This window comes from Actinomyces sp. oral taxon 897, from assembly GCF_002999235.1.
Classification (GTDB): Bacteria; Actinomycetota; Actinomycetes; order Actinomycetales; family Actinomycetaceae; genus Actinomyces.
In genome coordinates this window covers 1384115-1441064 of the sequence record NZ_CP027236.1, presented here as the reverse complement: position 1 = coordinate 1441064, position 56950 = coordinate 1384115, and the positions used below count along the sequence as shown (strand labels likewise).

Below are 56950 nucleotides of genomic sequence, written 5' to 3'. Positions count from 1 at the left end.
CTCCTGGTGCCCGCCGCCACGGAGGCCTTTGCCGCCGTGGACCGCCAGGTGCTCGACGCCGCACGGGCCCAGGGCATGACCGGCCCCCAGCGCTTCCTCGGCGTGGAGCTGCCCCTGGCTGGCCCCGCCCTCCTGGCCGCCCTGCGCGTGGTCACCGTCTCCACCGTCTCCCTGGTCACCGTGGGCGGGGTGCTGGGGGTGCGCAGCCTGGGGCTGCTCCTGACCGACGGCTTCCAGAAGGAGGGGGCCGGGGCCGAGGTGGCCACCGGGGTGGTGGTCACCATGCTGGTGGCCCTGGTCCTGGACCAGGTGCTGCTGGTCCTGGGCAGGATCCTCATGCCCTGGACCAGGGGCTGGCACCCCGGTGCGCGCTCCGGCGGTACGCGCCGCCGGATCCGGATGAGGCGGCCGCTCCGGCTGGGGCGGCGGCTCCGGCTGGGGCGGCGCGCCGAGAGGAGGGGGGCGTGAGGTACCTCCTGGAGACCCTGGCCTGGCTGGGGCAGGGCGCCCACTGGCGCGGCAGCACGGGGATCGGGCTGCTGGTGGCCCAGCACCTGGGCTACTCCCTCCTGGCACTGGCCCTCGCCTCCCTGGCCGCCGTCCCCCTGGGCTGGTGGATGGGGGCCACGGGTCGCGGGCGGGCCCTGGTAGTCGCCCTGGGCGGGGCGGCACGGGCCCTGCCGACCCTGGGCGTGGTGACCCTGACGGCGCTGTGGCTGGGGATCGGGCTGGCCGGCCCCCTGGTGGCCCTGGTGGTACTGGCCTTCCCCAGCGTCCTGGCGGGGGCCTGCACCGGGGTCGAGGCCGCGCCCCACGAGGCCGTGGACGGGGCGCGCGCCTGCGGCATGACCCCGTTGCAGGTCCTGGCCCGGGTCCAGGTGCCCCTGGGCGCCCCCCAGCTCCTCGGGGGGCTGCGCTCGGCCAGCCTCCAGGTGATCGCCACCGCCACCCTGGCCGCCTACACCGGTGCCGGGGGCCTGGGGCGCCTCATGTTCCTGGGGCTCAAGACCCAGGACTACCCCATGATGCTGGCCTCGGCGCTCCTGGTGGTGGTCCTGGCGCTGGCCTCGGAGACGTTCTTCGCCCTGGTGCAGCGGGCGGTCAGGCCGCCCGGGCGCCGTGACTCCAAGGAGAAGGTATGAGCCACGTGCCCCGCGGCCCCCGCCGTCGGACCACCTCGGCCCCCGCCGGCAGGGGGGTGGGCCGATCCTGCCCCCGATCGGCGCCCGCCCCAGGAGGCGCCGGTGCTCACGTCCCCTCCAAGGTGGGGGGACCCGGGAGGCCGGGGGCGGGCCGGCCCCGGCGTGACGGTGCGCCGGGCGGGAGTGCGCCGAGTGCGGGTGCACCGGGCGGGAGCGCGCCGAGTGCGGGTGCACCGGGCGGGGACGGGGCCGCGCGCCTGGGACGGCGTCGGCTCCTGGCCGCCTCCGGGGTCCTGGGCGCGGCCTGGGTCCTGGGTGCCTGCGCCTCGGACGACCCCCTGGGGACCAGGCGGGAGCGCCAGGGCGAGGGGGTCATCGTGGGCAGCCAGCAGTACTACTCCAACGAGGTCATTGCCGAGCTCTACGCCCAGGCCATGGAGGCCGTCGGCCTGACGGTCAGCCGCCAGTACCAGATCGGCCAGCGCGAGGTCTACGTCCCCGAGCTGCGCGCCGGGAACATCGACGTCATCCCCGAGTACGGGGGCAACCTCCTGAGCTTCCTGGACAAGGAGGCCACCGCCCGCGACGCCGAGGGGATCCAGGCCGCGCTGCTGGAGGCCCTCCCGGCGAACCTGACCGTCCTGGAACCGGCCCAGGCCACCGACCAGGACTCCTACGTGGTCACCCGGGCCACCGCCGAGAGGTACCAGCTGACCTCCATCGCCGACCTGAGGGCGCTGGGACGCGCCGTCACCATCGCCGCCAACAGCGAGCTCGCCACCCGCCCCTACGGGCCCACGGGCCTGGAGAGCGTCTACGGGGTCAGGGCCGTGGTGGAACCCGTGGAGGACTCCGGCGGGCCGCTCACCCTCAAGGCCCTGACCGACGGCGACGTGGACGTGGCCGACATCTACACGGCCAGCCCCGCGGCTACCGGCTCCGACCTGGTGGTCCTGACCGACCCGCAGGGCCTGATCGTCCCCCAGCGGGTCACGCCGCTGGTGTCGGCCACCCTGGCCCCTGAGGCGCGTGAGGCGATCGGTGCCGTCAACGCCCGGCTGAGCGCGCAGGAGCTGCCCCGGCTCAACCGGGCCAGCGCCGTGGACCACCTGCCCACCGCGGACATCGCCTCCCAGTGGCTGGCCAGCCAGGGGATCGTCTGACCCGGGCACCCCACGGCCGCAGGCGGGCCTAGCGGGCAGACGTGGTCGGCCGCGGGCGGCGGGGAGCGGCCCGGGCTCCTCAGCCCCGGGCCTGCCCACCGGGACGCCGGTAGGGTCCGGGCCCGCCTCGGTCAGTGGCAGGTGGCGGCGGGCCCCGGGCAGGGAGGTAGATAAATGATCATTTTAGTTAGATATGATCATTGGCAGCGATCGTATGGACTTTTACCGTTCATGGTGTCAGCCGGACGGGGCACGAGCCCCACCCCGGAACCGATACGAAAGGTCTCCACCATGAACACCACCGTCACCCGCCTGGCCGCCTCGGTCACCAGGATCTTCAACGCCTGGTTCAGCCGCACCACCGCCGAGGTCTACGGCACCGCCCCCAAGAGCCACTACCTCCACGACGTCCTCCTGGGCGGTGACCAGGACGACTACCAGCCCCTTGCCTGAGCAGGCGGGCGGCCCCCTGGACCTTCTGGGAGGTGGACCAGGCGCGACCAGGGCGGGCAGGGAGAACGCGGCCAGGACCTGGACCTTCTGGGAGGTGGACCAGGTACCAGCCCCTTGCCTGAGCAGGCGGCTCGGCGGGGCCGCGACGGGCGGGCCTGTCGGGCCGGGGCGGGCGCGGCGTCGCCCCACGACCCCGCCCACGCAGGTAGTATGTGCTTCTCATCACCTATGCTGCTGTACGGAGGCACCATGACCCGCATTGACCACGCCGCCGTCTGGGTGGCCGACCTGGAGGCCGCCCGCGACTTCTACACCACCTGGTTCGGGGGAGTTGCAGGTGAGCTCTACCACAACCCCCGCACGGGCCTGTCCACCTACATCCTCACCTTCGGGACCGGCGCCCGCCTGGAGCTCATGACCCGCCCGGACGTGACGGTCCCGGGGGCGGGGGACCGCCTGGGGTGGGCGCACATCTCCTTCGCCCTGGCGGACCCGCCCGCCGTGGACGCCCTGGCCCGGCGGGCGCGTGAGGTGGGGGTCCAGGTGGTGGACGGCCCCCGACGCACCGGGGACGGCTACTACGAGGTCGCGCTGCTCGACCCCGAGGGCAACCGGGTCGAGGTCGTGGCCGGGGACTACGCGCCGGCCTCCTGAACGGCGTCCGTGGTGGCCGGGACGCAGGCCCGGGGCGGCGCAGCGAGCGTGCCACAGGAGGGCGTGACACAGGTCCCTGTGGTGGTCCGGCGGGAGGCCTGAAAACCGGGGCCGGGCGCAGGTCTCCGTGGTGGTCCAGTCGCCCTGCGGCTGCCGAGCGGCCCGGCTGGTGACCCGGCTGGCCCGGGCAGGTCCTTAAGCCCGACGGCGCCAGACGTCCACCCGCCAGCCCGCGTCGCCTGAGCGGGGGCGCCAGGTACCGAGGACATCGCTGTCCTCCTCGTCACGCTCCCACTGGGCGAGGTCAATGCTCGGGGCGCGCACGAGCACAGGTGCCACCGCCCCCTCCGGCCCGGCCAACCCACCCGGCACGCCTGGCACGTCCGGCCCGGCCGTACCGGAACCGGTGTTCCCACCGGCTGCGGCGCACGTCACCCCGTCCGCTCCGGCTCTAACGCGCCCGGCACCCAGGCTGGCGGCCACATCCAGGTCAATGGTGCTCACCACCAGCAGGTCCGCGACCCCGGCCTCCATGGCCTGGCGGTAGACACTGCCCCCGCCCATTACCCAGGTGCGCGGCCAGGAGGCGGCCCGGCCCGTTCGCGGGTCCGCCCCCAGCTCCTCCTCTAGGCCGTCCGCGGCCAGCGCCAGGGCCTGCTCCAGGCTGCTGGCGCGGTGGGCCCCCGGGGCGGTCCAGTCCTCAGAGCGCGTCATGACCACGTTCCGGCGTCCCACCAGCGCCCCCTTGAGTGAGTCCCAGGTGGTGCGGCCCATGACCAGGCCGCCGCCCAGGGTCACGGCCTTGAAGTGGCGGAAGTCCGCGGGAACCCGCCACAGCATGCCCTCCGCCGACCCCAGAACCCCACCGTGGTCCTGGGCCCAGACCATACCCACCGGGGGCAGGCCCCCGGAATCCGGGGCAGCGGGCGGGAGCACCGGCACCCGCCCCGTGCCCCCGGGAGCCGGGGGGCGGGATGGGCCGGGGGGCGGAGGCTGCGGGACGGGCCCGGCGTCGGATTGCTCCACGGCTCACACCGCCACGGGGGCGGGGATGGCGGGGTGGTGGCGGTAGCCCTCCGAGGCGTCAATGTCGTCCATGGTGTAGGCGTCGATGGACGGCGCCGCCCCCAGGCGCAGGCGGGGGAAGGGGTAGGCCCGGGGCACGCGCGAGAGCTGGGTGCGGACCTGATCGACGTGGTTGTCATAGACGTGGCAGTCCCCGCCGGTCCAGATGAGCTCCCCCACCTCCAGCCCCGACTGCTGGGCCAGCATGTGGGTCAGCAGCGCGTAGGAGGCGATATTGAAGGGCACACCCAGGAAGAGGTCCGCGCTGCGCTGGTAGACCTGCAGGCTCAGGCGCCCGCGGACCACGTAGCACTGGAAGAGGACGTGGCAGGGGGCCAGCGCCATACGGTCCAGGTCGGAGACGTTCCAGGCGCTGACCAGCATGCGCCGGGAGTCGGGGTCGGTGCGCAGGGTGTTGATGAGCCCGGCTATCTGGTCGATGGCGCCCCCCTCACGGCTGGGCCAGGACCGCCACTGGACGCCGTAGACCGGCCCGAGCTCGCCGTCGTCCGCCCACTCGTCCCAGATGGTGATCCCCTGCCCGGCCAGCCAGCGCGTGCTGCCCGTCCCCTGGAGGAACCACAGCAGCTCGCCCTTGACGGCCTTCATGGCCACGAACTTGGTGGTGACGCGGGGGAAGCCGCGGGTCAGGTCGTAGCGCAGCTGGCGGGCGAACACCGAGCGGGTGCCGGTGCCGGTGCGGTCGCCCTTGGGGGCGCCGTGGGCCAGGACCTCCGCCAGGAGGTTCTCGTAGGCCACGTCCACCCCCGCCGGAGGGGTCAGGCCCGCCTCGGCCAGGGCCGGGTAGGTGCTCGACGGCGTCGCCTCGGTCATGGGCGGTGGCCTCCTTACGGGGTGGGACGGGTGGTGTGCGAAGGCGGTGCCTAGCCGCCGCTGGTAGCAGGCACCGCGGTGGCCTACGGGGCCGTGGGCATCGGGGCGGTGGGCACCAGGGCCTGCGGGTCCGCGGTGGCCGGGAGGGCGTCCGTGGGCCCCAGCGCCGCCTGGGCCCCCTCAATGACCTGGCTGGCCAGGGCCCGGCCGCCGGTGTAGCCGATGAACGCGCCGATCCCGAAGGGGATGAGCCGTCCCAGGGCCAGCGCCCCGCCCCGGGCCGCAACGCGGCGGGTCAGGCGCCTGGTCAGCTCGACGTTGACGGAGCGGACCGTGGGGATGGGCATCTGGGTGAGCAGCTGCGCCGCCCAGAACAGGGTGGACAGGCCCAGCTCCCCCTGGACCGCGCGGCTGCCCTCCTCACCCAGGAGGGCGGACAGGACCAGGGCCCGACGTCGCTCGGCGTCGGCCACGTGCAGGCCCTGGAGCTCGGCGACGGTCAGGACGTAGGTGACGGCGGAGGCCATAAAGACCGCGGTCTGCCCCACCGTCAGGGCCACGGACGTGCCCGTGCCCACCACGGGCAGGGCCGCCGAGGCCCCCACCGCGCCGGAGGTCAGGCCCGACTCGTGACGGAAGCGGTTACCGGCCAGGACGACGAGCTCACTGACATCGGCGTCGGGACGGTCCCTGCGCATGCGGGCTACACGCTCCTCGACCCGTGAGGCGGGTAGCGTGATAGCGGCGTCGAGCGCCTGCTCCAGGTGCCTGGAATCCATAGGGCCTCCGTTTCGTGCGGGCTGCCCGCGGGGAGCGGTCAGAATCAAGAGTACGGGCCAGGGGACGGCCCGCCACCGCTCGGCCTGCCGCCGGACCCGGCACTGCCACCGTGGCCCGTGCGCGGCGGCCCCGGCGTCGGTCAGCGGCCCGCTACCGCCTGGCCTGTCAGCGGGACAGTCCCGCCCGGCCTGCCGCCGTGGCCCGTGCTGGTGGTCCTACTCGGAGGCCGAGTCGTCCAGGAGGTGGAGGCTGGTGCGCGCGCCCCTGTCGATCGTGTGCCCCACGGTGCAGGAGCGGTCAACGGCGGCGTCGACCCGCTGACGCAGGGTGTCCAGCTGCTCGGGGGTCAGGTGTGAGAGGTCGGCCACTAGCTGGACGTCAAAGGCGTCGTAGCGCTCCTCCGCCTCGTTCTTGGTGGTGGCCGCAATGACATTGGCCTCGAAGTCCTCCCCGAGCGCCTTGGCCAGACGGTGGTCCGCGGACAGGGAGTTGCAGGTGGCCAGGGCCATCTTGATCAGCTCGCCGGGGGTGAACTCGCCGGGGCCGGTGCCAATGCGTACCTCGGCGCCGCGGGCGTTGTGCCCCAGGTACTGGCGGGTCCCGGTGCGCTCGGCCCACACGGAGTTCTGGGGGGTCGGGACAATGCGCTGGTCGGTGCTCATGGGCCCATGGTGGCACGACTGCCTGGCCCTTGGTACCACCCTCCGTTGGCGTCCGGGCGGGCGGTGCTCACGGCGGCCTTGTGCCTGGGCGTGCCCGACCGGGCGGGCGGCTAGATTAGCGCCTGGGCCCTGGCCGCCGCCCACTGGGGGCAGGTGGGCCGGGGCGCTGAGAGAAGGGTGGCATGGTGTCTAACGACCAGTCAGAGCGTCCGCACCCCGGCGCGGCCTTCGGGATCCCCTCCGGGGCGAGCGGGGAGGAGGTCGTGGACGCCGTCTTCGGTGACGGCGTGGACCGCGGGGGCCTGGAGAGGCTGCATGCGCAGGACCGGGGCGAGGAGTCCGACGCGGGCATCGACCCCGACCTCCTGCCCTACCTCCAGGCCGCCGACGCACCCGAGGGCGTGTCCCTCGCCGACGTCCGTGAGGCCGACCGGGCCCGGGAGCAGGCCGTCGCCGACGCGCAGGCCGAGAACCTGGCCGCCCTGCGCGCGCTCGTCGCCGCGAGCCTGCTGTCCGGCGGCGACCCGGAACGCCTTGACGCCCTCCTGGCGGAGGTCGACGAGGAGGCCGGGGAGGAGGACGACTGGGAGCCCGTCCTACCCGACACGCCCCCCGGCGCCCCCGGCGCGGGGCCGCGGGACGCCCAGGGCGCCTCCCCCGGGGCCCACGCCGCCGCCCTGCGCGCGGCCGCCGCCCAGGTGGAGGTCTCCGCCCGTATGCGCGCCGTCGAGGCCGAGATCCTCTCCCGCGCCCCCGAGCACAGGGTCCAGCCGAGCCTGGAGCGCGTCGAGGCGGTCCTGGACCTCATTGGCCACCCCGAACGCTCCTATAAAGTGGTGCATATCACAGGAACGAACGGTAAGACCTCGACCGCCCGCATGACCGAGCGGCTCCTGGCCGCCACCGGCCTGCGCACCGGACGCTTCACCTCCCCGCACCTGGCCACCGTCCGCGAGCGCATCGCCCTGGACGGGGAGCCGGTGAGCGAGGAGGGCTTTATCGCCGCCTGGGAGGACGTGCGCCCCTACGTGGAGATGGTCGATGAGCGCTCCGCCGCCACCGGGGGGGTGCGGATGAGCTTCTTCGAGGTCCTGACCGTCATGGCCCTGGCCGCCTTCGCCGACTACCCGGTGGACGTGGCCGTGGTCGAGGTCGGCATGGGCGGGCAGTGGGACGCCACCAACGTGGTGCGCTCCCAGGTGGAGGTCATCACCCCCATCGGCCTGGACCACAGGGCCTGGCTGGGCGACACCATTGAGGAGATCGCCACCACCAAGGCCGGTATCGTCAAGGACGGGGCCACCCTGGTCACCTCCCTCCAGCCCCGGGCCGCCCAGGAGGCCATTGCCCGCGCGGCCGCCGCCCACGACGTCGTCTGGCGCCGCGAGCTCGACCCGGAGTCGGAGTACGCCGGACAGCCCGGTGCCGGGGAGCTGTCCGTGGTCAGCCGCCAGCTGGCGGTGGGCGGCCAGCTGGTGACCCTGGCCACGGCCGCGGCCGTCTACGAGGACGTCTTCATCCCCCTGCACGGGAGCTACCAGGCCCACAACGCGCTCCTGGCACTGGCGGCCGTCGAGGCCGTCATGGGGGGTAGGGCCCTGCCGGCCGCGGTCGTCCAGGACGGCCTCGCCTCGGCCACCAGCCCCGGGCGCCTGGAGGTGCTGCGCTCCTCGCCCACCGTCCTGGTGGACGCCGCGCACAACCCCCACGGCGTGGCCGCCCTGGTGGAGGCGGTGGAGGAGGTCTTCAGCCTGCGCCACCTGGTGGCCGTGACGGCCGTCATGGCTGACAAGGACGTCGAGGGCGTCCTGGCCGAGCTGGAGCCCGCCTGCGACGCCGTGGTCTGCGTGCCCATGGACTCCCCGCGCGCCCTGGACGTGGAGGACCTGGCGGCCGTGGCCCGGGAGGTCTTCGGGCCTGAGCGGGTGCGTACCGCCGAGACCCTGGCCCAGGGCGTGGAGCAGGCGGTGACCCTCTCGGAGGGCCACGACGCCCCCCTGACCGCCTCCGGGGTGCTCATTGTGGGCTCCGTGGTCCTGGCCGCCCAGGCCCGTGAGCTCCTGGGACGCCCCTAAGACCCACTTCCTCGACCCCCGGGCCGTCGGCGGGGCCTGTGCCGCTTGGGAGCCCGGGCCGACCTGGTTCCCCGACCCCCGGGCCGTCGGCGCAGCCGGGGTCGTCGGCGCTGCCGGGGCCAGCGAGCTGGCAGGCGCCCCTGGCGGCCCGGGCAGGGCCCCTATAGGCTCGGGGCCACCCCGATGAAAGGACCCCGTCATGACTGACCGTATCCTCGTCCTGATTAAGCCCGACGGCGTCGAGCGCCGCCTGGTCGGCGAGATCCTGCGCCGTATCGAGGCCAAGGGCTACAACGTCACCGCCCTGAAGACGGTGGTCCCCACGCCCGAGCTGCTCGCTGAGCACTACGCCGAGCACGTGGACAGGCCCTTCTACCCCGGTCTGGTGGAGTACATGACGCGCGGTCCGGTGGTCGCGGCCCTCGTCGAGGGCCACCGGGTGGTCCAGGGGGTGCGCTCCCTTATGGGCGCCACCGACCCCACCACGGCCGCCCCCGGCAGCATCCGGGGCGACCTGGCCCGTGACCAGGGCGGTGAGGCCATGGAGAACCTGGTCCACGGCTCGGACGGCCAGGCCTCCGCCGAGAGGGAGATCGCTATCTGGTTCCCCGAGCTGGGCTGACCCCGCCCCGGCCGGAGCCGTCCCAGCCCGGCCAGGGCCGTCCTCACGCAGGGCCACGGCGTCCCTGGCCCCGGCAGGGGAGCAGGGGCGGGCTCGTTCGGGGACAATCGGCTGGTGCCCATCTCCTCCCGGCCGGGGAGCAGGGACGGTGCGCTGCCGCGGCCGTCCCTGCCGCTCAGCCCTGCCGCCTGGGCCTGCCCGCTCAGCCCTTGAGGCCGGAGGTGGCCAGGCCCTCGATGACACGCTTCTGCATGGTGAAGAAGATGAGGAAGATCGGGGCCATGGACATGACGGAGGCGGCCATCATGAGGGCGTACTCGCTGGAGTGCTGGCCCGCCATGGTGGCGATGCCCACGCTCAGGGGCATGGTCTCCTCCCGGGTGGTGACGATCAGCGGCCACAGCAGGTCGTTCCAGGACCACAGGACCGTGACGATCGTGACCGCCGACAGCCCCGGGCGCACCAGCGGGAACATGACCCTCCAAAAGGCTTGCCACGGGTTGCAGCCGTCCAGGCGCGCGGCCTCCTCCAGCTCCACGGGCAGGCTCATGAAGGACTGGCGCATGAGGAAGACCCCGAAGGCGGAGAAGAAGCCCGGCAGGACGATGCCCCACACGGTCTCCAGGAGCCCCAGGTCCCGGACGAGCTGGTACTGGCCGATGAGGTAGGACTGGCCGGGCACCATGAGGATGGCCAGGAGCAGCCCGAAGAGGAGCCCCCGCCCCCGGAAGGGCATGCGGGCGAAGGCGTAGCCGCCCAGGGAGCACAGGACGAGCTGGACGCCGGTGCGCAGCACCGTGATGGACACCGAGACCCAGAACTGGCTCATGAAGGGGATCCTGCGGAAGACCTCCGCGTAGTTGGACCACATCCAGTGCTCGGGGACCAGACGCGGGGGAGTCGCCTGGATCTCGGTGTTGGTCGACAGGCTCATGAGGACCTGGTACACGAAGGGGAAGACCATGACCACCCCGCCGGCCAGCAGCAGGACGTGGACGGGCAGGTAGCGGCGCTGGGAGGCGAGGGCGGCGCGCCAGCCGCGGGTGCGCGTCTCAGACATAGTTCACCCACCTCCTCTGCCCCAGGAACTGGACGAAGGTGACCACGGCGACGCAGGCGAAGATGACGACGGCCACGGCCGCGCCCATCCCCTGGTCGGAGTTGACGAAGGCCTCGCGGTAGAAGAGGTACACCAGGGAGCGCGTCCTGGGCTCCGCGGGGTTGTTCGTGCCGATCATGGCGAAGAGGGCGTCAAAGAGCTGGAAGCCCCCGATGGTCGTCATAATCGTCAGGAAGAAGATCGAGGGGCTGAGCAGGGGCACGGTGATGGAGCGGAACTGGCGCCAGGCGGAGGCGCCGTCGATGCTCGCGGCCTCGTAGAGCTCCCGGGGGATGGACCTCAGCCCGGCGGACAGGATAATGACGTTGAAGCCGACCGACCCCCAGACGCCGAACAGGGCGACGGCCAGGAGCGCCCAGCCGGGGGTGACCAGCCAGTAGGGCGGGTCGGCGACCCCCAGGGCCCTGAGGAGCTGGTTGAGCAGGCCGAAGTTGCCGTTGTAGACGAGCTTCCAGACCTGGGCCACCGCCATGGGCATGGCCAGGTAGGGCATGAAGTACAGCGTGCGGTACAGGCCCCTGCCTCGCAGGCCGGGCAGCTCGATCATGGCGGCCACGGCCACCGACAGCGGGATGCCCAGGAGGACGACGCCGGTGTAGAGGAGCGTGTTCGCCATTGCCGAGCCCAGGTCGGGGCTGGACAGGACGTCCTGGTAGTTCTGGAGCCCCACCCACCTGGGGCTGCCGCCGAAGGCGTTGCGCTGCTGGAGGGAGACGACGAGGTTCTTGACAATGGGCCAGTAGTAGAAGACGGCCACCCCGGCCATGAGCGGCCCGATGAACAGCACCGGCCACGCGCCGACGCTGGTGGGGCGGCGGCGCCGTCGTCCACCGGCCCCCGGGGTGGTGGCGGACGCGCCCCGGGGGGAGGGGGAGAGGGCCATGTCAGCCCTCCTTGGCCAGCTCGCCGTTCATGAACGCGGCGAGCTGGGAGGCGGCGTCGGTGACGGTGGTCTGCCCGGCGAAGGCCGGGGTGAGGTAGTCCCCCTCGTGGTCGGCCCAGGCGCTGGTGTTCTTCGAGACGGGGTAGGTCACCGCGTAGGTGGAGGCGGCCTCGGTGAAGATACGGCAGCTCCAGGACGAGTAGGTCTCGAGCCAGGGGGCCTGGGTGCCGTTGAAGGCCGGGATGGCCGTGCCGTTGCGGGCCTCGGTCTCCTGGGAGGCCCGGGAGGCCATGTGGGCGGCCAGGGCCTTGGCGGCGGCCTTGCTCCCGGAGGTCCTGGCCACCGCCCAGCCCAGGCCGTGGATAATGCTCCCCCTCTTCTCGCCCTGGGGCAGCGGGGCGACGTCGACCTCCTCGAGCCTGCCGGCGAAGGCCTCCGCGATGGGGGCGCACTGCCAGTCACCGGCCCAGAGCATGGCGGACTTGCCGGAGGTGAACATGGACTCGGGCTTGGTGTCCGCCACGACGGCGGGCGGGGCCACCGAGCCGTCGGCGATCCAGTCCGCCCAGCACTGCAGGCCCTTGACGCTGGCGGGGTCGTCGAAGCCGCTCCTGCCGTCCTTAATGACGTAGCCGCCCGCCTGGGCGATCGTGTTGTAGTAGGTGCCCTGGCCGTCGCCGTTGACCGTGGTGGCGCAGCCCCAGATCCCCTGGTCCTTGCCCCAGGCGGAGATGGTCCTGGCCGCGGTGTGGAAGTCCTCCCAGGTCCAGTTCTCAGTGGGCAGGGCGGCCCCCGCGGAGGCGAAGAGCGTCTTGTTGTAGAAGACGCCGATCGTGTCGTAGTCCTTGGGGATGGCGTAGTGGACGCCCTGGTAGGTGTACAGGTCCACCAGGGAGGTGGGGTAGTCGCTCCAGGCGATGCCCGCGGCGGTGACGTCGTCCAGGGGCTCGAGCATGTCGTTGCCCGCGTACAGCTGGATATTGGGGCCGTTCATCCACATGACGTCCGGCAGCGTCCTGCCCTCGGCCTGGGTGCGCAGCTTCTTCCAGTAGTCCGCGTACGCCGTCAGGTTCGTGGTGACCGTGATATTGGGGTAGGTCTCGTTGAAGCTCTTGATATTGGCGTCGATCGTGGGCGTCTGGCTCTTGTCCCAGTAGGCCAGGGTCAGCTCCGCCTTCGTGTCCGGGGCGATGGTCGCCGAGGTGTCCGCGCCACCCCCGTCGTCGGAGCAGGCGGCCAGGGCCAGGGCGATCGAGGTGGCGAGCGTGCCCGTCAGGACGCTGCGCCGGGTGAGGGTGTGCATGGGAGGCTCCTTTGTCTCGTGGTCGGGTGGGGCTGAGGGTGCTCAGCGCACCTGGTTTCGCGTGAAGTAGTCGACGACCTCGGGGGGGAGGTCGGGGATGGTGCGCGGGGTCGAGCCGTCGCGCAGGGACTCGGTGGCCTGGATGCCGGCGGCGACGGCGTACCACGCCCCCAGCGGTGAGGTGTCCGTGGGCGTGCCCTCACGGACGAAGCGCATGAACTCGGTGATGGTCAGCACGTCGGCGTCCCCGTGGCCGCCCGCGTCCCCGACAATGGGGAAGACCTCGTCGCCCTCGGCGTTGTAGTGGGTGCGCCGGTTCCACAGGCGGATGAGCCCGCCCTCGCCGTCACCGAAGTTCTCAATACGTCCCTCGGTGCCGATGACCGTGTAGTTGCGCCAGTAGTCGGGGGTGTAGTGGCACTGCTCGTAGGAAGCGTAGACCCCCGAGTCCATGCGCATGAGCACCATGGACAGGTCCTCGACGTCAATGACCGGGCTCAGGCCCTTCTGGCTCAGGGGCGGCCAGTTGTCCAGGGAGTACCAGCTGTGCATGAGCTCGTCGGAGCGGTCCGCCCGGTCCGTGACCTGGTGGTAGAGGGTCTGCCCGCCCATGGCCACCACGCTGGTGGTGTGGGAGTCCGCCAGCCAGTGCATGACGTCGATGTCGTGCGCCGCCTTCTGCAGCAGCAGACCCGTGCCGTGCTCCCTGGTGGCGTGCCAGTCCTTGAAGTAGAAGTCCCCGCCGGAGCCCACGAAGTGCCGGCACCAGATGGCCTTGACCTCGCCGATCCGCCCCGAGCGGATGAGCTCGCGCATGGAGCGCACCACGTGCATGTGGCGCATATTGTGCCCCACGTACAGGCGGGTGCCCGTCTCGTAGGCGGTGCGCAGGACGCGCGTGGCCCCCTCCATGGTGATGGCCAGGGGCTTCTCCAGGTAGACGGGGACCCCCGCCCGCAGGAGCTCGCAGGTCACGTCCGCGTGGGTGTCGTCGGGGGAGGTCACGAAGGCGACGTCGATCCCGGTCCCCACCAGGTCGGTCACGCTGGTGGTGATGGACACCGAGTCGGGGTCCCGCTGGAGGCGGGAGGCCACGCGCTCGCGGGCCCGGGGGTGGGTCTCGCAGACGGCGGTGATCCGGCCGTTGTTCTCGGGCCGCTCGGCGGCCAGGGTGAACTTGGCCCGGGCGCCGACCCCGACCACCCCGACGCGCAGGGTGTCAGAGGGCCGGGACGTGGCGGCGGTGGCGGTCATGGTGCTGTGCTCTCCTGTGGTTGCGGCGTTGCTGACGGTCTCCACGCCCTCCAGGGGGGTGACGGGGACCTCGTCGGCCCCCGTGACGGCCTGGTTGGCGTGGTCCAGGGCGAGGGACAGGGCGCCGACGGCCGCCGCCCCCCACCCCAGGCGCGCGCTCTCCAGCCGGAGCCGGGGGGACCACTGCGTCCCCTTGGCGCGCATGAGGGACATGAGGGGCAGGACCATGGAGCGGGCGCGCGCCGTCGGCGTCGAGATGACAATGAGGTCGGGGTCCACGACGAGCCCCACCGAGGAGATCGTCAGGGCCACGCGCTCCGCCCAGTCCTCGTCCGGGGCCTGGGCGTCCTCCAGGTGCAGGTCCAGGGCGGCGGAGATCTCGCCGGCGGTGAAGCGGCTGCCCCGGTGCACCCTGCCCGACAGGACGAGGCCGGAGTGGATCCCCCGGGCCACCAGGATGTAGAGCAGGTCCCCCTGGGCGGCGATCTGCCCGTCCTGGACCCTCAGGCGGAACTCCCCCAGCGCGGCCATGTTGATGTCGTTGTCCACGTCCACCGCCACGCCCAGGTCGTGGCGGAGGTTGCCCGCCAGGTCGAAGCCGTCCCACTGGGGGACCAGGTCCGCGTGGAGGACGACACCGGCGTCGTCGGGGATCCCGGTGGTGGAGACGGACAGGTGCCGCAGGGGGCCGTAGCCGGACAGCCTGTCCACCTCCTGGGTGAGGGCGGCCAGGAGGTCCGGGTAGCGCCGCTCCCCGCTCAGCGGCGAGGTCCGGGCCGCCACGACGGTGCCGTCCAGGGTGGCGGCGCTGACCAGGACGGAGGAGACCAGGACGTCGGCGCCCAGGACGTAGCCCGCGCGCGGGGAGAGGGACCAGCCGGTCGCCGGGCGGCCCGGGGTGGGGTCCACCAGGTCCTGGGAGACCACCAGGCCCTGGTCCTCCAGGTCGGCCAGGACGGCGCTCGCCGTGGGGCGCGAGGTCCCCGCGGCCCGCGCCAGGTCGGTGACGCTGCTGACCCGGGCCCGGCGCAGCTGGTCCCACAGCGCGGCGGCGTTGGCGGCGCGGGTGGAGGTCCCGGGGTGTCCTGGCATTGTCCGCTCCTGTGGGGGTGTGGGATCAGGGTCGACTGGCGTCCTCACCAGTGTGAAAGGGGGTTTCAAAACCGGCTTTGGTTATAGGGGTACAGTAGCACCCGTCACGTCTTCTGTCACGTTCTCCGTCACGTCCTGGGCGCGCCGGGGCGGACGGCGGGGTGGGTGGGCAAGGGTGCGGCCCCTGGGTACATGCGCCAGATGTCCGTGTCTGTTCCCCCGGGGCGCACCGCAGTACGTGGTCGCCCGGGTGCGTGGCGGGCGTGGGGCCTCAGGCGGTGAGCTCAGCCGGATTATGGCGGGCGCGGCGGGGCGCGTGGCGAGCGTCGGGTCGCGGCGAGCACGGGCTCGTTATTGGCCAGGTGGTCGCGTCCGGGTCGGGTGCAGCCGGGGCGCGGTGGCTCGCGGGCTCGCTCCCTGGGCCGTGCCCCGGCGGGCCCTGGGTCGTGGCGGGCGCGGCGGGCTCAGCCCCGGCGCACCGCCACCAGCAGGCCGTCACCCACCGGCAGGAGCGTGCAGACCAGCAGGTCGGAGGCGCGTACGGCCTTGGCCAGCTCGCGGGCCGCCACGGTGGCCGGGTCGCGGCGGGCGGGGTCGGCCACGTGGTCCGCCCACAGGGCGTGGGTGACGGCGAGCACCCCGCCCACGCGCAGCATGCGCAGGGCGCCCTCGGCGAGGTTGGCCGCCTCCACGGGGTCGACGTCCAGGACCACCATGTCGTAGGAGCGGGCCGCCATGCGCGGCATGACGGCACTGGCCCGGCCCTGGATGAGACGGATCCGGGAGGAGGGGTACCCGGCGGCGTCGAATGCGCGGCGGGCCTCACGCTGGAGCTCGCTCTCGACGTCGATGGTGGTCAGGACCCCGTCGCGGCCCATGCCGCCCAGCAGCCACAGGCCGGACACGCCGGTGCCGGTACCGATCTCGGCAATGCTCTTGGCGCCGACGGAGGCGGCCAGGACCCGCAGCGCGGCCCCGGTGGCCACGCTGACCGGCTCCACCCCGAGGCCCATCCCACGCAGGCGGGCCTGGGTGGCGGCCTCTTCCTCCAGAGGGAACTCCTCGGTGTAGGTCCAGGTCAAGGTCTTGTCGGCACTCACCGCGCTGCCTTCCTCACATGATCACGTCCTGCGCCCGGGTACGGACGCGCCAGCTCCTATTGTTTCAGGTACCGGTGAACAGGCTTGTTCCTGGTCTTGCGGACGATGCCGGGTATCGCCACAGGCAGAGCCTACCGGTGCCCGCGGCGGCACGTGCCCCGGGCGGCTCCCTATACTGGGCGTGTGTTCGGCATCAACGGCAACGAGTTCATCGTCATCCTCCTGGTGGCGGTGATCGTGGTGGGTCCCCGGCGTCTGCCTGAGTACACCCGCAAGCTCACCCAGCTCATCCGTCAGCTGCGTGTCTTCCTGGAGCAGGCCAAGGCGCAGATCGCCGAGGAGGTGGGCCCTGAGCTCGGTGACCTCAACCTCGCCGACCTCAACCCCCGCAACTACGACCCGCGCAAGATCGTGCGCGACGCCCTGGGTGAGGACCTCGACGCCATTAAGCGCGACCTGGCCAACCCCCTGGCCGCGGTGGCCTCTACCGCCAAGGAGGCCTCGGACGCCGTGGCCGCCGACGTGCGGGCCCTGGCCGCCCAGGAGCGTTCGGACTCCCTGGGCAAGCGGATTGAGGCGCAGGCCGAGGCGGCGCGGGCCGGGGCTGAGGCCGAGGAGGCCCAGGAAGCCGAGGTTGAGGCCGAGGCGGCCAAGGAAACGCGGGCCGAGGTGGCTGACGTGGCCCGGGGGTCTGAGCCGGGTGCCGGGGAGGGGTCTGTGAGCGACACCACCCCGCAGGCGGGGTCTGCGGAGACGGCCCCAGGGCCGCAGGCCGAGGCGTCACAGGAGCAGGACACCACGCCCGATGACCAGGAGCAGACTGCCGCCCAGCCGGTAGCCCAGGGGCGGGATACCGCGCCCGAGGAACAGCGTCCTGACGCGCTCCGGGAGCAGCAGGACGCCACGCCCGGGGAACAGCGGGACGACGCCGCGTCCGGGGAACAGCGGGCTGCCGTCCCCGATAACCGGGAGCAGGACGCCGTCGTGACTGGGTCCTGGGACGGGCAGACGACCGCGACCTCGGAGGCGGCCGCCATTCCCACCAGCCTCACTGAGGCGTCGGGCGACCTGCCCCCCAGGCCGCTCTCCCCACGTGACATTGTCCGGGCCGCCAAGGCCGCCGCGAGGACCCGCCCGGAGGCTGCGACCCTGACCGTGGACGCCTGAACGTGCTGTCACGCGGGTGAACGTCGTCTCGCCCAGGTGAACGCTACTCCAAACGGAGTTCATATGCATGAAAGCGCGTTCAGGCGCTCTCAAGCGCGTTCACCTGCGCTTAGGCGAGTTCAGCGCGAACTGGTCCGGACCAGCCGGGCACTTAGCACCGGCCAGCCGGGCACTCAGGTGTTGACGGGACTCACGCCCAGGGGGCGGCGGGCCAGCCCGCGGGCCCGGTGCCCAATACTGGAGGCCACCCGCGCCAGCTCCAGCGCGGCGGGGGAGTCTGCCGGGGGCCTGCCGTGGTCGCTGACGGTCACCGGCACGCCGAGGTCCGAGCCCTCCCGCAGGCGGATGTCCAGGGGCAGCTGGGCCATCAGCGGCACCTGGTAGCCCAGGACCTGGGTCAGGGAGTCGGAGACCGCTTGGCCGCCGCCGGACCCGAATATCTCCAGCCTGGAGCCGTCGTCCTGGAGCAGGTAGGACATGTTCTCAATGACCCCCAGGACCTTCTGGTGGGTCTGGGCGGCAATGAGGCCGGTGCGCTCGGCCACCTCCGCGGCGGCGGCCTGGGGGGTGGTGACCACCAGGATCTCCGCGTTGGGCAGGAGCTGGGCCACGGAGATGGTCACGTCACCGGTACCGGGGGGCAGGTCCAGTAGGAGCACGTCCAGGTCCCCCCAGAAGACGTCGGAGAGGAACTGCTGGACGGCCCGGTGGAGCATGGGCCCGCGCCAGATCACCGGCTGCTTGTCGTCCACGAACATGCCGATGCTCATGACCTTGACCCCGTGGGACACCGGGGGGACGATCATGCCGTCGAGCTGGGTGGGCGGGTAGTCCGCACCCATCATGCGGGGGATGGAGAAGCCGTAGATGTCGGCGTCCACCACCCCCACGCTCAGGCCCTGGGCGGCCAGGGCGGCGGCCAGGGCGGCCGTGACCGAGGACTTGCCCACCCCGCCCTTCCCGGAGGTCACCGCGTAGACGCGGGTCAGGCTGCCGGGTTTGGTGAAGGGGATCACCGGCTCAGCGGCGCCCCCGCGCAGACGGGCGCGCAGCTCGGCGCGCTGCTCGTCGTTCATGACCCCCATACGCACCTCGACGCCGGTGACCCCCTCCACGGAGCCCACCTCACGGCGCGCGTCCTGGCTGAGGGTGTCCTTCAGGGGGCACCCGGCGACGGTCAGCAGGATCAAGACGGTGACGAGGCCGTCGTCACCGATCTCGACGGACCCCACCATGCCCAGGTCGGTGATCGGACGGCGGAGCTCGGGATCGATGACGCGGGACAGGGCCTCGCGGACGGCCGCTGGCGTGGGCTGTGGCATGCGTCCATCCTAGGAGCCCGGCCACCGGGCCTCACCGTGGCGGGGAGCACGCCTGTGAGGGCCGTCAGACGTTGTCACACCCTGGTCTCAGGACAAACTAACGCTAGGCTGGGCCCCGTTCCCGTCCACGTAACACCTGTGACACCATGAGCATCTCAGCACAGTCCGTGAACCCGTCTGTCTCTACCTCCTCCACCCCCCGTTCTCTTCCTCCCCGGGCCCGGGTTCGGGGGCTCGACGGCGTGCGCGCGCTCGCTGTCTTTATGGTCCTGGCCTACCACCTCCTGCCCGGGGCGCTGCCCGGCGGGAAGGTAGGCGTGGACGCCTTCTTCGTCATCTCCGGCTTCCTCATCACCAGCCTGCTGGTGGACGAGCGGCGTCGTACCGGGTCCACCAACCTGCGGCGCTTCTGGGTCAGGCGTCTGCGCCGGATCGTCCCGGCCCTGCTGAGCACCATCGTGGTGACGGTGTCGCTGGCGGCCTGGCCGGGGGGCGACGTCCTGCTGGGCATACGCCGACAGGTCCTGGGCGCCATCGGCCTGGTCTACAACTGGGTCGAGATATTCGCCGGATCCTCCTACTTCGACCAGGCCCAGCCCAGTCTGCTGACCAACGTGTGGTCCCTGGCGGTGGAGGAGCAGTTCTACCTCGTGTGGCCGCTCCTCCTCCTGCTGCTCCTGGGCAGGGCGGACTCCCGGTGGCGTCGGTACCTGGCCTGCGGGGCGGCCGTCGTGCTCACCGCGGCCTCGGTGTGGCTCTCCCTGACCCTGGCGGCCCGCGGCGCCGACCCCTCACGGCTCTACCTGGGTACCGACACCCACGCCTACGGGCTCATGGCGGGCTCGGCCCTGGCCCTGCTCCACGGGCACGTCCTGGACCCCACCCGGGTGACCACGCCCCTGCTGGAGCGGGCGCGCGCGGTGGTGTCCTGGGCGGGGCTGGTGGGCCTGGTCCTCATTGCCGCGCTCACCTCCGACCAGATGCCCGGCGGGACCCGGACCACCACCTGGGTCCTGGCGGGGGCCTCGGCCTGCACCGTGGCTCTCCTCCAGGGCCTGACCCCGGAGGTCGCCGGCCCGGCGCTGGCCCTCAGCCCCGGCTCCTGGCTGCCCGCCCTGCTGGAGACCGCCCCGCTGCGCTGGCTGGGGACCCGCTCCTACGGCCTGTACCTGTGGCACTGGCCCCTGTGGGTGCTGGCCTTCTACGTGGTGCCGCCCACCGCACCCCAGGCCCTGGTGGCCCTGGGCGTGACGGTGGTGAGCGTGTTCTTCGCCGAGCTGTCCTTCCGGTACTTCGAGACCCCGATCCGACGTATGGGGGTACGGGCCTGGGTGCGCTCGGTCACCCGGACGCGCCTGCGTCTGAGCCTGTCCGGTGGCCTGGGTGTGGCCAGCGTCCTGCTGCTGGGGGCGGCCCTGGCCCTCCAGCCCGCCCAGTCCACCGCCGAGGCCGCCATCCAGCGCGGGGCCCAGGCGCTGGCCTCCGCCACCCCGACGGCCTCGCGGCCCACCGAGACGCCCACGCCCGAGCCGACCCCCACCACGGCCGCGCCCGAGCCCCTGACCGGGGACCAGGTCTCCCTCGTGGGGGACTCCGTCAGCCTGGCCTCGGCCCCGGCGCTGGAGGCCTCCCTGCCCGGGATCGCGATCGACGCCCAGGTCTCCCGCTCCTTCTACGCGGGCCTGGAGACGCTCCAGGCCATGGACGCCGAGTACGGGCCCCGCCCCTACGTGGTGGTCGCCCTGGCCACCAACGGGGAGGTCCTGGGCGACCAGATCCAGGCGCTCCTGGACTACCTGGGGCCGGGGCGCAAGCTCGTCCTGGTCACGGGGTTCGGGCCCGCCCGCACCACCTGGATCCCCGGGGCCAACCAGACCATCCGCGACTTCGCCGCCGCCCACCCCGACCAGGTGGACGTGGCGGGCTGGGACCGGGCCATTGCCGAGCGCATGGAGCTCCTGGCCCAGGACCAGGTCCACCCCACCGCGGAGGGGTGCGACGTCTACGCCCAGGTGGTGGTCGACGCCCTCAACGCCCTCAATGTCTGAACCGCCCGCGGCGGGCCCTGCGTGGCGGCGCGGGCTGGGACGCTTGCGCAGTCGCGGCGGGAGCTGGCCTCGCCGGAACCTGTGCGGCGGGGCGGGCTGGCTCCCGCCAGCCGGTGGCGGCCGACCCTGCGTGGCTGCGGCGGGACGGGCCAGCCTCGCGGCGGTGCCAGCCCTGCGTGGCGGCGGCTGGCCTCGCCGGAACCTGTGCCCGGTTGGCCGGGCCCTGCCCGCCAGCCGGGCTCAGCGAGCCTGGGGGGTGTCCTCCTCGGCCCGCTCCAGCTCCGCGATCTCCTCACGGGTGCGCCGCTCCTCGGCCAGGATCTCGCTGAGCACGTCGCGCAGCTCGCTGCGGACGAAGTCACGGGTGGCGACGTCGTTCATGGCCAGGCGCAGGGAGGCGATCTCCCGGGTGAGGAACTCGGTGTCCTCCAGGTTGCGGTGGGCCCGCTGCCTGTCCTGCTCGGCCGTGACGCGGTCGCGGTCGTCCTGGCGGTTCTGCGCCAGCAGGATGAGCGGGGCCGAGTAGGAGGCCTGCGTGGAGAAGGCCAGGTTGAGCAGGATGAAGGGGTAGGCGTCCCAGGCGTACTTCCTGGCGTACTGCACCAGCACCACGTTCAGGACGATCCAGGTCACCACGAAGATCGTCATGTAGAGGATGAACTTCGGGGAGCCCATAAAACGGGCGGTGGCCTCGGCGAACCGGCCGAAGCCGTCGGACTGCTCGTTGGAGCGCTGCCAGAGCCAGCGGGGTCGTCGCGTGGTCTCCAGGGGGGTGTCAAGGGACTCAGCCATTTGCGCTCCTCTCGATCATCTCGTCGGTGACGGCCTCGTCGGCCTCGCGCCAGTCGTCGGGCATGAGGTGGTCCAGCACGTCGTCGACGCTTACCGCCCCCAGCAGGCGCCCGGCGTCGTCCAGCACCGCCAGGGCCGTGAGGTTGTAGGTGGCCAGGAGACGGGTGACCGTGCCGATGGAGTCCTCGGCGTGGACCGTCCCCACGTCCCTGTCCAGGACGGAGCCGAGCATACGCTGGGGCCGCTCGCGCAGCGCGCGCTGGAGGTGCACGATGCCCAGGTACCTGCCGGTGGGGCTCTCCAGGGGCGGGCGCACCACGAAGGCCACCGCCGCCAGGGCCGGGGTGACCTCCGCCTTGCGCGCCTGGGCCAGGAAGGTGGCCACGGTGGCCTCGGGCGGCAGGATGACGGGCTCGGTGGTCATGAGGCCGCCGGCGGTGTACTCGTCGTAGGCCATGAGCCGGCGCACGTCCTCGGCCTCCTCGGGCTCCATGAGGGCCAGGAGCTCGGCGGCCTTGGGGCTGGGCAGCTCGGAGACCAGGTCGGCGGCGTCGTCGGGCTGCATGGCGTCCAGGACGTCGGCGGCACGGGCCGACTCCAGGGCCGAGAGCATGGCCACCGCGTCCTCGTCACCGAGCTCCTCCAGGGCGTCGGCCAGGCGCTCGTCGGACAGCTCGGCGGCCACGTCCTGGCGGCGGGCCGGGGGCAGGTCGCGCAGGACGTCGGCCAGGTCGGCGGGCTTGAGGTCCTCCAGGGTGGCCAGCAGGGCCGTGGCCCCCTGCTGGTCCGCGCTGCCGGCCAGGCCGCTGACCTCCTCGGGGCGTACCGTGAAGGTCTCGCCGCGGCGCAGCCCGAAGGCGCCGGAGGAGGCGCGCTGGACGAACAGGCGGGTCACCTTCCAGTCCATGCCGCGGTCCCGCTCGATGCCCACGTCACGCACGGTGACCTTGCCCGAGCCGTCCTTGAGGGTGACCACCCGGTCAAAGAGCTCGCCCACCACCAGGGTCTCCACGTGACGCTGCTCGAAACGGCGCATATTGAGCAGGCCGGTGGTGATGACGGCCCCCGGCTGCATCGCGGTCACCCGGGACAGGGGCAGGAAGACGCGACGTCGTCCGGCGACCTCGATAATGAGGCCCACCGCGCGCGCCTCGCCGCGCATCTGCAGGAGCACGATGACGTCGTGCACCTTACCGACCCGGTCCCCCAGGGGGTCGAAGACGGTGGTGCCGACGAGTCTGGCCACAAAGACCCTGTTCGTGCTGCGTGTCCGATTGCTCTCCACGGGGTAACCTTATGCGCCCTGGGCGTGATCCCGCGCCCCGGGGGCCGTCGGTGGCGACGTGCGTGCGAGCATGAGGGGCATGAGCCAGTCCAGCCCTGTCCCTCCGCAGCCCGGGATGTCCTTGCGTCCGGGGGCCGCCGTCCTGCCGCGTGGTGAGGAGATCGCCTCCTTCGCCACATACCCCGAGGCCCAGGCCGCCGTGGACTCCCTGAGCGACGACGGGTTCCCCGTCCAGGTCCTGGCCATTATCGGCACCGACCTGCGTCAGGTGGAGCGTATTACCGGCCGCATGAGCTGGGGCAGGGCCGTGCTGGCCGGGTCGTTGAGCGGGCTGTGGATCGGCATGTTCTTCGCGGCCGTCATGGTGCTGCTGGGCCCGGGCTCGCAGAACCGGGGGGTGACCTTCACCGGGGCGATGCTCCTGGGGGTCATCTGGGGGATCGGCTTCCAGGTGGTCGGCTACGCCATGAGCCGGGGGCGGCGCGACTTCACCAGCGTCAGCCAGGTCGTGGCCTCCCGCTACTCCATTATCGCCGGGCAGTACGCCGCCGAGGCGGCCCGGGCGCTGGCCCAGGCCCCGGGCAACCTCACTCCTGGTGGGGCGGCGGCGCAGCGTGCTGCCCAGCGGCGTGCCGCCCGCGAGGCGGCGGGTGCCGGGCCTACGGCCTTCGGCTCCCGGCCCGATGAGCAGCCCCGCTTCGGGGTGCGCCTGCCCGAGGGGGCGGACGTGAACCGGTACGCGGCCTCGTACGGGCCCGAGGGGCAGGTGGGGCAGGCGGCTGGGCCTGGCGGGGCGGCCGGGCCTGGCGGGCTGGCCAGCCGGGCTGAGGCGGCCGGGCAGGATTCGGCGGCTGACGGTGGGGCGGCCGGGCCTGGTGGCGCGGGCGCTGTGGCCGGGCTTGGCGGGGTGGCCAGCCGGAGGTCCAGCCGGGACCAGGTCGCTGACCGGGGGCCCTGGGGAGCCAGGGCCGGCGAGGTCGTCAGCCCCACGGCGGACCCCCACGGTGAGTCCAAGGAGCGGGACAAGCCTGAGAGGCAGGGCGAGGCGGCTGACGGTGGGGCAGCCGGGCAGGATTCGGCTGGCCAGTAAGACGGTTGGGCCGGGCGAGGCGGCTGAGGTAGCCGAGTAGGACACGGCAACCGGACCGGACAGGGACACGGCCGGGCTGAGGCGGCCGGACAGGGGCGACCAGCCGGGCAGGATTCGGCTGGCCAGGACATGGCCGCCAGCCGGGAGTAGGGCGCCGGTCAGGCGCTCGGCTGGGAGAAGGGTGCCAGCGGCGTCGGCCAGTCGGTCTAGGCTATCCCTTGAATGCATCGGTAAGTGACGATACCATCGTTCTATGACGATGATTCATGGTCTTCTCCCGGAGGACCGCAGCGACGACCTGGACGCCGTCGTCCGCGCCGGGGCCCTGGCCGCCGTCCTGCGGGCCCTGGCCGACCCGACCCGCCTGGCCATCCTGGCGCACCTGGAGGGCGGGGAGCACACGGTGACCCAGCTGCGCGAGCACCTTGGCCTGGCCCAGTCCACGGTCTCCCAGCACCTGGGCGTACTGCGGGACGCCGGCCTGGTCGCCACCCACAGCCACGGGCGGACCTCGGTCAGCCACCTGGCCCGCCCCCACCAGACCAGGGCCCTGCTGGACGCCGCCCGGGTGCTGCTGGAGACCCTGAGCCCCGGGGCCCAGGCCGGGTCGGCCGTTCCCGCGGTGGGCCTGCACGCCGCCACCTACCTGTCCCCGGCCCCGGCGTCCTCGGCAGAGGGCCCGGACGCGCCGGTGCCCGCGACGGCGGCGCCCAGGGCGGTAACGCCCTCCGGGGCGGGAGCCGTGCTGTCCGTGACAGGGAACGAGGCCGCGCGATGAGCGCCCACGACCACTCCCACTCCCACGGGTCGCAGGACCTGACCGCCTCCCGCTCCCGCCTGGCCGTCGCGCTGGGGCTGACGGTCCTGGTCCTCGTGGCCGAGGTCGTCACCGCCCTGATCACCAACTCCCTGGCCCTGCTGGCCGACGCCGGGCACATGCTCACCGACGTCGCCGGCCTGCTCATGGCGCTCACCGCCGCCCACCTGGCCACCCGCCCGGCTACCGACCAGCGCACCTGGGGGCTGCGCCGGGCCGAGGTGATCGGCGCCGCCCTCCAGGCCGGGATGCTCGGCGTGGTCGGCCTGAGCGTGGGGGTGCGGGCCGTCCTGGACCTGTTCGACCCGCCCGACGTCGCCGGGGGCGGCATGCTCATCATGGGCGTGGTCGGCCTGGTGGCCAACGTGGTCTCCCTGCTGGTCCTGGCCGGGGGGCGGGGCACCAGCCTCAATATGCGCGCCGCCTTCCTGGAGGTGACCAGTGACGCCCTGGGCAGCGTGGGCGTCATTGTGGCCGCGGTGGTGGTGTGGACCACTGGCTGGGAGCAGGCCGACGCCGTCGCCTCCCTGGCCATTGCCGCCCTCATTGTGCCGCGCGCGCTGGTGCTGCTGCGCTCGGCGGGGCGGGTCCTCATGGAGGAGTCCCCCGACGGGCTGGACGTGGCCGAGGTGCGCCGCCACATGCTGGCCCTGGACCACGTCGAGGCCGTCCACGACCTGCACGTCACCCAGGTCGCCTCCGGGCTGCCCGTGCTCACCGCCCACGTCGCCGTGCGTGACGAGTGCCTGCGTGACGGGCACGCCTCCGAGATCCTGCACGCCCTCCAGGAGTGCGTCGCCGAGCACTTCCCGGTGCGTATTGAGCACTCGACCTTCCAGATCGAGTCCACCAGGCACCGCGAGCACGAGCACCTGTGCGCCTAGAACCTGCCCGGGGCGCTTGGTAGGGCGCGGGCAGGGTGCCATTAGGGGTGCGGGGGTGCCGCCAGGGGTGCAGGGGTGTCCTGGGCGTGCCGCCAGGACGCGGGCAGGGTACGGGCCTGCCCCGGGGGCGCCTGGTGACAGAGCATGACACGGTGGTAATGACGGCGGTGCGGGCCCGCCCGGGTGTGCCGCCAGGATGCTGGCAGAGGTGATGGCAGAGGTGCGGGCCCGCCCGGGGACGCTGGCTGCAAGAACCAGTGCGGATGGGACCGCCACGTGCAGTGCCCCGGACAACTCCCCGTTCTCACGACGAACAAGTACCGTTCTCGCGAGCAATAAGTACCGTTCTCACGACGAACAAGTACCGTTCTCACGACGAACAAGTACCGTTCTCACGAGCAATAAGTACCGTTCTCACGAGAAACAAGTACCGTTCTCACGAAGAATAAGTACCGTTCTCGCGAGGGGAGGGGAGGCGGGAGGGGAGGGTGGGCCTCTAGTTGGCGTGGGCGGCCTGCTCGTCGGCCCAGTGGGCCAGGTCGTCCCCCTGGACGGCCGCTGCCAGGAGCTCGGGGAAGGCGTCCGGCGTGCAGCCGAAGGCCGGGATCCCCATCTGGGCCAGGCGCTTGGCGACGTCGTGGTTGTAGAAGGGGGCGCCGTCGTCGCTCAGCGCCAGGAGCACCACCACCTTGGTGCCGCTGGCCTCCACCTGGGCCAGGCGCTCCAGCATGCGCTCCGGGTGGGCGTCATAGAGGTCGCTAATGAGGATGAGGACCGAGTCCGCGGGCCTGGTAATCGTCTGCTGGCAGTACTCCAGGGCGGGCGTGGTGTCCGTGCCCCCGCCGAGCTGGGTGCCGAAGATGACGTCCACCGGGTCCGTGAGCAGGGGCGTCAGGTCGATGACCGCCGTGTCGTAGGCCACCAGCGTGGTGCGCAGCGAGCGGATCGTGGACATGACGGCGGCCAGGATGGAGGCGTACACCACCGAGGTCGCCATGGAGCCGGACTGGTCCAGGCAGATGGTGAACTCCCGCTGGATGCCCCGGTGGCGTCGGCCGTACCCGATGATCCGCTCAGGGATGACCGTGCCCAGCTCCGGGACGTAGTTCTTCAGGTTCGCGGTGATCGTCCGGCCCCAGTTGATATCCGCCAGGGCGGGGCGGGAGGTGCGCGTGGCGCGGTCCAGGGCGCCGCGGACCGCCTGCTGCAGGTTGTCGGCGAGCCGCTCCTCCACCTGCCTGGCGACCTTGGCCACCACGGCCCGGGCGGTGGCTTTGGACTGCTCCGGGACCGCCTGCGACAGGCTGGCCAGGGTGGCCGCCAGGTGGATGTCCGGCTCCACCATCTCCAGGACCTCCGGCTCCAGCAGCATGGAGGTCAGGCCGAAGCGCTCCAGGGCGTCCACCTGCATGACCTGGACCACCCGGGTGGGGAAGTAGGTGCGGATGTCACCCAGCCAGCGGGCCACCCGCGGGGAGGACTCGCCCAGGCCGCCGCGGGCCCTACGGCCCTGGAGTGCGCTCCGCGCCTCCTCGTCGTACAGGGTCCTCAGGGCCTGGTCCATGCCCGCCTGCTGGCGGCTCAGCGGCGTGCGGCGGCCCTGGGCGTCCAGCCCCAGCACCAGCCGCCACCGCTGCTCGGCCCCGATGGGCTCGATCTCCTCCGGGCTCGCCCCTGCGGTGCCCCCAGGCGCCTGCCGGACGTCGTCGCTGCTGGTCATGAGGCTCCTCCCAGGATGGTGCTCACGGTCTTGAGGATCGGTCCGGCGTCAGCCAGGTCGTCCACGGTGTCCTGGGGCTCCTCGTCCTCACCCAGGGTGGCAACCTGCCTGGCCAGGTCCTGGAGCTGGGGGCCGGGCCACTGGCTGAAGGCCCTCCGCAGGGCCGGCAGGACGTCCACGAAGGCCCGGTCCCCGATGCGCCGTACCCACTGGTCCAGGATCCGCAGCAGCTGGGGGTCGTAGCTCAGCAGCAGGATCTCCCCGGAGAGGAAGCCCTCGATCCACTCGGCCTGCTCCGTGGGCTCGGTGCCCGGTGACAGGGCCCGTGCCAGGCGGGCGGCGGCGTCGGCGCGCTCCAGGTGACCGGCGTCCAGGAGCAGGCGGGTCAGGCGTCCCGCCAGGATCCCCGGCAGGCAGTGCCCGCCCAGGGCGCGCAGGAGGGTCTCGCGCCACAGGTCCGCACACTGCTCGTCCAGCAGGCCGATGACCGCCTGGACCTCGTCGATCGCCGTCCTCAGGGAGCGGGCCACCTGCTGGTCCACGTTGGCCGCGGCGGCGGGGAGCCCGGCACAGGCGCGCACCAGGACGGCCCAGGTCACCGCCGCCAGGCTGGAGGCGTCGGTACCACGCACGTCCCCGTAGCGCTGGGCGCGGGCCAGCGCCGGCAGGGAGGTCAGCAGGTGGGTGATGTCGGACTCCCTGGCGGCCTGGTCGTCCAGGATCCGCAGCAGCTCGGGCATGACGCTTGTCAGGTCGGCGGCCAGCGCCTCCTCCACGGCCTGGGTGACCTGCGGCAGCGAGGTCGAGTCCGCCAGGAGGGCGTTGCCAGCGGCCTCGGCGACCGTGTTGCCGAACGCGGCCGCCTCAATGACCTCCACCGACAGCTCGGGCACCCACTCCAGGGACCACACCTCCTTGAAGGTGCCCTTGGAGGAGGCCTGCTGCTGGCTCGCCCAGTCCACGCCCAGGATGCCTATCCGGTACAGGAACCGGGACCGCTCCAGGTCCAGGGGCCTGCGCAGGTCCAGCGTGAGCTTCCTGGGCGAGGCGCTCAGGGGCAGGCGCAGGCTCCTGGCCCTGGAGCGCAGGTCCGCGTCCAGGGGCACCATGGGCACGCCCTCGGGCACCACCCCCAGGGCCTCGCCGACGAGGACCTCACGGGTAGCCAGGGCGGCCCGGGTGGCACTGCCCTCGCACATGACCGACAGGACCGCCTCCCCCAGTTCGTCGGAGCCGGGCAGGGGACGGCCGCGCATGGCCGCCAGGGCCTGGGCCAGGCGGGCGGCCTCGATAATGTGGGCCGAGGAGACCGGCAGGTCCTGGCGGCGCAGGGAGGCGGCCACCAGGGTCAACCAGCGGATGACGGGCTGGTCGGGGGCGGTGAACAGGTGGTGGTACCAGCCGGGGGAGGCCACCCCGGCGCCGTAGCCGGAGCTGGTGGCCAGGCGGCGGTGGGTCCAGGGCACCCAGGTGGTACGCGTTCTGACCTTGCGCATCCCCTTGAGCAGGGCGTTGTCCTCACTCACCTTGGGAGGCCTGCCGGCCAGGGCCGGGGCGTGCCAGGCACCGCAGACCACGGCGATACGCCGGTAGCCGGCCCGCCTGGCCGCCCGCAGGACCCGGCGCATGTGGGCCTCACGGCGCAGGGTGTACGGGTCGGACTCCGGGGCCGCCTGGCGCAGCAGGCCAATGGCCTCGGTCAGGGCGTCAAAGGGGTCCCCGGCCAGGCGCAGCTCGATGGTGTCCTCCCACCAGGCCTCCGGGTCCTCGTACCCGGCCAGGCGCGCCAGCTCGGCAATGGGGTCGGTCCTCACCTGGGGGGTGTCGGGGGGCTCAGGGCCGGGGTGCCCGTCAGATGACGGGGCGTCGGGCAGTTCGTCGGCCGGTGGCTCGTCGGCTGGTGGCTCAGCTGGCGGCTCGTGGGCTGGCAGCCCGTCGGCTGGTGGCTCGGGGGTCGTGTCCGTGCTGCGGGCCTGCTGGCCGGCGGACCCGCCCGGCTCCTCGGCGCCCTGCGCCCCGGCACCCGTGCCGGTCCCCCCGGTGGCCGCGGGCTCCCGGGGACCGCCCGGATCCCGGGAGCCGCCCGGCTCCCGCTCCCCGGCTGCCGGGGCGGCACCGGGGTCAGGGTCGTGGTCCTCCTCCTGGTCCTGTCGCTCGGCCAGCTGCACGGCGGCCGGCAGGTCCATGAACTGGGCCCTCACCCCGTGGGCGACCGCCCAGGACAGGGCCTGCCACTCCGGGGAGAACACCGCCATGGGCCAGAAGGCCGAGTGGGACGGGGCGTCGGTCTGCCAGGCCAGCAGTGCCACCGGCGGCGTCATCTGCGGCCCCACCCACTCAATGAGGTCGTCGGCGTCGGCGGGCCCCTCCACGAGCACGCAGTCGGGCTGGTAGTCATCCAGCGCCCCCACCACGGCCCGGCTGGAGCCCGGGCCGTGGTGGCGGATCCCCAGGACCCGCACCCTCGGAGCGTCCGGGGAGGGAGCCTGCGGCCGCTCAGACGCCACCAGCGAGGGCGCGCCCGAGGCCGTCATGCTGGCACCCGACGCCGTCGCGCTGGCGGCCGGCGCTGTCACGCCAGCAGCCGAGGCCGTCGCGCTGGCAGCTGGCGCTGTCACGCCACCGGGCGCCAGGGTGTCGCCGGTCACGCCGTCACCTCGCGGCAGGCCCGGTAGAAGTCATCCCAGTCGCGGCGCTCGCGCACCACGGTCTCCAGATACTCCGACCACACCACCCGGTCGGCCACCGGGTCGCTCACCACGGCGCCCAGGATCCCGGCGGCCACGTCCGCGGGGCGCAGGACGCCGTCGCCGAAGTGCGCGCTCATGGCCAGCCCGTTGGTGACCACGGAGATCGCCTCCGCCGTGGACAGGGTGCCCGACGGCGACTTCAGGCTGGTCAGGCCGTCCTCCGTCACCCCCTGGCGCAGCTCGCGGAAGACCGTGACCACCCGGCGGATCTCCTCCAGGGCGCCCTGGGCGGGCGGCAGCCGGAGGGACGTGCCCAGGTCCTCCACCCGGCGGGCCACGATCCGCACCTCCTCCTCGGCGGTGGCCGGCAGGGGCAGGACCACCGTGTTGAAGCGGCGGCGCAGCGCGGAGGACAGGTCGTTGACGCCGCGGTCGCGGTCGTTGGCGGTGGCAATGAGGTTGAAGCCGCCGCGGGCCTGGACCTCCGCGCCCAGCTCGGGCACGGGCAGCGTCTTCTCGCTGAGCACGGTGATGAGAGCGTCCTGGACGTCGGAGGGCATGCGGGTGAGCTCCTCGACGCGGGCGATGCGCCCCGAGCGCATGGCCTCCATGACCGGGGAGGGGACCAGGGCCTCCTGGGAGGGGCCCTGCGCCAGGAGCCGGGCGTAGTTCCAGCCGTAGCGCACGGCCTCCTCGGCGGTGCCGGCCGTGCCCTGCACCAGCAGGGTGGAGGTGCCGCAGACCGCGGCGGCCAGGTGCTCGCTGACCCAGGACTTGGCCGTGCCGGGCACCCCGAGCAGCAGCAGCGCCCGGTCGGTGGCCAAGGTGGCCACCGCGATCTCCATGAGGCGGCGGCTCCCCACGTACTTAGGGGTGATGACGGTGCCGTCCTCCAGGGTGCCGCCCATGAGGTAGGTCACCACCGCCCAGGGTGAGAGCCTCCAGTTTGCGGGTCGGGTGCGCTCGTCACAGCGCTCTAGGGCGGCGAGCTCGTCGGCGTAGCGCTGCTCGGCGTGGGGGCGCAGGAGCCCCGTGGTGTCGTCGGCGGTGTCTGCGGTGGTCACGATGCCTCCTGGTCGGTCCGGTCGGTCAGCTCGAGCAGCTCGCGGCGCAACTCGAGGGCGGTGATGACGGTCTGCGCGCGCAGGTCGCTCAGGGTGTCGGGCGGGGCGCCCCGAAGAATGTCGAGGACCTCGTCGAGGGCTTCGGGCGCGCAGCGCGCCGGCAGCACGCCCCACCACCGGGAGTCGGAGATGTACGAGCCCGGCCTGGTCACGGCGATCAGGGAGCGGGCGAAGATCCGGGACTGCTCCGCGGTGAGCTCGGACGGCCAGCTGAGGGTGCAGGTGACGACGGCGCTGTAGCGCTTGGCGGCGATGAGCCGGTGCAGGAGGGCCTCGCGGCGCGGCTCGTCGAGCAGGCCGAACAGGCCGGCGGGGGCGGGGGAAGAGTTGAGGTCCGCGAGGGCGGCGGCGAGCTCGCCGTCGCGCCAGGTGGTGGCGGCCCGGACCAGTGGGACGAGCAGTTCCACCTTCTGCCCGTCGCAGCGGGTCCGCGCCCTCGCCAGCTCGGCGGCGGAGATCCCCACGAGGTCCGGCCACCGCCAGGTGGGGATGCGGGCGATCACCTCCTCCAGGCGCGCCAGCGAGGCGGAGGTCCGGTGGGCCTTGGCGGGGTAGCGGTCGCGGGCCAGGGCGTCGGTCATCTCGATGTCGTGCAGCTCGACCGCCGGGGCCCGCAGGGCGCGCCGGGTGACGACGACGTGCCGCTCGGCCAGGGCCTCGGCGCGGGCGATGAGGGCGGAGGAGGGCAGGCGGCTCAGGAGCTCGGCGGCCCGGCCTCGCACGGCCTCGGCGCGGTCGTCCAGGCGCTCCTCCAGGATCTGCTCGTCGGCCGGGCCCAGCCCGATGGCCAGGGCGTCGAGGATCTGCTCGCGCTCGGGCGCCCTCGCCTTGAGCCAGGCGCCGTCGGCCAGGAGGGCGCGGGCGGCGTCGGGGTCGGTGCGGCGCAGGCGGGCGAGGTGATCGGCGCGCTCCTGGGCGTCGCCGTCCTCCCACCGGGCGGGGTCGGGCGGGGCGTCCCGCTGCGCGAATCGCCGGATGCGGGCGGCCCAGCGCTCGTCCAGGGCGAAGACGGCGCGGTCCCGCTCGTCCATGACCGCCACGACCTCCTCCCGGTCGTCGCCGCTCAGCGCGCTCGCCGCCCGGTTCAGGAGCATCGGCGGCAGGCGCAGGCCCCGGCGCCGCACGAGGCGCAGGACCCGCACGATGAGCTCGTCCTGCGGGTGGTCCAGGGCCATGATGCGGGTCAGGACGTCGGCCAGGCCGGGGTCGATGACCGGGGTCAGACGCGCGGGCAGGTTCAGGGCGGTCGCGGACGCGACGGGGATGGAGGTGCGAGCGGCCGCGGCGTGGGCGGCGGCCGCCTCGAGCACGCGCTCGGCGCCGTCGGCCCCGCTGAGCGTCGCGGCGACGGGGGCGCTGAGCGAGGCCGCCGCCAGTGGCCGGTTGCGCGCGCCGAGGGCGGCGGCGCGCACGACGTCGTCGAATCCGCTCACAGCGGCACCACCGTCCCCTCGGTCAGCAGGCTCAGGGGCCACAGGCCCTGCGGGCAGATCAGGCCCGCGACCACGACGTCGTCGCAGACGGCGCTCAGGGTCAGGTCCCGGTGGGCGCCGATCCGCAGCAGCGGCAGGGCGGCATCCCCCCGGTCCGGCCCCTGCCCGTCTCCGTTCTCCTTCCGCGGGCTCAGGGCCAGGTGCCCCTCGGCATCGGCGGCCAGGCGGCCGGCGACGAGGAGGGGCCGGACGTCCGCCCACGGGTCGGCGGCCAGGGCGTCGCGCCAGGCCTCGCGGGCGCCGGCGACGCTCAGCGCCCCGGGGTCCCAGCCGGCGACCGGCTCGGCGGCGGGCTGCTCGGGCCGGGACAGCGCCCGCAGCCCGGGCCCGGGGTGGAAGTGCAGGCGGGCCCGGACCAGCGTGCCCGGGCTGAAGGTGGTGGGCAGCTCCTCCGCCTCGCGGGCGTAGGCGATGATGCGCCCCCAGCGTCCCGTGCTCGTGCCGCACAGCCAGAAGTCGCGGGCCGTGACGCGGCCCTCCTCGCGGTCGCGGGTGCCCATCACCGCCCACCGGTCCTCGACGCCGGGGGCGGCCAGGACCTCCTCGGAGGGGACGCTCAGGCCGATCTCACGGCGCGCGCAGGCCACCAGGTCGGCGGGCAGGTGCTCGCGCCCGGCCCAGGCGCGCACGAGCAGGTGGATGGTGCCCAGCTCGGAGGCCAGTGCGCGCAGCCAGTCGGGGCTCTCGTCGTCCAGGTCGGCGAGCTCGCCCAGGCGGGTGGCGATCCCGGGCGCCTGGGCGTCGACCATGCGGGCGGCCAGGCGGCGCAGGGCCGTGCTCCGGCTCTCGCTGGTCGTGACCAGGCCCTGGTCGATCTGGTCGAGGATCCAGCGGTCGAGGTTGGCCAGGCCGTCGGTGATGCGCTGCTCGCGGCGGGCGGCGCGGGCCCGGGCGGCCTTGGCGCGCTTGGCGGCGGTGGCCGGGTCGGCGTCGGGGGCGGTGCTGGCGGCGCGCGCAGCTTTGCGCTCGGCGCGCTTACGACGGGCCTGCGCCCAGTCGGCGGCGTAGTCGGACGGCTCGCCAGAGGGGACCTGCCCCTGCGACCACAGGTGCAGCAGGCCGATAGTGTGCTTGCAGGGGATCTTGCGGCTGGGGCAGGAGCAGGTGAAGGCCGGGCCCGTCAGGTCCACGCAGACCTTGTAGGGGTTCTTCCCCGAGCCCCTGGCGGCGCCCCACAGCAGGGTGCCGTCGGTCCCCGGCCTCGACCAGGTCCCCGGGGCGGCCAGCTTGAGCCCCGCCTTGGAGACCTGGGCGTCCGGCGCGAGCGCCGTGACCTGCTCAGCGCTCCAGGGGGCATCCGTCGGGGTGTTCATGGCTCGAGACTACCGACCGGGTCCGACACGAAACAGGACCCTTAACGCGGGCGCGCCCGGCCTGCCCGGCCCTGGCGGCTGACCGCCGTCGGATCCTGCGTGCTCTGCCCCGGTCGGCCTACAGTGGGCCCATGCAGACAGGACACGTCGTGTACAAGGTCAGGGATCTCGACGCCGCCGTGGCGGACTTCCGCTCCCGGGGCTTCGTCGTGGAGTACGGGGCCGTGCGCAGGCCGAAGAACGCCCTGGTCTACTTCTCCCAGGGCCCCTACCTGGAGCTCCTGGTGCGTACGGGCATGCCGCGCCCCGTCCTGCGGGCGCTGGCGGCCCTCCCCGCCAACCCGGCCCGACGCTTCAACGCCTGGGAGCGTGGCCCCCAGGGCCTGTGCGGCCTGTGCCTGGAGGGGACGGACAAGGAGCTCGACGCCGTCGTCGCCCGGCTGCGTGGGCGCGGGCTGCTGGTGTCCCCCACCCGGGTCGACCCCCACGGCAGGCACCTGCGCTACCGGGCGTTCTTCCCCGCGGACCTGGACCTGCCCTTCTTTATGACGCACTTCTCAGTGGATCCGCGTCCCGCCGACCTCACGCACCCCAACGGGATCCGCTCCATCGCCCAGGTGGACCTGCCCCTGGAGGGGCCCAGGAGGACCTTCGTGAACAGGCTCTGCGACGACGGCGTCCTGCGGTGCGTGCCCGCGGACGGGACCATGAGGGTGATCTTCGACGACGGCACCGAGCTCAGGGAGCCCGGGCCCGCTACCGGCCACGGCCCCGCTGGCCGCAAGGGCCGCTGAGGGCGCAGGCCCTTGCGGGCGCGTCGTCCGTGACGGCGCGGCCAGTGCCACCGGCCTTTGGGGGCGCGGGCTGCGGCTCTCCCGGGCCCGGCGCGGGGCGGCCGTGGACGGGAGGCCGTGGGCGGGAGGCCGCCCCTGTGGCGGGGGCGGCCCCGCGGTGGGGCCTAGGCCGGGGGCCAGCATGAGACAGCACCCGGTCAGGGGGCGGCCCCGCGGCAGGGCCTAGGACAGCAGCCCGCTCACCCAGGCCTCGACGTCGTCGGCCGTGCGGGGGATGCCCGCGGTCAGGCGCTCCACCGAGCCGTCCTCGTTGACCACGACGTCGTCCTCGATCCGTACCGCCATACCGCGCAGCTCGGCGGGCACGCGCAGGTCGTCGGCGCGGAAGTACAGGCCCGGCTCAATGGTGAAGCACATCCCCGGCTCCAGCAGCGCGTCCACGTACATCTCCCGGCGCGCCTGGGCGCAGTCGTGCACGTCCAGACCCAGGTGGTGGCTGGTGCCGTGGACCATCCAGCGGCGGTGGTACTGGCCCTCGGGGGCCAGGGTGTCCTGCGCGGTCACCCCCTCGGGCAGCAGGCCCCAGTCGTACAGGTGCCGGGCCAGGACCTCCATGGCGGCGGCGTGCAGGTCGCGGAAGCGGGTCCCGCTGTGCCCGGCCCGCTCAAAGGCCGCGTCGGCGGCCTCCAGGACCGCCTCGTAGACCCGCCGCTGGGGAGCGGTGAAGCGCCCGTCCACCGGGATGGTGCGGGTGACGTCGGCGGTGTAGAGGGAGTCGACCTCGGCGCCGGCGTCCACGAGCACCATCTCGCCGGGGCGGACCTGGCCGTCGTTGACGATCCAGTGCAGGGTGTTGGCGTGGTCCCCGGCGGCCGCAATGGTGTCGTAGCCCAGCCCGTTGCCCTCCTGGCGGGCCACCGCCCCGAAGGCGCCCTCCAGGACGCGCTCGCCGCGCCAGTGGGCCACGGCGCGCGGGATGGAGCGGATGAGGTCGTCAAAACCGGCCTTGGTGACCTCCACGGCGTGGCGCAGCTGCTCCACCTCCCAGGCGTCCTTGACCAGGCGCAGCTCGCTGGCGGCCTCCGCCAGGCGGGCGTCGGCCTCGGTGGCGGCCTGGTCGGTGGCCAGGCCCGCCGCCTGCCGGGTGGTGTTCACCAGGGCGGTGACGTTCTCGTCGGCCTCGGCGATGACACGCAGCTGGACGCCGTCGGCCCCGGCGTCCTTGGCCAGGGCGTCGGGCAGGGTGTCGACGTGGGCGCAGCGGATGCCGGTGGAGGCCTCCACCTCCTCCACGGAGGGGCGTACCCCCACCCACAGCTCCCCGTAGCGGGGGTCGGCGTAGAACTCCTCACTGGAGCGCGACGCCCGGGGGCGGAAGTAGAGGACCGCCTCGTGGGAGGGCGTGTCCGGCGGCACCGGGGTGCCCGGTGCGGTCAGCGGCTCCAGGACCAGGACCGCGTCGGGCTCGAAGTCCGTCCCCGTGCCGGCCAGGTGCGCGAAGGCGCTGTGGGGGCGGAAGCGGTAGTCGCAGTCGTTGTTGCGCACCTTGAGCGTCCCGGCGGGCAGGACCAGGCGCTCACCGGGGAAGAGGGCCCCCAGGGCCGCTCGACGCCGGGCAGCCCAGGGGGCGGCCTGGGACAGGGGCGGCAGGCCCTCGGGCCGCGGCCCCCAGCCGGAGCCGATGAAGTCCCGGAAGGCCTGGTTGGCGGGCTGGGCGGAGCGGTTGCTGCCCCGCTGGGCCAGGGACTGGCTGGTGTCGGTGCCGGAGGCGGTGCTGGGAGAGGGCTTGTCGGTCATGGGCCTATTCTCCCACGTCCCCCGCCCGCCGCCGGTGGGGTGCAGCTGGTGGCCCTGGTCGCCACCGGGGCCTTGGCCCCCTTCCCGCCGCCGGTGGGGTGCAGACCCCCCTGGGCGCGCTCGCGAGGACCTAGGGGTGCCCCTTCCCGCCGCTGGTGGGTGCGGACGCCGGGGCGGGGCGGGCCTCACCGGAGACTGGAGGAGACCTGGTCCAGGACCACCCGTGCCGCCGTCGGGCCCGGGTTGAGGAAGAAGGGGTCCTCCTGGACCTGGACGGCCCGGTTCGCGCTGACCGCGCCCAGGGACGACCACCCCTGCATGCCGGTGAGCTCATTGGCGCGCCCGCCGCGGACGGCGTAGAAGATCCAGTCGGCGTCGGTCTGGCCCAGGTCCGTTGGGGTGAGCTCCTGGGAGGTGGTGTCGGTGAAGGCCTGGGGGCCGGGGCGGGCCACGCCCATGTCCGCCAGGACCGACCCGGCCAGCGAGGCGGGGCCGAAGACGTGCAGGTGCCCGTTGACCAGGCTCAGCAGGGAGACGGTGGGGGAGCCGGGGGCCTGGCTGGCCGCCCTGGTGTCGGCGTGGTAGGTCTCCAGCCAGGTCTGGGCGGACTGGGTCCTGCCCAGCGCGTCGGCCACCAGCAGGAGGTCCTGCTTCCAGGACCGGTCGGTGCCCTGGACGGCGACGGTGGCGGCGACCTCGGACATCTCCCGGTAGAGGGAGTTGGCGTCCTGGGCGTCCGCGCTCATGAGGACCAGGTCGGGGCGCAGGTCGATGACGGCCTGGAGGCTGGGCCGGATAGTGCCGGCCAGGTTGGTGACGGCGCCCAGCTGGTCCGCCTGGGCGTCAAAGGCGCTGGCCAGGTACTCGGGGACGGTCTCGGCCCCGTCGGCGGCCGCGCCCACCGGCACGGTGCCCAGGGTCAGGACCGCGTCCAGCAGGCCGGGGGCGATGACCACGACCCTGGTGGGTGCGGCAGTGATCGTGGTCGACCCCCGCAGGTGGTTGACGACCCGGGGGAAGACGTCGTCCTCCGCCCCCGACCCGGTGCCCGGGGCGAAGCCTGTGGGCACGGAGGAGAGGGGGCCGCCGGAGGTGGGGGACGAACCGGTGGCTGGGGACGTGGGGGTGGGCGAGCTGCTGCCGGACCCGGAGCAGGCGGTCAGGACCGTGGTCACGGCGACCGTGCCGACCAGGGACAGGGCGGAGCGACGGGTCGTTGTCATGACGTGGAGGTTAGCCTGGGCGACGCTCCGAGGTCCAGGAGGTCTGAGCTGCGGTGCGGCGCGGCGCTCAGTGGTCCGGGGACGGGCTCGGCGTGCCCCGGTCACCGGTCAGGACAATGCCGCACTGGCGCCGGGCCTCGGTAAGGATCTCGACGGTGCGCACCGAGTCCGCCAGGGGACGCAGGGCGGACTCCCGCTCCCCGGCACCCAGCGCCCGCACCACCTCCGCCAGCTCGTAGGCCAGGACCGGCCCGCGTCGCTCCACCTGCCGCACCCGGGTGCCCGCCCGGGTGACGTCACCTGCCCCGGTAGACGCGACGCCCGTCCCGGGGTCCGCCGGCGGCGCGGGCACGGCCCTGGCCGGGCTCAGGGTGGTCAGCCGCCGGGGCCACTGGCAGTCGTCCACTATCAGCGCGGTGGCGTCCCCGGTCAGGACCGATGGCACGACGGCGGGGGAGGTCTTGGAGTGCAGGCAGGTCACCTGCAGCCCGGCCCAGGCGCCGTCGTCGTAGTCCAGGACGACGGTGCCGTGGGAGTCCGCCCCGCTGTCCAGCAGCTGGGCGCTGGCGGTGACGCGCGTGGGCGACCCGAACAGGTGGACCGCCAGGCCCACGGGGTAGACCCCCAGGTCCATGAGGGAGCCCCCGCCTGCGGCCGGGTCGAGGGCCGCGGGCAGGGCCCCGCCGCGGTAGGCCTCCATCCGGCTGGAGAACTGCTCCTTGACCAGCAGGGCCCGGTGCACCCTGCCCAGCTCCCCGCTGGCCAGGACCTCACGCAGCGCCGCCACCCCCGGCTCGAAGGCGGGTACCCAGCCCTCCATGAGGAAGCGGTCGGCCGCCCTGGCCGCGGCGACCATGGCCCGGGCCTGGTCGGGGCGCAGTGCGAAGGGCTTCTCCACCAGCACGTGGAAGCCCGCCTCCAGGGCGGCCACAGCCTGGTCGGCGTGGAGGACGTTGGGGCTGCCCACGTAGACCAGGTCCGCGGGGGTGGGGCCGGTGGGCCCGCAGGCCGCCAGCAGCTGGGGGACGGTGGCGTAGGAGGCCCCGATCCCATGCTCGGCGGCGAAGGCGGCGGCGTGCGCAGGGCGGGCGGAGACCACCGCCACCACCTGCACGCCCGGGGTGAGCGCGGCGGCCTCCATGAACCAGCGGGCGATAAAGCCCGCGCCAATGACCGCCACCCGGACGGGTGCGGGAGCAGGGGACGTCATACCTCGAGGGTACCCCGGGGCGCCGGGCTGGCGGGGCGGTAGCTCGGCCCGACTGGGTACGGGCCAGTTGGCGGGGCGCCGGGGTGCTGGCCCACGGGCGCCGGGCTGGTCAGCTGGGCGTCGGGCTGGCGGGGGTCGGGCTGGACGCAGCCCACCGGGACGCCGGACTGGCGGGGGCCGGTCGTAGACTCGTGGCCGTGCGCATTGACCCCCACACCCACTCCTCCTGCTCGGACGGCACCGACACCCCGGCCGAGCTCATGGCCGCAGCCGCCCGGGCGGGCCTGGACGTGGTCGGTCTGACGGACCATGACACCACCGACGGCTGGGCCGAGGCCGCGGCCGCCGTCGGGCCCACCGGCGTCACCCTCCTGCGCGGCACCGAGATCTCCTGCGCGGCCGACGGCGTCACCCTCCACCTCCTGGCCTACCTGTTCGACCCCGCCGACCCCGACCTGGTCCGGTCCCTCGCCCGGTCCCGCTCCTCACGCGCCACCCGGGCCCGGGACATGGTCGAGCGCCTGGCCGAGGACTACCCCGTCACCTGGCAGGACGTGCTGGACCAGGCCGGTGGGGCGGTGACGATCGGACGCCCGCACATTGCCGACGCCCTGGTGGCAGCCGGATCCTTCCCCGACCGCTCCGCCGCCTTCGCCGGGCCCCTGGCCACCAGCTCGCCCTACTACGTCCACCACTGGGCCCTGGACCCCGTCGAGGCGTGCGTGCTCGTGCGCGCCGCCGGAGGGGTGCCGGTGGCCGCCCACCCCCGGGCCGCCACCCGGCAGCGCCGGCTCGTGCCCGACGAGACCTTCGCCGCCATGGCCGAGGCGGGCCTGGCCGCCCTGGAGGTTGACCACCGCGACCACGGGCCCGCCCAGCGCGAGGCCGCCCACCGCCTGGCCCGGCGCCTGGGCCTGGGGGAGTCGGGCAGCTCGGACTACCACGGCACCGGCAAGCCCAACCGCCTGGGGGAGAACCTCATGCCCCCCGCCCTCCTGGAGCAGATCGTGGCCGAGGGGCGCCTGGCGCTGGTCACCCCGGCGGACTGAGGTGCCGGACGTCCCGATGGACTGAGGGAGGTACTGGGCGCCGGTGGACGGCCTCGGCCCAGGTCAGGGCGGCCAGGATCCTGCGGTAGCCTGGTGAGCCGGGCCAGGGCGGACCGTACCGTCCCTGGCCGCCCCGTCCAGGAACACTCCGCACAGAAACCGGTCCGCCCCGCCCATGCTCGACGCCGTCATCAGCCTCCCCCTCCTTGCCACGTCCTTCACGACGATCCTGGTCATCCAGGACCCGCTGGGGGCGGTCCCGATCTTCCTGTCGCTGACAGGCCGGCAGAGCGCCCGGGAGCGGGCCAGGTCCGCGGCCCAGGCCACCTTCCTGTCCTTCTCCGTCATCCTGGTCTTCACCTTCTTCGGGCGCTACATCCTGAAGTTCCTGGGGATCTCCGTGCCCGCCCTGCAGATCTCCGGCGGCCTGCTGCTCCTGCTGGTGGCCCTGGAGCTGCTGACGGACAAGGCGGACGAGGGCCCCGACCCCAGTGCGACCGCCAACGTGGCCCTGGTCCCCCTGGGCACCCCGCTGCTGGCCGGGCCGGGCGCGATCGTGGCCTCCATGGTGGCCGTGGAGTCGGCCCCGACGGCCACGGTCGGCTGGGTCAGCGTCACGGTGGCGATCGTCCTGACCCACGTGGTCATCTGGGCCACGCTGCGGGCCTCCCTGACCCTGCACCGGGTGCTGGGGGAGTCCCGCATCCTGGTGCTCACCCGCATCTTCGGCCTCCTGCTGGCCGCCATCGCCGTGCAGATGATCGGCGACGGCATGACCGCCTACATCCAGGAGACCTTCTGAGCCAAGCGCGGCGGCCCAGCTGGTTCTCCGGGCCCCTGACCCCGGTCCTGGGTCGAGCGCGGCGGCCCGCCGACGTACCCGTCGCCCACAAAGGGGCTGCACCTCGCGCGGGCCCTGTCACCCCACACGTCCTCTTAAGGCCTTAACAACGACCGAGCCCGCCTAGCGCGGGCCCTACCGATGCGCTCACTCCCCGCCGCGGATCTCCTTGCCGCCGCGCGTGCGCTTGCGCTTACGGCGCGGACGGTCCCCGGTGACCCGGGCGGTGCGGGAGGTCGCGCGTACCGGGACGGCCCCGGTGCGATCACCGCGTTGGTGCCCCCGGCCGCGTCGGCCCCCGCGTCCCTGCCGGCCGTGGCCGTGCCGCCGTCCGGTCTCCCCCAGGTCCTCGATCTCCTCGGCCGCCAGGCCCTCCAGGGTCCGCTGGGAACGGGGCAGGGTGCCGGTGACGTCCTGGGGGATCGCCAGGTCGGTGTAGAGGTGGGGGCTGGTGTGGTAGGTCTCCACCGGCTCCTCCATCGGCAGGCCCAGGGCCTTGGCAATGAGGCGCCAGCGGGGGATGTCGTCCCAGTCCACGAAGGTCACGGCGGTGCCCGAGTGCCCGGCGCGTCCTGTGCGCCCGATGCGGTGGACGTAGATCTTCTCGTCCTCGGGGCACTGGTAGTTAATGACGTGGGTGACGTCGTCGACGTCGATCCCGCGCGCGGCCACGTCGGTGGCTACGAGCACGTCTACCTTGCCCTTGCGGAAGGCCCGCAGGGCCTGCTCGCGCGAGCCCTGACCCAGGTCCCCGTGCAGGGGGGCGGTGGCGAAGCCCCGTGCGCCCAGGTCCTGGGCCACCCGGTCGGCGGTGCGCTTGGTGCGCGCGAAGATAATGGTGCGTCCCCGGCCGGTGGCCTGGAGGATCCGGGAGAGGACCTCCACCTTGTTCAAGGAGTGCGTGCGGTAGACCACCTGCTGGGTGGTCGTGACCGTCATGCCCTCGTCGCCGGGGTCCTGGGCGCGGATGTGGGTGGGCTTGGTCATGTAGCGTCGCGCCAGGGCCACGACCGCCCCGGGCATGGTGGCGCTGAAGAGCATAGTCTGGCGGTCGGTGCGGGTGCGGGCCAGGATCCTCTCCACGTCGGGCAGGAAGCCCAGGTCCAGCATCTCGTCGGCCTCGTCCAGGACCACCGTGGTCACGTGAGCCAGGTCCAGCAGGCCCCGGTTCATGAGGTCAATGACCCGCCCCGGGGTGCCCACGACCACCTCGGCGCCCTCCTTGAGGGCCTCGATCTGGGGCTCGTAGGCGCGCCCCCCGTAGACCTGGACAATGCGCACCGTGCGCCGGGCCGCCGCCATGGACAGCTCCTCGGCCACCTGCTTGGCGAGCTCGCGCGTGGGCAGGATAATGAGCGCCTGGGGGGAGCCGGCGGCGGGGTCGGCGTCCCAGCCCTCCTCCCCGGGGCCCAGGGTGTCCATGAGCAGCGGGATGCCGAAGCCCAGGGTCTTGCCGGTGCCGGTCTTGGCCTGGCCGATAATGTCCTTGCCGTCCAGGGCCACTGGCAGGGTCAGGGCCTGGATAGGGAAGGGGTGCGTAATGCCCTTGGCGGCCAGCGCCTGGCAGATCTCGGGCTCGACGCCGTAGCTGGCGAAGGTCCGCGCCCCCAGGTCCGTCGTGGTGCCCTCGTCGGTGATGTCGGGGGTGGCCTCGTCCAGGACGGGGGCGTGGGCGCCGGCGGTGCGCAGGATGCCGGAGGCCTGGGGCTCGGATCCCTGGGGCTCGGCGTCGTGGGCCCCGGTAGCCTGGGGCTCAGCGGGCTGGGCCCCGGTAGCCTGGGGCTCAGCGGGCTGGGGCTCCGGGGCGGTCCCGGTCGTGGGCTGGGGCCCGGCGGCCTGGGCAGCCTGGTCAGCGGTCGCGGCATCGTAGGCGGCGGTGGCGACGTCGGTAGTCGCGGTGTTCTCGTTGGTCACGAGCATCCTTTGGTCGGTAGTACCTTGTCAGGGTAACGGCCCTGAGCGGCGTGGTGCCACGGAAGCGGTGGCACGGGGCCGTCGCCGTGGGGGAACTCACGCGACACGAGGCCGTAGACCGTAGGCTGGGTGCTATGACGCCTCCTCCCGCCTCCTCCGCGCCCTCATCCTTCACCCGCACCGCCTTCGGGCTTATCGGGTTCGCCTGCACCCTGGCCTGCACCCGGTACGCCAAGGACGCGGACAAGGCCCCCACCATGGTCTCCCGGGTCGAGCTCCAGCGGATGAGCGCCGCCAAGGTGCAGGCCTTTGAGCAGGTGGCCGACCTGGCCCAGGAGGTCGGCGTGGACGTGTACGCGGCCGCCGAGCCCTTTACCGGGGCCCTGGGGGACTTTGACGAACGGCTGCGGCCGGTGGACTGGGAGGAGCGGCTGGTCAAGACCTACCTGACGTTCGGCCTGCTCACGGACTTCTCCATGGCGCTGACCAACAGCCTGCCGGAGGACGTGGGCCTGCGCCTGCTGGAGGTGGTCAGCCAGGACCGCTTTGGCGGCTTCGCGGCCAACGAGCTGCTGGAGGACATTGCGGCGCAGCGCCAGCTTGCGGCCCGTATGGGCCTGTGGGGGCGCCGGGTCGTGGGGGAGGAGATCGGCAGCCTTCTGCGGATCCTGGCCCGCTCCCCGGAGCTGCTGGAGGGGGGAATGGGCGTGGAGCAGTTCCACGCGGTGCTCTCCGCGGGGGCGACCTCCCGCATGAGGGGCCTGGGGCTGCGCGTGTGACCAAGGACCACCCGGCGCGCCGCCCTCCCGCCCCCCGCCCGTCGCCCCGCTCGTGAGAACGGTACTTATTGCTCGCGAGAACGGTACTTGTTTGTGCTGAGAACGGTACTTGTTCGTCGTGAGAACGGGTGTCCGCGGCTGGCTCCCGCAGGGGCACGATCGTGTACAGCGTGAACAGAATGCGATCTAGCTGTGGGGAACGAGGTGTCTTCTGGATGCACTGGTGTGGGTGGGGGGCGCGTGCTACCATTTTATTCGTGGGGGCAGGACTGGGACCAGCGCGGGGCGGTATCCGGGATGTCGTCTTTGAGTCGTATGCGGAAGGGCTCCTCCTGCTATCTTCTCTGCCCCGGACAAGTGAGTTCCCGGTTCGTTCTTGTTCTGGTGCTGTGCTGAGGAGCCTAATGACGTGGTCTGCCTTATTGTGCGCATCCTGCGTGGGAGGGAGTGGGGCTCTGCCCCTGGCGGGCCGGGTACGGGAAGGTGCATGTCCTGTGCGGGACGGGCAAAGGTCTACGGCGCGGTGCTCGCGCTCGACGACGAGGCCTGTGCTGGGAGGGTCTGGCGAGCGGAGGGGACGCATGTGCGGGTGCTAGCGGGGTCGAGACCAGCCGGGCTTGTGGTCTTGGTCACCACCGGTGTGGTGCGGGACACCCCTCGCGACTGCCACTTTTCCGCATGGTCTCGTCCAAAGCCGGCGCCGGATCCGCCCCCGGGGCCGCCGGTGGCGAGTGGCGTCATACCAACGAAAGGTGGTAGAAATGGACCCGTTCCAGCCACCTCCGGAAGGGCCCCGCAGGGCCGGTGGCGATCCAGCCCCTGGAAACGTTGCAACCACGCGCCTCCCAGGAGCAGGGTCAGGGAGCACCCCGCACCGCTAGGTGCATTAAGACCTAGGCGAGTCCTGGGACTCCTCGCCGTTGTTGGTCAGGGAGCACCCCGCACCGCTAGGTGCATTAAGACCCGGAGACCGCGCCCTCGAATTCGATGAACTCGTCGGTCAGGGAGCACCCCGCACCGCTAGGTGCATTAAAACTTTTGTGGCGCGGGCCTTGCTGCCCCACGCCCCTGCGTCAGGGACCACCCTCTCCTTTATGACACCGTTCTGTCCCATTCGCGCTATGGTAATTAACGTGTGAATGGGGCGGGACGGAAATCCCCTGCCTTTCGTGACGTTGGCCCGGCCGGTGGGGCGTCTATCGTGTTCTCGTGGCATGGACCCGGGTGGTCTTATACAATGCTTTGGATAACCTGCCGCTTGTCTGTTGGCCCGGTTCCGTGCGTGTGTCGCAATCTGAGGATCAGAACGAGGGTCACCCTCGGCCGTGCCGAGGTCCAAGCTCCTGACCTGCGTGGACATTGGGCGCACAAAGATGAAAACAGTATGGACCCGGCTCTGATCCTCAGATTGCGACAGAACCGTCCGCCCACCACCGCCGGGGCCGCGCATAACCTCCTGTCCTCACCCTAGGTACAGGGCGGGACGGGCCCAGGGCGAGCGGCGAGGCGCGGGTGCGTGGCGGTTTGTTGTGTGTCGTGGTGAGACGGGCCCCAGGGCGGGCGGCGAGGCGGCGCGGGGCGTGAGGGTCGTGGTGGTGGCCCAGGTCAGGTCCCGGACCAGGACGCGAGACGGGTTCTTGGTCCCTTGCCAGGCCCCGGTCGTCCCGGCACCATGGTGACCAGCGCGCCCCTGCCCCGTCGTCTCGTGGCAGGGACAATGCGACAGGCCAGGTAGGAGCCGTAGGAGAGGACACCACCATGAGCAGCACCATGAGCAGTACTTTTGACCTCAGCGGGAAGGTCGCCGTCGTCGTCGGGGCGAGCTCGGGGCTCGGCGCCGACGCCGCCCGCGCCTACGCCGAGCACGGCGCCGACGTCGCGCTGCTCGCCCGGCGTCTGGATCGCCTGGAGGCCCTCAAGGCGGAGATCGAGGCCGCCGGGCACCGCGCCGTCGCCGTACGCTGCGACGTCACCGACGAGGACAACTGCCGGGCCGCCGTCGACGCGGTCATCGACGCCTACGGGCGCATTGACATCCTCCTGAACAACGCGGGGGTGGCCGTGCGCGGCGGCGTCGACACCCTCACGGACGCCGACTGGGACCGCTCCTTCGACACCAATGTCAAGGGCATCTTCCACGTCAGCAAGTACGTCGTGCCCCGTATGCGTGAGCGCGGCTACGGCAAGATCGTCAATATCGCCTCGGTCAACGCCGTGGTCGCCGACAAGCACGACGTGTTCATCCGCCACGCCTACAACGCCTCCAAGGCCGCGGTCCTGGGGCTGACCCGGGGAATGGCCTGCTCCTACGCCCGCTACGGCATTACCGTCAACGCCATTGGCCCGGGCCTGTTCGAGTCCGAGATGACCGCGGACACCCTGTTCAGGAGCGAGGAGTTCCTGTCCGCCTACAACGCCCACAACCCCACAGGCCGCCCCGGCGGGCGCGGGGAGCTCAACGGGACGATCCTCTACCTGTCCTGCGACGCCTCCAGCTACGTCCAGGGACAGTTCATCCTCGTCGACGGCGGAGCGACGCTCGTGTGAGGCCGCCAGCACCCTGGTGGAGGCCATGAGGGCCGGTCCCGCGCAGCGGAGGCAGTGCAGTGGGGGCAGTAGCCTGGCGGCGGCCCGGCGGGTGGGGATAGTGCGGCCGGTCCCACGTGGTGGGAGGCAGTAGAAGGGCGCGGACTATATCGGTCACGCCCGTGGAGCCGGTCTCACGCAGGTAGGGTCAGACCCGGACGCCCCTCACATGAGGGGATACGACCCTGAGCCGGCCCCACGCAGTAGGGTCACCCCATGGACGCCACCAGCACCACCAGGGCGGGCACTAAGCCCGTGGACCTGAGCGGGGTGCCGGAGACCATGCTGCAGCCACTGTGCGCCAGGGCCCAGCACACCCTCTCACCACGCCCCCGGTTCCAGGACCACGACGCCGTCGAGCTCGTCTCACGCCTGGACCACGACGCCGCAGCCCGCACTGGCCGTCCCACGGCCGAGAGGGCCGTGGCTCGCCCACTCACCCAGCGCCTATCGGTCCTGCGGGCCCGCCGTGCTCCCCGCCCCCGTACTGGGGGCCGGGACCAGGGGCCCGTCACCGGGCAGACGGGGGAGAGGCCATGACCTCACCGACCGGACGCAGGGCCGTGCTCAGGGCCCTGGGCGCCACCGGCGCCGCCACCCTGCTGGGAGCGGTCGCAGCCTGCGCCTCCGGCCCGGGGTCTGAGGCCGAGACCGCCCCGGCGTCGGACGCCGCCTCCCCGGGTAGCACCCCGGACGCTGCCTCCCCGGGCTCCTCGGCCCCCGCCCCCCAGAGCACCCTGCCCACCTACGCCTACGAGACCCGTGACCTTGACGTGACCAGCCAGGGGCAGACCCTGCCCGGGCGTCTCTACGTGCCTGCTGCCGACGCCGCCGTCCCCCTGGTCATCTGCTCCCACGGGCTGTGCAGCGCCCCGGACGACGTCGCCCCGGTGGCCCAGGCCCTGGCGCGCCTGGGGCTGGCCGCCTACTGCCCCTCCTTCCGCGGCGGAGGACCGGGCAGCGTCGGGGACATGACCCGTATGTCGGTCATGACGGAGGTCGCCGACCTGGAGGCGGTGCTGACGGCCGCCCGTACCGCCACCGGGGGCTGGGAGGTGGTTGACCCCGGGCGGATCGTCCTGCTCGGCGAGAGCCAGGGCGGTGAGGTCAGCGCCGTGACCGCCGCCCGCCACCCCGAGCAGGTCGCGGGCCTGGTCCTGTGGTACCCCGCCTTCTCCATTACCGACACGCTCCACAGCCTCTACACCTCCCTGGACGCGGTGCCTCAGGACTACAGCTTCCTGGGGTGCGCCCTGGGGCGCGTCTACGCCCAGGACATGTGGGACTACGACGTCTACACCGAGATCGCGGGCTACACGGCCCCGGTCCTCATTGTCCACGGCAGCGACGACCTGGTGGTGCCCTACCGCTACTCCGAGCGCGCCCGGACCACCTACCCCGACGCCGAGCTGGTCAGGATCGACGGTGCCGGGCACGGTTTCGACGAGGGCCCCCAGGAGCAGCAGGCCATGGCCGCGACCGTCAGCTACCTCCAGCGCATCGGGGTAATGAAGGCCTAGGCGCACCCCCGAGGCCGTGGACGGCGGGGCGAGGTCGCAGGTGGTCTGCCAGCCCGTCATAAAGAGACGGGAGGCCGTGGACGGCGGGGGCGAGGGCCGGGACCGGGTAACGGTCTTACTCTCGGTACGAGTGCCGGGGCCGGTGTACTGTGGGGGGTGTCTCAAAGGCTGTCGGCCGGTACCGAGAGGAGTCCCACGTGTTTGCGGTCCTAGTCGTAGCCATGGTGCTGATCCTGCTGTGGGCGGCCATCTCCCCGGAGTCGATGTGGAGCACCACCTCCGCCTGGCAGTACCGCGACCCCGAGGCCAATGAGCCCTCCGACGCCGCCTACGCCGTGCAGCGCGTGGGCGCGGTCCTGGGACTGGTCCTCATTGCCATTCTCGTCCTGGTAGTGGTCAACCGGGACCCTCCGAAGCCCGCCGCCCCCAGGCCTACGTGGGCCGACGACATCCTCAAGTGGTCGACGCCCTCCATTAGCCGCGTCACTCCTTCGGCCACCCAGGCCTTCCCGACCCAGGACGACTCGGTCCTGTCCGCTGACACCCCGACGCTCATGACCGTCCTGCCCGACGCTGCTAGGAACCAGGGCTACACCCAGGCCAACGTCTCCACGGCCTCCGTGCAGGGAACCTACTACCAGTGGCTGGCGGAGGACCACCCCCAGGCGGTGGCCTCGGCGCCCGTGGTCGACTCCTCCGTGGCCCTGTCCACCCGAAACCGGGACGCGGCACTGACCGGGGACACCGGGGAGGAGCTCCTGGGGGAGGACTCCTACCTGCTGGTACGGCTGGACGTGCCGGCCTGTGCCGTGACGGACGCCAGCATCTCCGCAGACGGGTACGCCCACGCCCTCACGGTGAGCGTCACGATCCTCAAGGACACCGCCCTGTGCGGGCAGACCACGGACAGGCCGCTGGTGGCTGTCGCCCTGACCCCCCAGCAGGTGCAGCAGGCCCAGGACTACGAGTCACCGGCCTACTCCGTCTACCAGTACCACGGGTACGGGTACGGGCAGGGGCGCGGACAAAGCTACTCCCGGTCCGAGGGCTACTACCCCTCGATCTTCCGCTACAAGGGCGAGGTGCACAGGACCGATCAGCAGCACGTTGACCACCTGGCCTCTAAGGCTATGGTACCGTGGAGGCTCGTGGCCAAGAATTGAGGGCGGTCCGAGCGGGCTGCGGCGTTCCTTCCCCACGCCGACCTCCCCATACACGGTCTGCTCTGGTCCTGGACCAGTCCCCCTCACATGGCCGCGTACGGGCGCGTCGCGGCCCCGGGGTCTCGCTCGGGGCCACGACGGCGTCGGTACCCCGCGTTACCTCCGTTACCCCCTGTCGTGGCGCGTCTTCTGGCGGGGTGCGTGGCCGCTGGTACGGGCTTGAGGTCGCGATCGCGTACACCAGCGCCGCCTACGGGTGCGTGGCCGCTGGTACTGGTACGCCCCTAGGCTCCCCGTGCGCCCGGGGGCGTGGGTACCTGCCCTGAATGCGCCCCGGCCTCCCAGGTCAGTGGCCTCCAGGCCGATCAAGGGGTCGCCCCCGGCCCCTTGCGCCCGGGCCTCCCGTGTGCCGGGCCTCCTGCGGCGTCGGGGCACCCGTGCCGGTGCGCTACGGCCTCTCAGGCTTTTGTGCTCGGGTCTCCCCGCGCAGACCGTGCCCAAGTCCGGCAGTGAAAGTCCCCGGCCTTTCGCGCCCCGGTCTCCCGTGTGCCGAGCCTCAGGAGCGGATCCGACGGCGTAGCCTGAGGGGGTCCCGAGCACCAGGAGGAGTCATGGCCCAGTTCGTCCCAGCAACCAGCCACCGCGTCGCGGCCCTTATCGCCCCCGGCCTGGAGGAGGTGGAGGCCCTGGCCGTCGTGGACCTCCTCTACCGGGCAGGGATTCGCACGGACATGATCGCCGTGGGGCCGCAGGTCCAGGTGGTCTCCTCCCACGGCATCACCCTGACCTGCGACCACGTCCTGGACCAGGTGGACCTGGCCGACTACGACCTCCTCTTCCTGCCCGGAGGCATTCCCGGCACCCCCAACCTCGACGCCTGTGAGCCCCTGATGGCGGAGGTGGAGGCCCGGGTGCGTGCCGGGCGGCCGGTGGCGGCGATCTGCGCGGCGCCGTCGATCCTGGCGCGCCGGGGCCTGCTGGAGGGCCGCCGGGCGACCTCCAACCCCGCGTTCACCGACGTCCTGGCCGAGCACGGGGCGCTGGTCAGCCAGGACAGCGTAGTGGTGGACGGGACCCTGTTCACCAGCCGGGGCATGGCCACCGCCGTCGACCTGGGCCTGGAGATCGTGCGGTACTACCTCGGGGACGACGCCGTGGAGAACCTGAAGAAGGCCGTCGTCTACCAGCGCTGAGACCGCTACCCGCACCCGCCCCGCCCTCGCGGAGGAGGCGGCGGGGGCGTTCCCGGTCATGTCGGGACCGGGGACGCCCCCAGCTGGCTCCTCCGCAAGAGCGGCTCCAGAAGTCGGTACGGGTTCGTCTGGGGCTGGCTCCTTCGTGAGAGCGGCGTTCAGTGACGCGGACCTCGCGGGAACGGAATCAGGGCGAGCAGTACCATGAACGCTCCGATCGTTCCTACTATGGCGATACTGACGACCCCCAGGTTGAGCCGGGTACCCATGGCGGTGGCGATCAGGAGACCGCCCAGGACCACCAGGAGGACTCCCCACACGAGGGTGCTCGTACGCAGGCCGCCCGGGGCCGGCTCCGGGGCCGCGGCGGGGACGTGGGTCCGGGCGCTCCAGACCGTGTCCTGCGGCAGGTCACCCGGGGTACTCGGGGACGTGGTGCCGGTGGTCCCGGCCCGCGGCTCCGCCTGGGAGCCAGGTTCTGGCAGGCTCCAGGTGGTCGGGCTCCCCGCACCGGCGTCTGCGGGGTCCGGGGCGGGTCCCGGGGTCCGGGCCGAGGGGGAGGCGGACGGGGTGCTCGCGCTGCTGTGCATGGTGTCTTTCCTCAGTGCGTGGGTACGGCGGTGGGTGTGGGTGTCGTCATGCCGGCAGGGCTCGGCGTCGCTCCCGGCTGGGTGGCTTCCGGCTGGGCCCCGTCCGGGGAGGCGGTCCCAGTGCCTGTCGGAGACGGCGTGCTCAGGGCCTGTGACACGCAGGACTCGTAGCGGTGGTGCTCCCTGGAGCTCAGGTCGTTGACGGAGCTCCAGTCGTAGCCCGGCCTGTCGTCGACGTCGTCGAGCGCGCTGCGGACGCACTCCGTGGCGGTCCTGGAGGAGACTGCCGGGTGGGTCATCCCGGGGACGGGCAGGTCGTCCCCGTCGTGGACGACGCCGTCGGCCCCGGTCCAGCTGTTCACCACCCAGACGTGCTCGGAGGTGCTGCCGTACCAGGTCACGCTGTCAGTGCGGTCCTCGCGTACGCGCACGTCGCCGGTCCCCACCGACACGTCCAGCTCCAGGCCCCTGTCGTCCGTGGCGGTGGGGGAGGTGAACCTGACCGTGTGCCCCGCGGTGGTCTGCCTCACCGAGTACTCCAGGGGCTCCTCCCCGTTGGGAAGGTACGTGCCCGGGTCGTCCCCCGAGGTCCCGCCGGACTGGACGACGGCGTCCCCGGAGGTGCTCCAGCGGCTGGCGAACCTGCCCGTGGTGCCCCCCAGGGACACCGAGGAGCGGATCTGGAGCGGCTGCCCCTGCCTGGTCAGGACCTGTACGTCCCCCACGCCCATGGTGATCCGGGCGTGGGCCTTCACTGAGAGGTCGCTGACCTGCTGCAGGTCGACGGTCACGCTCCCGGCCACGTAGCTGCCCAGGTCCAGCGGGTGGTCGGGGCTCGTGCCCTGGAGCATGGCGTCAGTGACCACGATGGTGACCGGGTAGGGCTTGAAGCCAGCGTCAACCGACCCCGGGGGCATGGTGGAGGTGACGGCCAGCATAGGCAGGGCGACGGGGACGACCAACCAGCCCAGGCCCGTCATCCAGCCCCCGCGACGGCCGCGCAGGGAGGAGATAATGAGTCCCGCCCCCAGCAGCACCAACGGAATACCTGTGGTCAGAATCACGCACTGGACCAGGTTGAGGTGACCCGTCCGGTTCAGTACCCACGTGCACCCCGAGGCCAGGAGGATCAGCCCCAGGACCAGGAGGCTCAGGCTCCGGCCCGGTCCGAGGGCACGGCGCACCGCTCGGGGAGGGAAGCCCGGGTACGGCGCCCGGAGGCCCGGGGACGACGCATGGGGGCCCGGGTACGTGGCGGTGGGCGCTGGGTAGGAGGCGGGCCGAGGGGCCTGCCCCCGGGCCGGATCGGGCTGGGGGCCGGGGACCGACCCGGTCTGGTAGGCGCCGTGCGCGCCCCAGGAGTCCCCGTACCGGGCGGCCCGCCTCTGCTGCAAGAGCCAGTAGGCGCCGCCCACGGCCAGGCCGGTCCACAGGATCGAGACGAGGACGGAACCGACCCAGGACCCGGTGGACCAGAACGGGAACACGTCGTAGGTGAAGGCCGGTGTGCCAATGACCATGCAGGCCACGGCACCCACCAGGCCTGCCTCCACACGACCGTGAAGAACCTGCTCGGCGTGGATCCTGCCGTCGGACTCCTCGGGCAGGAGGAGCCACCCCAGGCCGTAGAGGATCAGGCTGACGCCGGTGAAGACGTTCAGCACCAGCCAGACACAGCGGACCAGGACCGGATCCACACCCAGGCGACGAGCCACGCCGCCCGCCACGCCCCCGACCCACCGCTCGTCACTGCGTACGATGCCAAGACGCCGCATCGAGGCGAAGAAGCTCGCACTCGCCGGGCGCGGGCTGCTGGGGCCGCCGGGGCCGTAAGGGGGGGCCTGCCCGGGGGGCACCGTGCCAGTTGGGCCAGTGCCGGGCGCGGTGCCGTTCGGAGCGGCGCCGGGCTGACCGGTGGGCTGGCCTGCCGGGCTGGCTGGGTCGGGGGTGCTGTTCTGACCAGCTGGGTCGGTGGACGGCCCGCTGGGGGGAGGGACCTGGGAGCTACTCATGGGACCAGGGTGCCCGCGCCCGCGCCCCGGGGCCATCAGGGATCACCCTGACCGGTCCCTGGTTCTGCCCCGAGTTCCTCCTGGGAGCCGCCCTGGCGGCACCGCGCCGTGCCACCATGGGCCCATGACCACCACGGCGTCGTCCGCTGCCCCGGGTCGGCTGCCTCTCAGGCGCCTTCCACGTTCCCCCTCGCGCTACGCCCCCCGGACCGGGGCCCGCCCGTGGCTGGCGCGCCCCGGCGCCCTGGTGGCCGGGGTGGGTGCCGGGCTCGCCGCCCACTTCGGGATCCCCGTCGTCCGCGTCCGCCTGGTCCTGGTCGCCCTGTGCCTCGTGAAGGGCTCCGGGCTCCTTCTCTACGTCCTGCTGACGGCGCTCGTGCCCAGGGGCGACCCCTGGGAGGAGGCCGTCGGCGCCCGCCCGCCCGCCCGCAGCCGCCTGGCCAGCCGTCTGGAGCAGCCCGTGGGCACCTGGCTCACCCCGCGCCTCAAGCAGCTCCTGGGCGGGGGCGCCCTGCTCCTGGCGGCCCTGCTCCTGCTGGCGTGGCGTCAGGGGGCGCTGGGCAGCAGCCAGGACATCGGCGTGGTCGGCCCCATGGTCCTGGTGGCTGCGGGGACCGCCCTGGCCTGGTCCCAGGCGGAGGCCATTACCTCCGACCGCCGTGACTGGGGGGCCCTGACACGCCTGGTCGGTGGGGTGGCTCTGGCCGGTGTGGGCATCCTGCTGTGGATCGGGGCGGACACGCCCCCGCGTGCCCTGCTGACCGGCGCGGTCATCGGGGTCGCGCTGGTACTGGTCACCGCCCTGGTCCTGACCCCCGTCTGGCTGCGCACCAACCGGGCCCTGGCCGACTCCCGCGCCGAGCAGGCCCGTGAGGCCGAGCGCGCCGATATCGCGGCCCACCTGCACGACTCCGTCCTGCAGACCCTCACCCTCATCCGCAAGCGTGCCGACGAGCCCGAGACGGTGGCCCGCCTGGCCCGCTCCCAGGAGCGTGAGCTGCGTGCCTGGCTCTACACCGACCGCCCCGAGCCGGGCACCTCCGTGGCTGACGCCTTCCGGGACCTGGCCGGGGAGGTCGAGGACCGCCACGGGGTGGCCGTGGAGACCGTCTGCGTGGGGGACCGCGTCCCGGACCGGGACACCGAGGTGGTCGTGGCCGCCGCCCGGGAGGCCCTGTCCAATGCGGTGCGCCACGGCGCCCCGCCCGTCTCCCTGTACGTGGAGGCCACCGGTGAGGGGGTCGAGGTCTTCGTACGCGACCACGGGCCGGGGTTCAGCCTGGAGGAGGTGGCCGCCGACCGCCACGGGGTACGCGAGTCGATCATAGGGCGCATGGAGCGCCACGGCGGCAGCGCGCAGGTCCGGCGCCTGAGGAGCGGTACCGAGGTCAGGCTGTGCCTGCCCGCGGCAGCGGACCCGACGGTGTAACCTCATGGCGGCCCCCGCACCCGGGCCCTGACCCGTCCCGTCGTCCGCGCCCCGCGTCTGCCGGAACGGTCCGTGCCCGGCCCCGGCGGTCCCCGGTCAAGTCAGGCCCTCAGGTGAGGGCGCCGGCACGCAGACCAGCATGTAACGAGGAAGACATGACAGGCACCTCCCTACGCCTCCTGGTGGTGGACGACCACCCCCTGGTCCGTGCCGGGGTGCGTGCCGAGCTCGAGGCCCACGCCCCGGACCTGGAGGTCGTCGCCGAGGCCGACGACGTCGAGGGCGCCGTCGCCGCCGTCCACGCCCTGACCCCCGACGTCGTCCTCCTGGACGTCCACCTGCCTGGGGGCAACGGCGGGGGAGGGGCCGAGGTGGTCACCTCCTGCCACGACGTCCCCACCACCCGCTTCCTGGCCCTGAGCGTCTCCGACGCCGCCGACGACGTGGTCGGCGTCATCCGGGCCGGGGCGCGCGGCTACGTCACCAAGGCCATCTCCGCCACCGACCTGGCCCAGGCCGTACGCCGGGTGGCCGCCGGTGACGCCGCCTTCTCCCCGCGCCTGGCGGGTTTTGTGCTGGACGCCTTCGGTGCGCCCGGGGAGGTGGCCGTGGCCGACTCCGAGCTGGACCGCCTCTCGGCCCGGGAGCGCGAGGTCATGCGCCTGATCGCCCGCGGCTACACCTACAAGGAGGCCGCCAGCGAGCTGTTCATCTCCGTGAAGACCATTGAGACCCACGTCTCGGCCGTGCTGCGCAAGCTCCAGCTGTCCAACCGCAACGAGCTCACCCGCTGGGCCGCCGCCCGCCGCCTGGTGTGAGGCGGCCCCACGCCGCCCCGTACCTGAGACACGCCGTCGCCCCGTACCTGAGACCTAAGGAGGTGCGCAGTGGACCCTGCGCGGACCATGACCCGAATGAGCGTCGCCGACGTCCCCGGCGCCCACCAGGGGGACAGCCTGCGCGTGCCCGCCCTGGTCCGCCTGCCCGGCGGGCGCCTCCTGCTGGCCCACGACCACCGCCCCGTCCCACGCCCCACCGACTGGGCCGGCAGGGGCGGGGCCCTTCCCGACGACCTGCCCAACCCCAACAGCCTGTGGCTGCGCACCGGCAGCGGGGGCTTCTGGGGGCCACCGCGTCGGCTCGACCCCGGCCTGCCCGGCGTCACCGGCCTCTCGGACCCCTGCCTCACAGTGGGCTCCGGGGGCGTCGTCCACCTGCTGGCGTCGGCCTCCACCGGCACCGGCCTCTTCGGCGCCCGTACCCCCACCCACCCCGCTGTCCCCGGGCAGCCCCCCGAGCCCGGGACCCTGCGCCTGCTCCACGCCGTCTCCCACGACGGCGGGACCACCTGGCGGTGGTCGGACATCACCGACGTCTGCCTGCCCAGTTCCACCTGGCCCCGGGGAGCCGTCGTCTTCCCGGCCTCCGGGCACGGGACCCGGCTGCGTCACGGCCCCTGGGCGGGCCGCCTCGTCCAGCCCGTCGTCGCCGCCCTGACGCCCCGGCCCGACGGCTCGCGCCCGGTGCGCTCGGCCGCGCTCCTGTCCGACGACTCCGGGGACACCTGGCGCCTGGGCTCGCCCCTGCCCGCCGTCCCCGGCACCGAGGCCACCAGCCTGGCGGGCGGCGCCGCCACCAGCGGGACCGACGAGCACGCCCTGGCCGAGCTGCCTGACGGGCGCCTGGTCACCAGCGCCCGTGACGGCGCCTACGGCGGGACCCGCTGGACGTCCTGGTCCACCGACGGCGGCCAGACCTGGGGCGAGCTCCTGCACGCCGACGACCTGCCCGACCCCGGCTGCAACGCGGGCCTGGTGGCCCTGGACGACGGGCGGCTGCTGCTCTCCCACGCCTCCTCCCTCCGCGCCCGACGTGCCGGGAGGCTCTCGGTGAGCGAGGACGGCGGGCGCACCTGGCGGGCGTGCGCGGCCCTGACGGGCCCTGAGACCCCCTTCGGCTACTCCGACCTCGCGGTCCTGCCCCTTGCCGGGGGCACGGCCCAGGTGCTCGTGGTCGCCGAGCACCCGCAGCCAGACGGCCCCACCACGCTGACCGTCCTCATGACGGCGCCGACCCGGCCGGCGTGACCGGCTCGTCGGCCGACCGCCTCGCGGTCGGGTACCGCCCGCGGGCCCCGGGGCGTGGGAGGATAGGCGCGTGACTGCCCCTGAGACGGACCCCGTACCCACCGCCGACGTGGCCCGCGCCGCGAGGTACGTGCGCGCTGGCGGTCTCCTCATCCTCCCCACGGACACCGTCTACGGCATAGGCACCACCGCCCGGGACGGGGACGCCGTCGCCCGGCTCCTGGCCGCCAAGGGACGGGGCCGTCAGGCGCCCCCGCCGGTCCTGGTACCCGGCCCCCAGGCCCTGGACGGCCTCGTGGCCGCCCTCCCCGCGGCCGGACGCGCCCTGGTGGACGCCTTCTGGCCCGGGGCCCTGACCCTGGTCCTGGACGCCGTGCCGCACCTGGGCTGGGACCTGGGGGAGACCGGCGGCACCCTGGCCCTGCGCATGCCCGACCACCCCCTGGCCCTGGCCCTCCTGGCCGCCACCGGCCCCATGGCCGTCACCAGCGCCAACCGCACCGGACGGCCCCCCGCCACCAGCGCGGCCGACGCCGTCGCCGCCTTCCCCGGCAGGGTGCGCCCGATCCCGGACCTGCCCGAGGCCGCCGAGGCCGCCGCCGCGCACGCCCCCATCGCCCTGCTCGACGGCGGCCCCACCCCCGGGCCGGTCCCCTCCACCATCCTGACCCTGGCCGGGGCGCACGCCACCGCCCCCGCCGTCCTGCGCGACGGCGCTCTGACCCGCTACGCGCTCAATGCGGTGCTGGCCGGGTGCGAGGGCGTCACCCCCCTGCCCACCCGGGCCGAGGGGGCTGCCCCTACCCTGCCGCGGGG

Annotated in this window: 48 protein-coding genes (2 of these 48 cut by a window edge); 25 read left to right on the top strand and 23 right to left on the bottom strand. The window is 73.2% G+C overall.

The annotated features are described in order from the left end of the window. The 5 genes from C3V41_RS05825 to C3V41_RS05810 form a co-directional block, all read left to right on the top strand. A protein-coding gene (locus tag C3V41_RS05825; protein WP_106109481.1) for an ABC transporter permease subunit crosses the window boundary here: on the top strand, nt 1-468 show its 3' portion. It extends 279 nt beyond the left edge of the window; 468 of the gene's 747 nt are visible here — the last part of the coding sequence; its start codon lies off the left edge, out of view; it ends in the stop codon at nt 466-468. After that, complete coding sequence (locus C3V41_RS05820; RefSeq protein ID WP_106109480.1) at nt 465-1142, top strand: ABC transporter permease; 678 nt, start codon at nt 465-467, stop codon at nt 1140-1142. Before C3V41_RS05825 ends, C3V41_RS05820 begins: the two co-directional genes overlap by 4 nt. Nucleotides 1143-1399: 257 nt before the next feature. After that, nucleotides 1400-2305: an ABC transporter substrate-binding protein gene (locus C3V41_RS05815; RefSeq protein ID WP_441299723.1), complete on the top strand. Its 906-nt coding sequence runs from the start codon at nt 1400-1402 to the stop codon at nt 2303-2305. Nucleotides 2306-2596: 291 nt separating this feature from the next. Beyond that, complete coding sequence (locus C3V41_RS13080) at nt 2597-2758, top strand: hypothetical protein (protein WP_165271586.1); 162 nt, start codon at nt 2597-2599, stop codon at nt 2756-2758. Between the two features lie 249 nt (nt 2759-3007). Further along, entirely contained in the window at nt 3008-3412 is a 405-nt protein-coding gene (locus tag C3V41_RS05810) for a VOC family protein (RefSeq protein ID WP_106110701.1), read from the top strand. Nucleotides 3413-3607: 195 nt separating this feature from the next. Here C3V41_RS05810 and C3V41_RS05805 read toward each other — a convergent pair whose 3' ends face one another. From C3V41_RS05805 to C3V41_RS05790, 4 genes are all read right to left on the bottom strand, one after another. Continuing rightward, complete coding sequence (locus C3V41_RS05805; RefSeq protein ID WP_246742134.1) at nt 3608-4348, bottom strand: dihydrofolate reductase; 741 nt, start codon at nt 4346-4348, stop codon at nt 3608-3610. Nucleotides 4349-4441: 93 nt separating this feature from the next. Further along, entirely contained in the window at nt 4442-5311 is an 870-nt protein-coding gene (locus C3V41_RS05800) for a thymidylate synthase (protein WP_106109477.1), read from the bottom strand. An 83-nt stretch (nt 5312-5394) separates the two neighbouring features. Next, complete coding sequence (locus C3V41_RS05795; RefSeq protein ID WP_106109476.1) at nt 5395-6090, bottom strand: hypothetical protein; 696 nt, start codon at nt 6088-6090, stop codon at nt 5395-5397. A gap of 216 nt (nt 6091-6306) precedes the next feature. After that, a complete protein-coding gene (locus C3V41_RS05790) occupies nt 6307-6753 on the bottom strand; it encodes an OsmC family protein (protein ID WP_106109475.1) in 447 nt (148 codons plus the stop codon). A gap of 182 nt (nt 6754-6935) precedes the next feature. Here C3V41_RS05790 and C3V41_RS05785 point away from each other — a divergent pair, with 182 nt between their 5' ends. Beyond that, nucleotides 6936-8828, top strand: a complete 1893-nt coding sequence (locus C3V41_RS05785; RefSeq protein WP_106109474.1) for a bifunctional folylpolyglutamate synthase/dihydrofolate synthase — start codon at nt 6936-6938, stop codon at nt 8826-8828. A gap of 199 nt (nt 8829-9027) precedes the next feature. After that, a complete protein-coding gene (ndk, locus tag C3V41_RS05780; protein WP_106109473.1) occupies nt 9028-9450 on the top strand; it encodes a nucleoside-diphosphate kinase in 423 nt (140 codons plus the stop codon). A 202-nt stretch (nt 9451-9652) separates the two neighbouring features. On the opposite strand, the gene C3V41_RS05775 is transcribed toward ndk, so the two are convergent. From C3V41_RS05775 to C3V41_RS05755, 5 genes are all read right to left on the bottom strand, one after another. Continuing rightward, nucleotides 9653-10510 carry a carbohydrate ABC transporter permease gene (locus C3V41_RS05775; protein WP_106109472.1) on the bottom strand — a complete coding sequence of 286 codons (858 nt, stop codon included), beginning with the start codon at nt 10508-10510 and terminating at the stop codon, nt 9653-9655. After that, the gene (locus tag C3V41_RS05770) at nt 10503-11453 is read right to left on the bottom strand and encodes a carbohydrate ABC transporter permease (RefSeq protein WP_106109471.1); all 951 of its coding nucleotides are present in this window, start codon (nt 11451-11453) and stop codon (nt 10503-10505) included. The genes C3V41_RS05775 and C3V41_RS05770 overlap by 8 nt, the downstream gene beginning before the upstream one ends. Before the next feature lies 1 nt (nt 11454). After that, on the bottom strand, nt 11455-12756 hold the full coding sequence (locus C3V41_RS05765; RefSeq protein ID WP_106109470.1) for an ABC transporter substrate-binding protein: 1302 nt from the start codon (nt 12754-12756) through the stop codon (nt 11455-11457). 42 nt (nt 12757-12798) lie between these two features. Beyond that, nucleotides 12799-15102, bottom strand: a complete 2304-nt coding sequence (locus C3V41_RS14370) for an ROK family protein (protein ID WP_106109469.1) — start codon at nt 15100-15102, stop codon at nt 12799-12801. 464 nt (nt 15103-15566) lie between these two features. Continuing rightward, nucleotides 15567-16202 carry an O-methyltransferase gene (locus C3V41_RS05755; RefSeq protein ID WP_106109468.1) on the bottom strand — a complete coding sequence of 212 codons (636 nt, stop codon included), beginning with the start codon at nt 16200-16202 and terminating at the stop codon, nt 15567-15569. Between the two features lie 183 nt (nt 16203-16385). On the opposite strand from C3V41_RS05755, the gene C3V41_RS05750 reads away from it, so the two are divergent. Then, a complete protein-coding gene (locus C3V41_RS05750) occupies nt 16386-17369 on the top strand; it encodes a twin-arginine translocase TatA/TatE family subunit (RefSeq protein ID WP_106109467.1) in 984 nt (327 codons plus the stop codon). Between the two features lie 173 nt (nt 17370-17542). Here the strand turns inward: C3V41_RS05750 and C3V41_RS05745 are convergent, their stop codons facing one another. Continuing rightward, nucleotides 17543-18691, bottom strand: coding sequence for an Mrp/NBP35 family ATP-binding protein (locus C3V41_RS05745; protein ID WP_106109466.1), 1149 nt, complete (start codon nt 18689-18691; stop codon nt 17543-17545). Between the two features lie 146 nt (nt 18692-18837). Here C3V41_RS05745 and C3V41_RS05740 point away from each other — a divergent pair, with 146 nt between their 5' ends. Then, on the top strand, nt 18838-20739 hold the full coding sequence (locus tag C3V41_RS05740) for an acyltransferase family protein (RefSeq protein ID WP_106109465.1): 1902 nt from the start codon (nt 18838-18840) through the stop codon (nt 20737-20739). 240 nt (nt 20740-20979) lie between these two features. Here the strand turns inward: C3V41_RS05740 and C3V41_RS05735 are convergent, their stop codons facing one another. Together C3V41_RS05735 and C3V41_RS05730 are read right to left on the bottom strand one after the other, a co-directional pair. Next, nucleotides 20980-21531, bottom strand: coding sequence for a DUF1003 domain-containing protein (locus tag C3V41_RS05735; RefSeq protein ID WP_106109464.1), 552 nt, complete (start codon nt 21529-21531; stop codon nt 20980-20982). Then, nucleotides 21524-22816, bottom strand: coding sequence for a magnesium transporter MgtE N-terminal domain-containing protein (locus C3V41_RS05730; RefSeq protein WP_106109463.1), 1293 nt, complete (start codon nt 22814-22816; stop codon nt 21524-21526). The genes C3V41_RS05735 and C3V41_RS05730 overlap by 8 nt, the downstream gene beginning before the upstream one ends. Nucleotides 22817-22895: 79 nt before the next feature. On the opposite strand from C3V41_RS05730, the gene C3V41_RS14365 reads away from it, so the two are divergent. From C3V41_RS14365 to C3V41_RS05715, 3 genes are all read left to right on the top strand, one after another. Next, a complete protein-coding gene (locus C3V41_RS14365; protein WP_174714756.1) occupies nt 22896-23906 on the top strand; it encodes a general stress protein in 1011 nt (336 codons plus the stop codon). A gap of 253 nt (nt 23907-24159) precedes the next feature. After that, on the top strand, nt 24160-24684 hold the full coding sequence (locus C3V41_RS05720; protein WP_106109462.1) for an ArsR/SmtB family transcription factor: 525 nt from the start codon (nt 24160-24162) through the stop codon (nt 24682-24684). Next, nucleotides 24681-25607, top strand: a complete 927-nt coding sequence (locus C3V41_RS05715; RefSeq protein ID WP_106109461.1) for a cation diffusion facilitator family transporter — start codon at nt 24681-24683, stop codon at nt 25605-25607. The genes C3V41_RS05720 and C3V41_RS05715 overlap by 4 nt, the downstream gene beginning before the upstream one ends. Before the next feature lie 496 nt (nt 25608-26103). On the opposite strand, the gene C3V41_RS05710 is transcribed toward C3V41_RS05715, so the two are convergent. The 5 genes from C3V41_RS05710 to C3V41_RS05690 are packed head-to-tail and all read right to left on the bottom strand — an operon-like array spanning nt 26104 to nt 33947. Beyond that, the gene (locus C3V41_RS05710) at nt 26104-27327 is read right to left on the bottom strand and encodes a VWA domain-containing protein (protein WP_106109460.1); all 1224 of its coding nucleotides are present in this window, start codon (nt 27325-27327) and stop codon (nt 26104-26106) included. Then, nucleotides 27324-29975, bottom strand: coding sequence for a DUF5682 family protein (locus C3V41_RS05705; RefSeq protein WP_254423700.1), 2652 nt, complete (start codon nt 29973-29975; stop codon nt 27324-27326). Before C3V41_RS05705 ends, C3V41_RS05710 begins: the two co-directional genes overlap by 4 nt. Beyond that, nucleotides 29972-31081: an ATP-binding protein gene (locus C3V41_RS05700; RefSeq protein ID WP_106109459.1), complete on the bottom strand. Its 1110-nt coding sequence runs from the start codon at nt 31079-31081 to the stop codon at nt 29972-29974. The genes C3V41_RS05705 and C3V41_RS05700 overlap by 4 nt, the downstream gene beginning before the upstream one ends. Then, a complete protein-coding gene (locus tag C3V41_RS13385; protein ID WP_217350958.1) occupies nt 31078-32574 on the bottom strand; it encodes a DUF5691 domain-containing protein in 1497 nt (498 codons plus the stop codon). The genes C3V41_RS05700 and C3V41_RS13385 overlap by 4 nt, the downstream gene beginning before the upstream one ends. Beyond that, complete coding sequence (locus C3V41_RS05690; protein ID WP_106109458.1) at nt 32571-33947, bottom strand: SWIM zinc finger family protein; 1377 nt, start codon at nt 33945-33947, stop codon at nt 32571-32573. The genes C3V41_RS13385 and C3V41_RS05690 overlap by 4 nt, the downstream gene beginning before the upstream one ends. Nucleotides 33948-34078: 131 nt before the next feature. Here C3V41_RS05690 and C3V41_RS05685 point away from each other — a divergent pair, with 131 nt between their 5' ends. Further along, complete coding sequence (locus C3V41_RS05685) at nt 34079-34741, top strand: VOC family protein (protein ID WP_106109457.1); 663 nt, start codon at nt 34079-34081, stop codon at nt 34739-34741. A 222-nt stretch (nt 34742-34963) separates the two neighbouring features. Here C3V41_RS05685 and C3V41_RS05680 read toward each other — a convergent pair whose 3' ends face one another. The 3 genes from C3V41_RS05680 to C3V41_RS05670 all read right to left on the bottom strand — a co-directional run bounded on the left by C3V41_RS05680 (nt 34964) and on the right by C3V41_RS05670 (nt 38971). Further along, on the bottom strand, nt 34964-36538 hold the full coding sequence (locus C3V41_RS05680) for an aminopeptidase P family protein (RefSeq protein WP_106109456.1): 1575 nt from the start codon (nt 36536-36538) through the stop codon (nt 34964-34966). A gap of 185 nt (nt 36539-36723) precedes the next feature. After that, on the bottom strand, nt 36724-37761 hold the full coding sequence (locus C3V41_RS05675) for an ABC transporter substrate-binding protein (protein ID WP_106109455.1): 1038 nt from the start codon (nt 37759-37761) through the stop codon (nt 36724-36726). 67 nt (nt 37762-37828) lie between these two features. Continuing rightward, nucleotides 37829-38971 (bottom strand): Gfo/Idh/MocA family protein, encoded by a 1143-nt coding sequence (locus C3V41_RS05670; protein WP_106109454.1) that lies wholly within the window; start codon nt 38969-38971, stop codon nt 37829-37831. Between the two features lie 197 nt (nt 38972-39168). Here C3V41_RS05670 and C3V41_RS05665 point away from each other — a divergent pair, with 197 nt between their 5' ends. Together C3V41_RS05665 and C3V41_RS05660 are read left to right on the top strand one after the other, a co-directional pair. Continuing rightward, nucleotides 39169-40020, top strand: a complete 852-nt coding sequence (locus tag C3V41_RS05665; protein WP_106110699.1) for a PHP domain-containing protein — start codon at nt 39169-39171, stop codon at nt 40018-40020. A gap of 175 nt (nt 40021-40195) precedes the next feature. After that, entirely contained in the window at nt 40196-40822 is a 627-nt protein-coding gene (locus tag C3V41_RS05660; RefSeq protein WP_106109453.1) for a MarC family protein, read from the top strand. Nucleotides 40823-41008: 186 nt separating this feature from the next. On the opposite strand, the gene C3V41_RS05655 is transcribed toward C3V41_RS05660, so the two are convergent. Next, nucleotides 41009-42553 carry a DEAD/DEAH box helicase gene (locus C3V41_RS05655; protein WP_106110698.1) on the bottom strand — a complete coding sequence of 515 codons (1545 nt, stop codon included), beginning with the start codon at nt 42551-42553 and terminating at the stop codon, nt 41009-41011. 356 nt (nt 42554-42909) lie between these two features. Between C3V41_RS05655 and C3V41_RS05650 the strand changes: the two genes are divergently transcribed. From C3V41_RS05650 to C3V41_RS05625, 6 genes are all read left to right on the top strand, one after another. Then, nucleotides 42910-43554: a ferritin-like fold-containing protein gene (locus C3V41_RS05650; protein WP_106109452.1), complete on the top strand. Its 645-nt coding sequence runs from the start codon at nt 42910-42912 to the stop codon at nt 43552-43554. Between the two features lie 1758 nt (nt 43555-45312). Further along, nucleotides 45313-46101 (top strand): SDR family NAD(P)-dependent oxidoreductase, encoded by a 789-nt coding sequence (locus C3V41_RS05645; protein WP_254423699.1) that lies wholly within the window; start codon nt 45313-45315, stop codon nt 46099-46101. 255 nt (nt 46102-46356) lie between these two features. After that, nucleotides 46357-46680 carry a hypothetical protein gene (locus tag C3V41_RS05640; protein ID WP_106109451.1) on the top strand — a complete coding sequence of 108 codons (324 nt, stop codon included), beginning with the start codon at nt 46357-46359 and terminating at the stop codon, nt 46678-46680. Next, nucleotides 46677-47660, top strand: a complete 984-nt coding sequence (locus C3V41_RS05635) for an alpha/beta hydrolase family protein (protein WP_106109450.1) — start codon at nt 46677-46679, stop codon at nt 47658-47660. The genes C3V41_RS05640 and C3V41_RS05635 overlap by 4 nt, the downstream gene beginning before the upstream one ends. Before the next feature lie 197 nt (nt 47661-47857). Further along, nucleotides 47858-48823, top strand: coding sequence for a DUF6199 family natural product biosynthesis protein (locus C3V41_RS05630; RefSeq protein WP_129591487.1), 966 nt, complete (start codon nt 47858-47860; stop codon nt 48821-48823). A 611-nt stretch (nt 48824-49434) separates the two neighbouring features. Further along, entirely contained in the window at nt 49435-50016 is a 582-nt protein-coding gene (locus C3V41_RS05625; protein WP_106109448.1) for a DJ-1 family glyoxalase III, read from the top strand. A gap of 158 nt (nt 50017-50174) precedes the next feature. Here the strand turns inward: C3V41_RS05625 and C3V41_RS05620 are convergent, their stop codons facing one another. Both C3V41_RS05620 and C3V41_RS05615 read right to left on the bottom strand, forming a co-directional pair. Continuing rightward, nucleotides 50175-50606 carry a hypothetical protein gene (locus C3V41_RS05620; protein WP_106109447.1) on the bottom strand — a complete coding sequence of 144 codons (432 nt, stop codon included), beginning with the start codon at nt 50604-50606 and terminating at the stop codon, nt 50175-50177. A gap of 11 nt (nt 50607-50617) precedes the next feature. Further along, nucleotides 50618-52618: a PspC domain-containing protein gene (locus C3V41_RS05615; protein ID WP_165271585.1), complete on the bottom strand. Its 2001-nt coding sequence runs from the start codon at nt 52616-52618 to the stop codon at nt 50618-50620. 124 nt (nt 52619-52742) lie between these two features. Between C3V41_RS05615 and C3V41_RS14160 the strand changes: the two genes are divergently transcribed. The 4 genes from C3V41_RS14160 to C3V41_RS05595 all read left to right on the top strand — a co-directional run. Next, entirely contained in the window at nt 52743-54047 is a 1305-nt protein-coding gene (locus C3V41_RS14160) for a sensor histidine kinase (protein ID WP_106109445.1), read from the top strand. Between the two features lie 155 nt (nt 54048-54202). Then, nucleotides 54203-54865 (top strand): response regulator, encoded by a 663-nt coding sequence (locus C3V41_RS05605; protein WP_106109444.1) that lies wholly within the window; start codon nt 54203-54205, stop codon nt 54863-54865. A 69-nt stretch (nt 54866-54934) separates the two neighbouring features. Next, a complete protein-coding gene (locus tag C3V41_RS05600; protein WP_254423698.1) occupies nt 54935-56134 on the top strand; it encodes a sialidase family protein in 1200 nt (399 codons plus the stop codon). Between the two features lie 70 nt (nt 56135-56204). Then, nucleotides 56205-56950: the 5' portion of an L-threonylcarbamoyladenylate synthase gene (locus C3V41_RS05595; protein ID WP_106109443.1), read on the top strand. Its footprint extends 169 nt past the window's final position; 746 of the gene's 915 nt are visible here — the first part of the coding sequence; its start codon is at nt 56205-56207; its stop codon lies beyond the right edge, outside the window.

Coding starts and splice junctions, on each gene's coding strand:
- C3V41_RS05620 (WP_106109447.1), bottom strand. CDS start 50,606: ATGCACAGCAGCGCGAGCACCCCGTCCGCCTCCCCCTCGGCCCGGACC.
- C3V41_RS05735 (WP_106109464.1), bottom strand. CDS start 21,531: ATGGCTGAGTCCCTTGACACCCCCCTGGAGACCACGCGACGACCCCGC.
- C3V41_RS05715 (WP_106109461.1), top strand. CDS start 24,681: ATGAGCGCCCACGACCACTCCCACTCCCACGGGTCGCAGGACCTGACC.
- C3V41_RS05710 (WP_106109460.1), bottom strand. CDS start 27,327: ATGACCAGCAGCGACGACGTCCGGCAGGCGCCTGGGGGCACCGCAGGG.
- C3V41_RS14160 (WP_106109445.1), top strand. CDS start 52,743: ATGACCACCACGGCGTCGTCCGCTGCCCCGGGTCGGCTGCCTCTCAGG.
- C3V41_RS05640 (WP_106109451.1), top strand. CDS start 46,357: ATGGACGCCACCAGCACCACCAGGGCGGGCACTAAGCCCGTGGACCTG.
- C3V41_RS05635 (WP_106109450.1), top strand. CDS start 46,677: ATGACCTCACCGACCGGACGCAGGGCCGTGCTCAGGGCCCTGGGCGCC.
- C3V41_RS05785 (WP_106109474.1), top strand. CDS start 6,936: ATGGTGTCTAACGACCAGTCAGAGCGTCCGCACCCCGGCGCGGCCTTC.
- ndk (WP_106109473.1), top strand. CDS start 9,028: ATGACTGACCGTATCCTCGTCCTGATTAAGCCCGACGGCGTCGAGCGC.
- C3V41_RS13080 (WP_165271586.1), top strand. CDS start 2,597: ATGAACACCACCGTCACCCGCCTGGCCGCCTCGGTCACCAGGATCTTC.
- C3V41_RS05625 (WP_106109448.1), top strand. CDS start 49,435: ATGGCCCAGTTCGTCCCAGCAACCAGCCACCGCGTCGCGGCCCTTATC.
- C3V41_RS05685 (WP_106109457.1), top strand. CDS start 34,079: ATGCAGACAGGACACGTCGTGTACAAGGTCAGGGATCTCGACGCCGCC.
- C3V41_RS05675 (WP_106109455.1), bottom strand. CDS start 37,761: ATGACAACGACCCGTCGCTCCGCCCTGTCCCTGGTCGGCACGGTCGCC.
- C3V41_RS05645 (WP_254423699.1), top strand. CDS start 45,313: ATGAGCAGCACCATGAGCAGTACTTTTGACCTCAGCGGGAAGGTCGCC.
- C3V41_RS05670 (WP_106109454.1), bottom strand. CDS start 38,971: ATGACGTCCCCTGCTCCCGCACCCGTCCGGGTGGCGGTCATTGGCGCG.
- C3V41_RS05650 (WP_106109452.1), top strand. CDS start 42,910: ATGACGCCTCCTCCCGCCTCCTCCGCGCCCTCATCCTTCACCCGCACC.
- C3V41_RS05660 (WP_106109453.1), top strand. CDS start 40,196: ATGCTCGACGCCGTCATCAGCCTCCCCCTCCTTGCCACGTCCTTCACG.
- C3V41_RS05615 (WP_165271585.1), bottom strand. CDS start 52,618: ATGAGTAGCTCCCAGGTCCCTCCCCCCAGCGGGCCGTCCACCGACCCA.
- C3V41_RS05800 (WP_106109477.1), bottom strand. CDS start 5,311: ATGACCGAGGCGACGCCGTCGAGCACCTACCCGGCCCTGGCCGAGGCG.
- C3V41_RS05810 (WP_106110701.1), top strand. CDS start 3,008: ATGACCCGCATTGACCACGCCGCCGTCTGGGTGGCCGACCTGGAGGCC.
- C3V41_RS05775 (WP_106109472.1), bottom strand. CDS start 10,510: ATGTCTGAGACGCGCACCCGCGGCTGGCGCGCCGCCCTCGCCTCCCAG.
- C3V41_RS05770 (WP_106109471.1), bottom strand. CDS start 11,453: ATGGCCCTCTCCCCCTCCCCCCGGGGCGCGTCCGCCACCACCCCGGGG.
- C3V41_RS05720 (WP_106109462.1), top strand. CDS start 24,160: ATGACGATGATTCATGGTCTTCTCCCGGAGGACCGCAGCGACGACCTG.
- C3V41_RS05740 (WP_106109465.1), top strand. CDS start 18,838: ATGAGCATCTCAGCACAGTCCGTGAACCCGTCTGTCTCTACCTCCTCC.
- C3V41_RS05795 (WP_106109476.1), bottom strand. CDS start 6,090: ATGGATTCCAGGCACCTGGAGCAGGCGCTCGACGCCGCTATCACGCTA.
- C3V41_RS05680 (WP_106109456.1), bottom strand. CDS start 36,538: ATGACCGACAAGCCCTCTCCCAGCACCGCCTCCGGCACCGACACCAGC.
- C3V41_RS05690 (WP_106109458.1), bottom strand. CDS start 33,947: ATGAACACCCCGACGGATGCCCCCTGGAGCGCTGAGCAGGTCACGGCG.
- C3V41_RS14370 (WP_106109469.1), bottom strand. CDS start 15,102: ATGCCAGGACACCCCGGGACCTCCACCCGCGCCGCCAACGCCGCCGCG.
- C3V41_RS05605 (WP_106109444.1), top strand. CDS start 54,203: ATGACAGGCACCTCCCTACGCCTCCTGGTGGTGGACGACCACCCCCTG.
- C3V41_RS05745 (WP_106109466.1), bottom strand. CDS start 18,691: ATGCCACAGCCCACGCCAGCGGCCGTCCGCGAGGCCCTGTCCCGCGTC.
- C3V41_RS05765 (WP_106109470.1), bottom strand. CDS start 12,756: ATGCACACCCTCACCCGGCGCAGCGTCCTGACGGGCACGCTCGCCACC.
- C3V41_RS05790 (WP_106109475.1), bottom strand. CDS start 6,753: ATGAGCACCGACCAGCGCATTGTCCCGACCCCCCAGAACTCCGTGTGG.
- C3V41_RS14365 (WP_174714756.1), top strand. CDS start 22,896: ATGAGCCAGTCCAGCCCTGTCCCTCCGCAGCCCGGGATGTCCTTGCGT.